General features: G+C 61.3%; 48 protein-coding genes, 1 tRNA gene and 1 riboswitch (1 of these 50 running past the window's edge). Of the genes, 6 read left to right on the top strand and 43 right to left on the bottom strand.

What is annotated here, in order from left to right:
* Positions 1–349 precede the first annotated feature (349 nt).
* The 13 genes from rsmI to RCH91_RS08600 form a co-directional block, all read right to left on the bottom strand.
* Positions 350–1,192: a 16S rRNA (cytidine(1402)-2'-O)-methyltransferase gene (gene rsmI, locus RCH91_RS08660; protein WP_306534230.1), complete on the bottom strand. Its 843-nt coding sequence runs from the start codon at positions 1,190–1,192 to the stop codon at positions 350–352.
* Positions 1,189–2,004: an NAD+ synthase gene (locus tag RCH91_RS08655; protein ID WP_306534229.1), complete on the bottom strand. Its 816-nt coding sequence runs from the start codon at positions 2,002–2,004 to the stop codon at positions 1,189–1,191. The genes rsmI and RCH91_RS08655 overlap by 4 nt, the downstream gene beginning before the upstream one ends.
* Positions 2,004–2,855, bottom strand: coding sequence for a nitrilase-related carbon-nitrogen hydrolase (locus tag RCH91_RS08650; RefSeq protein WP_306534228.1), 852 nt, complete (start codon positions 2,853–2,855; stop codon positions 2,004–2,006). Before RCH91_RS08650 ends, RCH91_RS08655 begins: the two co-directional genes overlap by 1 nt.
* A 68-nt stretch (positions 2,856–2,923) precedes the next feature.
* Positions 2,924–3,292, bottom strand: coding sequence for a YraN family protein (locus RCH91_RS08645; protein ID WP_306534227.1), 369 nt, complete (start codon positions 3,290–3,292; stop codon positions 2,924–2,926).
* Positions 3,276–3,920, bottom strand: a complete 645-nt coding sequence (locus RCH91_RS08640; RefSeq protein ID WP_306534226.1) for a ribonuclease HII — start codon at positions 3,918–3,920, stop codon at positions 3,276–3,278. The genes RCH91_RS08645 and RCH91_RS08640 overlap by 17 nt, the downstream gene beginning before the upstream one ends.
* Positions 3,921–3,969: 49 nt before the next feature.
* The gene (gene rplS, locus RCH91_RS08635) at positions 3,970–4,326 is read right to left on the bottom strand and encodes a 50S ribosomal protein L19 (protein ID WP_306534225.1); all 357 of its coding nucleotides are present in this window, start codon (positions 4,324–4,326) and stop codon (positions 3,970–3,972) included.
* Positions 4,327–4,388: 62 nt separating this feature from the next.
* A complete protein-coding gene (locus RCH91_RS08630; RefSeq protein ID WP_306534224.1) occupies positions 4,389–4,970 on the bottom strand; it encodes an RNA methyltransferase in 582 nt (193 codons plus the stop codon).
* A complete protein-coding gene (trmD, locus tag RCH91_RS08625) occupies positions 4,967–5,704 on the bottom strand; it encodes a tRNA (guanosine(37)-N1)-methyltransferase TrmD (protein ID WP_306534223.1) in 738 nt (245 codons plus the stop codon). Before trmD ends, RCH91_RS08630 begins: the two co-directional genes overlap by 4 nt.
* Positions 5,701–6,222 (bottom strand): ribosome maturation factor RimM, encoded by a 522-nt coding sequence (gene rimM, locus RCH91_RS08620; RefSeq protein ID WP_306534222.1) that lies wholly within the window; start codon positions 6,220–6,222, stop codon positions 5,701–5,703. Before rimM ends, trmD begins: the two co-directional genes overlap by 4 nt.
* Complete coding sequence (locus RCH91_RS08615) at positions 6,222–6,452, bottom strand: KH domain-containing protein (RefSeq protein WP_306534221.1); 231 nt, start codon at positions 6,450–6,452, stop codon at positions 6,222–6,224. The genes rimM and RCH91_RS08615 overlap by 1 nt, the downstream gene beginning before the upstream one ends.
* Before the next feature lie 64 nt (positions 6,453–6,516).
* On the bottom strand, positions 6,517–6,783 hold the full coding sequence (rpsP, locus tag RCH91_RS08610; RefSeq protein ID WP_306534220.1) for a 30S ribosomal protein S16: 267 nt from the start codon (positions 6,781–6,783) through the stop codon (positions 6,517–6,519).
* 104 nt (positions 6,784–6,887) lie between these two features.
* Complete coding sequence (gene ffh / locus RCH91_RS08605) at positions 6,888–8,246, bottom strand: signal recognition particle protein (protein WP_306534219.1); 1,359 nt, start codon at positions 8,244–8,246, stop codon at positions 6,888–6,890.
* A gap of 156 nt (positions 8,247–8,402) precedes the next feature.
* On the bottom strand, positions 8,403–8,657 hold the full coding sequence (locus RCH91_RS08600; RefSeq protein WP_306534234.1) for a DUF3343 domain-containing protein: 255 nt from the start codon (positions 8,655–8,657) through the stop codon (positions 8,403–8,405).
* A gap of 116 nt (positions 8,658–8,773) precedes the next feature.
* Between RCH91_RS08600 and RCH91_RS08595 the strand changes: the two genes are divergently transcribed.
* A complete protein-coding gene (locus RCH91_RS08595; protein ID WP_306534218.1) occupies positions 8,774–9,031 on the top strand; it encodes a hypothetical protein in 258 nt (85 codons plus the stop codon).
* The gene (locus RCH91_RS08590) at positions 9,024–9,512 is read left to right on the top strand and encodes a DUF721 domain-containing protein (protein WP_306534217.1); all 489 of its coding nucleotides are present in this window, start codon (positions 9,024–9,026) and stop codon (positions 9,510–9,512) included. Before RCH91_RS08595 ends, RCH91_RS08590 begins: the two co-directional genes overlap by 8 nt.
* 23 nt (positions 9,513–9,535) lie before the next feature.
* On the opposite strand, the gene RCH91_RS08585 is transcribed toward RCH91_RS08590, so the two are convergent.
* The 30 genes from RCH91_RS08585 to alr form a co-directional block, all read right to left on the bottom strand.
* The gene (locus RCH91_RS08585) at positions 9,536–10,273 is read right to left on the bottom strand and encodes a tRNA1(Val) (adenine(37)-N6)-methyltransferase (protein ID WP_306534216.1); all 738 of its coding nucleotides are present in this window, start codon (positions 10,271–10,273) and stop codon (positions 9,536–9,538) included.
* A gap of 14 nt (positions 10,274–10,287) precedes the next feature.
* Positions 10,288–12,705 carry a YfhO family protein gene (locus tag RCH91_RS08580; RefSeq protein WP_306534215.1) on the bottom strand — a complete coding sequence of 806 codons (2,418 nt, stop codon included), beginning with the start codon at positions 12,703–12,705 and terminating at the stop codon, positions 10,288–10,290.
* Positions 12,706–12,740: 35 nt separating this feature from the next.
* On the bottom strand, positions 12,741–13,853 hold the full coding sequence (locus RCH91_RS08575) for a glycosyltransferase family 1 protein (RefSeq protein WP_306534214.1): 1,113 nt from the start codon (positions 13,851–13,853) through the stop codon (positions 12,741–12,743).
* Positions 13,854–13,856: 3 nt separating this feature from the next.
* Positions 13,857–14,660 carry a glycosyltransferase family 2 protein gene (locus RCH91_RS08570; protein WP_306534213.1) on the bottom strand — a complete coding sequence of 268 codons (804 nt, stop codon included), beginning with the start codon at positions 14,658–14,660 and terminating at the stop codon, positions 13,857–13,859.
* Positions 14,657–15,814, bottom strand: coding sequence for a glycosyltransferase family 1 protein (locus RCH91_RS08565; protein ID WP_306534212.1), 1,158 nt, complete (start codon positions 15,812–15,814; stop codon positions 14,657–14,659). The genes RCH91_RS08570 and RCH91_RS08565 overlap by 4 nt, the downstream gene beginning before the upstream one ends.
* Positions 15,811–16,803: a GDP-mannose 4,6-dehydratase gene (locus tag RCH91_RS08560; protein ID WP_306534211.1), complete on the bottom strand. Its 993-nt coding sequence runs from the start codon at positions 16,801–16,803 to the stop codon at positions 15,811–15,813. Before RCH91_RS08560 ends, RCH91_RS08565 begins: the two co-directional genes overlap by 4 nt.
* Positions 16,800–17,525: a bifunctional 2-polyprenyl-6-hydroxyphenol methylase/3-demethylubiquinol 3-O-methyltransferase UbiG gene (locus tag RCH91_RS08555; protein WP_306534210.1), complete on the bottom strand. Its 726-nt coding sequence runs from the start codon at positions 17,523–17,525 to the stop codon at positions 16,800–16,802. The genes RCH91_RS08560 and RCH91_RS08555 overlap by 4 nt, the downstream gene beginning before the upstream one ends.
* A complete protein-coding gene (locus RCH91_RS08550) occupies positions 17,522–18,322 on the bottom strand; it encodes a class I SAM-dependent methyltransferase (protein WP_306534209.1) in 801 nt (266 codons plus the stop codon). Before RCH91_RS08550 ends, RCH91_RS08555 begins: the two co-directional genes overlap by 4 nt.
* Positions 18,323–18,450: 128 nt before the next feature.
* Positions 18,451–19,515, bottom strand: coding sequence for a hypothetical protein (locus tag RCH91_RS08545; protein WP_306534208.1), 1,065 nt, complete (start codon positions 19,513–19,515; stop codon positions 18,451–18,453).
* The gene (locus tag RCH91_RS08540; protein WP_306534207.1) at positions 19,512–20,885 is read right to left on the bottom strand and encodes a flippase; all 1,374 of its coding nucleotides are present in this window, start codon (positions 20,883–20,885) and stop codon (positions 19,512–19,514) included. Before RCH91_RS08540 ends, RCH91_RS08545 begins: the two co-directional genes overlap by 4 nt.
* 13 nt (positions 20,886–20,898) lie before the next feature.
* Positions 20,899–21,828 carry a GDP-L-fucose synthase gene (locus tag RCH91_RS08535; protein ID WP_306534206.1) on the bottom strand — a complete coding sequence of 310 codons (930 nt, stop codon included), beginning with the start codon at positions 21,826–21,828 and terminating at the stop codon, positions 20,899–20,901.
* Positions 21,821–22,870, bottom strand: coding sequence for a GDP-mannose 4,6-dehydratase (gene gmd, locus RCH91_RS08530; protein WP_306534205.1), 1,050 nt, complete (start codon positions 22,868–22,870; stop codon positions 21,821–21,823). Before gmd ends, RCH91_RS08535 begins: the two co-directional genes overlap by 8 nt.
* A gap of 145 nt (positions 22,871–23,015) precedes the next feature.
* On the bottom strand, positions 23,016–24,173 hold the full coding sequence (locus RCH91_RS08525) for a glycosyltransferase family 4 protein (protein ID WP_306534233.1): 1,158 nt from the start codon (positions 24,171–24,173) through the stop codon (positions 23,016–23,018).
* A 24-nt stretch (positions 24,174–24,197) separates the two neighbouring features.
* Positions 24,198–25,148, bottom strand: coding sequence for a glycosyltransferase family 2 protein (locus RCH91_RS08520; RefSeq protein ID WP_306534232.1), 951 nt, complete (start codon positions 25,146–25,148; stop codon positions 24,198–24,200).
* Between the two features lie 11 nt (positions 25,149–25,159).
* Positions 25,160–26,659 carry a M48 family metallopeptidase gene (locus RCH91_RS08515; RefSeq protein ID WP_306534204.1) on the bottom strand — a complete coding sequence of 500 codons (1,500 nt, stop codon included), beginning with the start codon at positions 26,657–26,659 and terminating at the stop codon, positions 25,160–25,162.
* On the bottom strand, positions 26,659–27,651 hold the full coding sequence (locus RCH91_RS08510; protein ID WP_306534203.1) for a glycosyltransferase family 2 protein: 993 nt from the start codon (positions 27,649–27,651) through the stop codon (positions 26,659–26,661). Before RCH91_RS08510 ends, RCH91_RS08515 begins: the two co-directional genes overlap by 1 nt.
* A 69-nt stretch (positions 27,652–27,720) precedes the next feature.
* Positions 27,721–29,976 (bottom strand): hypothetical protein, encoded by a 2,256-nt coding sequence (locus tag RCH91_RS08505; RefSeq protein ID WP_306534202.1) that lies wholly within the window; start codon positions 29,974–29,976, stop codon positions 27,721–27,723.
* A gap of 78 nt (positions 29,977–30,054) precedes the next feature.
* Positions 30,055–30,771: a cytochrome c3 family protein gene (locus tag RCH91_RS08500; protein ID WP_306534201.1), complete on the bottom strand. Its 717-nt coding sequence runs from the start codon at positions 30,769–30,771 to the stop codon at positions 30,055–30,057.
* A 389-nt stretch (positions 30,772–31,160) separates the two neighbouring features.
* Positions 31,161–32,255: a 6-bladed beta-propeller gene (locus RCH91_RS08495; protein ID WP_306534200.1), complete on the bottom strand. Its 1,095-nt coding sequence runs from the start codon at positions 32,253–32,255 to the stop codon at positions 31,161–31,163.
* A gap of 78 nt (positions 32,256–32,333) precedes the next feature.
* A complete protein-coding gene (locus tag RCH91_RS08490; protein ID WP_306534199.1) occupies positions 32,334–33,326 on the bottom strand; it encodes a cytochrome c3 family protein in 993 nt (330 codons plus the stop codon).
* Between the two features lie 19 nt (positions 33,327–33,345).
* Positions 33,346–34,323, bottom strand: a complete 978-nt coding sequence (locus RCH91_RS08485) for a cytochrome c3 family protein (protein WP_306534198.1) — start codon at positions 34,321–34,323, stop codon at positions 33,346–33,348.
* Positions 34,324–34,524: 201 nt separating this feature from the next.
* Positions 34,525–35,379: a c-type cytochrome biogenesis protein CcsB gene (gene ccsB, locus RCH91_RS08480; protein ID WP_306534197.1), complete on the bottom strand. Its 855-nt coding sequence runs from the start codon at positions 35,377–35,379 to the stop codon at positions 34,525–34,527.
* Between the two features lie 19 nt (positions 35,380–35,398).
* Positions 35,399–36,757, bottom strand: coding sequence for a cytochrome c biogenesis protein ResB (locus RCH91_RS08475; protein ID WP_306534196.1), 1,359 nt, complete (start codon positions 36,755–36,757; stop codon positions 35,399–35,401).
* Positions 36,758–36,948: 191 nt separating this feature from the next.
* A complete protein-coding gene (locus RCH91_RS08470; RefSeq protein WP_306534195.1) occupies positions 36,949–37,227 on the bottom strand; it encodes a cytochrome c7 in 279 nt (92 codons plus the stop codon).
* Between the two features lie 137 nt (positions 37,228–37,364).
* On the bottom strand, positions 37,365–37,874 hold the full coding sequence (purE, locus tag RCH91_RS08465) for a 5-(carboxyamino)imidazole ribonucleotide mutase (RefSeq protein WP_306534194.1): 510 nt from the start codon (positions 37,872–37,874) through the stop codon (positions 37,365–37,367).
* 13 nt (positions 37,875–37,887) lie between these two features.
* Complete coding sequence (purD, locus tag RCH91_RS08460) at positions 37,888–39,159, bottom strand: phosphoribosylamine--glycine ligase (RefSeq protein ID WP_306534193.1); 1,272 nt, start codon at positions 39,157–39,159, stop codon at positions 37,888–37,890.
* Positions 39,160–39,175: 16 nt separating this feature from the next.
* The gene (gene purH, locus RCH91_RS08455; protein ID WP_306534192.1) at positions 39,176–40,741 is read right to left on the bottom strand and encodes a bifunctional phosphoribosylaminoimidazolecarboxamide formyltransferase/IMP cyclohydrolase; all 1,566 of its coding nucleotides are present in this window, start codon (positions 40,739–40,741) and stop codon (positions 39,176–39,178) included.
* 33 nt (positions 40,742–40,774) lie between these two features.
* Positions 40,775–42,043, bottom strand: coding sequence for an ASKHA domain-containing protein (locus RCH91_RS08450; RefSeq protein WP_373694375.1), 1,269 nt, complete (start codon positions 42,041–42,043; stop codon positions 40,775–40,777).
* On the bottom strand, positions 42,030–43,061 hold the full coding sequence (gene selD, locus RCH91_RS08445; RefSeq protein WP_306534190.1) for a selenide, water dikinase SelD: 1,032 nt from the start codon (positions 43,059–43,061) through the stop codon (positions 42,030–42,032). The genes RCH91_RS08450 and selD overlap by 14 nt, the downstream gene beginning before the upstream one ends.
* Before the next feature lie 5 nt (positions 43,062–43,066).
* On the bottom strand, positions 43,067–44,206 hold the full coding sequence (gene alr / locus RCH91_RS08440; protein ID WP_306534189.1) for an alanine racemase: 1,140 nt from the start codon (positions 44,204–44,206) through the stop codon (positions 43,067–43,069).
* 112 nt (positions 44,207–44,318) lie between these two features.
* Positions 44,319–44,421: riboswitch (TPP riboswitch) on the top strand.
* A 68-nt stretch (positions 44,422–44,489) separates the two neighbouring features.
* Between alr and thiD the strand changes: the two genes are divergently transcribed.
* From thiD to RCH91_RS08420, 4 genes are all read left to right on the top strand, one after another.
* Positions 44,490–45,983: a bifunctional hydroxymethylpyrimidine kinase/phosphomethylpyrimidine kinase gene (gene thiD, locus RCH91_RS08435; protein WP_306534188.1), complete on the top strand. Its 1,494-nt coding sequence runs from the start codon at positions 44,490–44,492 to the stop codon at positions 45,981–45,983.
* Between the two features lie 36 nt (positions 45,984–46,019).
* Positions 46,020–47,330, top strand: coding sequence for a phosphomethylpyrimidine synthase ThiC (gene thiC / locus RCH91_RS08430; RefSeq protein WP_306534187.1), 1,311 nt, complete (start codon positions 46,020–46,022; stop codon positions 47,328–47,330).
* Between the two features lie 58 nt (positions 47,331–47,388).
* Positions 47,389–47,464: transfer RNA gene (locus RCH91_RS08425), tRNA-Thr, on the top strand.
* A gap of 78 nt (positions 47,465–47,542) precedes the next feature.
* Positions 47,543–47,677 carry the 5' portion of a class I SAM-dependent DNA methyltransferase gene (locus RCH91_RS08420; RefSeq protein ID WP_306534186.1) on the top strand. 3,366 nt of this gene lie beyond the right edge of the window, so only the first 135 of its 3,501 coding nucleotides appear in the window; the start codon lies at positions 47,543–47,545; its stop codon lies off the right edge, out of view.

The following is a 47,677-nucleotide window of genomic DNA, read 5'->3' as shown; positions in this document are numbered from 1 at the left end:
GTTTGAACTGACTAAACGTTTTTGATCCGAAGATCTTTAAAGCTAGCAAAAACCTGCTTACGTGTTTCTCTGCTATTTAGTTTTCAAAGACCAAGCTGCCGTTTCGTCCGCGGCAGACTTTGCAATCTACACACTCTCGTTCCTGCTGTCAATCACTTTTTTTCTACCCAGAAGCTTTTTTCTTGCCTGCTGCTTCCGTCCCGTCAAAAGGAAGTGAGGTTATATCAAACCTCTTTCGTGCGGTCAAGGAGTTTTTAGGTTAATTTTTCAAATGACTCCGATTATACGAATCGCTTGGCCATTACCCAGATTGTGACAGGCTTTGCACCCCAATTTTGGCGGATTTGGCTCAACTCTTGATCCTCAAAGCTTCAGCATACACTTCACTACGGGGACGGTCCAGCTCAACGCTAACTCGCTTGACCGCGTCTTTGAGTGTAAGCCCCTCAACGAATAGATAGCGAGAAAGAGCATTCTGGAGGCTTTCTGTCCCCACGTTCCCGCGCTCTAGCTCCTCGGCCGGGGCAACAAGAATGACTACTTCACCCTTTACCTGCCGATCCATAAACCGGGCTATTACCTCTGATGCAGCACCTCGAGCGAACTCCTCAAAAATCTTCGTCAATTCCCGAGCGACAACCATGTCACGCTCCCCCCAGATATCACGCATGTCGCCCAACGTCGCCATAAGACGGTTTGGTGCTTCATAGAATATGAGTACCCGCCCCTCGGCCTTAAGAGCTGAGAGTTGTTCGCGTCTCTTTCCCTGCCTACTCGAGAGAAACCCTATGAACGTAAAAGAATCGGTCGGGAGACCCGCTGCCGACAATGCTGTGATGGCGGCCGACACCCCTGGAATCGGAACAACAGAAATCCCATCGGCGACGGCATCTCGGACAAGTTGATACCCGGGATCGGCTATGCAGGGCGTACCGGCATCGGAGACAAGGGCAACTGATGCCCCATGCCGGAGCCGATCAAGGATAGCCTCGCCCTTAAGGTGTTTATTGTGGTCGAAATACGAGGTGAGAGGCTTACCGATGCCAAAGTGGCTGAGGAGTTTGCGAGTATGGCGGGTGTCCTCGGCGGCGATGATATCCACCTCCTTAAGGATACGAACTGCCCGAAAGGTGATGTCCTCAAGATTTCCAATGGGGGTTGCGACAATATAGAGCGTGCCTGATGTTCTCATTTACCCCAGTCGCGGGAGTAGCGAAAGTCCCGGTCGATAGTCCGGTTGGAAACCTTGGCTATGACAGGTAATCTTCGCTTGAAGTGGGAGTTCTGGATCCTGGACGAGACAGTGGCGATGAAATCGGTGGCGAACCCGCTCTTGACCAACTCCTCACGGGACATCCGCAGATCGACCATTGAATAAAGAAGCTTATCCACCTCACGATAGGTAAAGCCAAGCTCCTGCTCATCGGTCTGACCGGCCCATAGATCGGCGGACGGCTGCTTCTCGATGATCTCCAGGGGGACACCCATTTCTTCGGAAAGTTGCCAAACTTGAGTTTTGTAAATGTCCCCGATGGGATTGAGAGCGCTGGCCATGTCTCCGTACAGAGTACCGTAGCCAAGGAGGAGCTCCGTCTTGTTGCTGGTGCCAAGGACAAGAGCCGGGAGAGCCGCCGAATGGTCATAGAGAATCGTCATTCGCTCGCGGGCCATCTTGTTTCCGCGGCGCATGCTGTCGGCCTCGGGAAAACGTGCAAAATAGACGTCGATCATTGGTGTAATGTCGATTACCTGGTGGTGAATGCCGATCTGTTCCGCGGCGAGCTTGGCGTGGGCTTCGCTTTCGGGGTTGCTGGCTTTATAGGGCATGATACAGGCATGGACGTTCTCGGGGCCGAGGGCCTCGGCGGCGAGATACGCGACAAGTGCAGAGTCAATACCTCCTGAAAGGCCGAGAACTGCCTTGCACACCCCAACCTTGGTGACTTCCTCCCGGATGAAGCCGACCAGTATCCGGCGCAAAAGCTTGACATTGATCCCCGCCATCAACAAGCCCTACCTTTCTCGATGCGTCGCAGCTCGTTCATGGTAACGGAGAGGTTCTCGTCGCGCATCATCGGCGAGAAGATCCGCTCACGCCGCAGCTCCCCCTCATCGATCCGCGCGAGGACCATATCCTCGTCGAATAGCTGTGCCCGGCCGACAACGCTTCCTGAGGGAGCTATCACCTCAGAGCCTCCCCAGAAGTTGACCCCGTCTTCGTAGCCTACGCGATTGCAATAGAAAACACGGCTGTTAAGAAACATTGCTGTCGTGGAGGTGAGTTTCTGCCAAGCGGCCGTTGAGCCCAGGTTTTCGTCCTCTGAGATACCTCGACCTGGACTGCTAGAGAGGCAGATGAGGGTCGTGGCACCGTCCATGGCGAGGATGTAGGGGGCCGAGAGATGCCACATATCCTCACAGATAAGTATTCCCATGCGCCCGAATCGAGTATCGAAGGCACGGAATTGCTCGCCACGGGCAAGGTAACGCTGTTCGTCAAAGAGACCGTAGGTGGGAAGGTAGACCTTGCGGTGAATGTGTCGGATTTCACCACCATCCAAATAAAGCGCGGAATTGAAGAAGCGGTAGTCGTCGGAAACCTCCACGAAGCCGACAGCGATGGCCACATGGCGAGAAAGCTCGCGGAGGCGCATAATCTCCGGAGCATCGAGCCGTAAAGCAATATCCGGAACCAGGTCCCTCAGGAAGTACCCGGTGAAAGCGAGCTCAGGGAAAACGACCAGTTCCGCCTTGCCGGCAATGGCGCGCTCAATGGAGGACTCTATAAGGATGCAGTTTTCGGCAAGACAGCCGAGCTTTGGTTTGATCTGAGCCAGCGCGACAGTAAAATCCACGGTTGATGCCCCCGAATTTTCGGTCAAAGGTAGCACGGCAGGACGTAGTTTTCAACGGTATTCCCAGGCTAGTAGGCCAGGTCGAAGGCGTTGGGAATATGTTCAATCTGCGGTTCCTGCCCCGTAACTATAATGGATATTACGTCAAAACGGGCGCTGGCATCAAACTGTCGGGTCTTGGCAAGCCAGGTGAGCGCCGCCTTGGAAATTTGGCGCTGCTTGAAGGGTGTAACGGCAAGCTGGGGCGGTCCGTACATTCCGGTTTTCCTCGTTTTGACTTCGATGAAGACGATTGTTTTGCCGTCTCGGGCCACAATATCAATCTCGCCGCCCTTACAGCGAAAGTTCCGCTCAAGGATTCGGTAACGATGCCGCTCCAGAAATGCCGCAGCCAACTCTTCCCCCGCACTGCCAAGAGACTTATTGTGGAACGACATGCTCTTTGACTCCTCTAAACGTCTTGCGGTGGATGGGGCAGGGCCCCAGTGTCGCAATGGCAGACAGATGCGATGCGCAGCCGTACCCCTTGTGCTCTGCAAAACCGTAACCGGGGTACTGCTGATCGTACGCCATCATCATCCGGTCCCGGGTGACCTTTGCAATGATTGAGGCAGCAGCGATGGAAATACTGGCGCTGTCACCTTTCTTGATGGTTCTCTGGGGGAGATTGAGGGGGATTGTGGAAATGCCGTCTATGAGGAGAAAGTCAGCGGGAACAGTAAGCTGATTGACAGCATCCGCCATGGCACTGAGCGTGGCCTGAAGAATATTGATTCGGTCGACACAGACGTGGTCAGCCACACCGACACCGACGGCAAGAGCTCGATCGTAAATCAGCCTGTGGAGCTGATCACGCTTTGATGCGGAAAGTTTCTTTGAGTCATCGATCTCAGGGAGGTCTACTGCGGCCGGCAGAATAACCGCCGCCGCAACCACGGGGCCGGCCAGTGGGCCTCGCCCAGCCTCGTCGATGCCAGCTACCGTGCGGAACCCCCTTCGGAAGGCGAGTTCCTCATAGGTCCATAGGGACGTTTCACCTATGTCGTCGAATAGAGGCAGACACACAGAGTTGATTCCTTAAATGAAAAAGCCCCGCAGAGCGGGGCTTTTTGCATTAGCGGACGGCTACGTACTTCTTCTCGCGAATCCGTGCAGCCTTGCCACGAAGCTTGCGGAGATAGTAGAGCTTAGCGCGGCGAACATGGCCGCGAGTAATCACCTCAATGGCGTCGAGGGACGGCGAGTGGAGCGGGAAAACCCTCTCTACGCCAATGCCGTTGGAAATTTTGCGGACGGTGAACGACTCACGAATACCGCCATTCTGCCGGGCGATAACCACTCCCTGGAAGGCCTGGATACGGCTCTTATCACCCTCCACGATCTTGACGTGGACCTTGACGGTGTCCCCAGGCTTGAAGGGGGGGATGTTTTTCTTCATCTGTTCAAGTTCAAGCATGTCGATTGTGTTCATGTGCTTCTTCCTCCCTTATGTGCGTAAACGCGTATTGTTTCGTGGATTACGATCGGAGCCGCTCAACGTGCACCGAACAATCTATCCATTATAATTGCTGCCGCAGATCTGACTGAGAGATGATTGTAATTTCCCACCCCCCTGATCGGTTCAAGAACCAGATCTGCTCTTTCAAAAACCTCTTCAACGAGCCCCCAGCCGGTGCCAAAAAGGAGCAAGAAAGGCTGATCCCGGTCAGCCATAAGCTCTCGCAAATGGCCAAACGTGACGCTCCGCGGATGGAGATGTGCTCCGGTCGTCACGAGCTTTGCCGGCCTGCCGAAGCGGCCGTGCAAGTCTGCCAGAACTTCGTCAAGGGTCGAGACTATCTGGATCAATTCAAGGGCAGCCTTGCGCTTGGGATTGTAGGTGGCTCCCCACCCCTCCTGCCAGTGTCGAACAATCCTCTCCGCAAGCTGCTGTTGCCCGTGAACCGGTGTCGACACGTAATAACGGAACAAGCCGAACGTCCGAGCTGAACGCGCTATATCGTGGATGTCCAGATTCGTTACGGCAGTTGAGACCACCTGCCGGTTCTTATCGTAGACCGGATGATGGAGAAGCGCCACACTCACGTTGGAGTTACCCTGCAGTGTGTCACTCACCTGCAGATTTCCGATTCGAGCTCAGCAAGACACTGTCGGTCATTACTGTTCAGCACGGCTCTTTCAAGAAGGTCTGGTCGCGTGCGGAGCGTCTTTTCCAAGGCTTTGCGGCGACGCCAACGTGCAACCTCGGCATGGTTTCCCGACAGAAGCACGGGGGGCACGGTTGATCCACGGAATTCAGCTGGCCGCGTATAGTGCGGATATTCAAGCAAGCCGTTTGAGAAGGTATCCATCTCAGCCGACCCTGGTGAACCAAGGACGCCGGGGATGAATCGAGCAGTGGCATCGACCATGACCATGGCGGCCAGCTCACCGCCAGTGAGAACCACATCGCCGATGGAAAACTCATCGTCAACGAAAAGTTCGCGCACTCGCTCGTCGACGCCCTCATAACGGCCGCAGATGACAATAACCTCGTCTTCCTGCGCCAGTTCACGGGCCGCCGCATCATCGAAAAGGCGCCCCCGGGGTGTGGTCAAGATGACCCGCGCATGCGGCCGTTCAACCTTGACGGCCTCGATACAGGCTGCAATGGGCTCCACCTTCATGACCATGCCGTCACCACCGCCGTAGGGGGCGTCATCTACAACCTTGTGCCGATCGGTGGCAAAATCGCGAATCTGATGAAGGCGAATATCAAGAAGGCCCCTCTCGACGGCCCGCCGAATGATGCTCTCGGTGAGAGGTCCTTCGAACATGGCAGGGAAAAGGGTCAGAATATCGAATTTCATAGATCAAGCAGCCCCTCAGGGGGGCTGACGGTCATGATTCCTTTGTCCAAATCAACATTGACAACTATGTCCTCAAGGGCCGGGATCAGATATTCTTTATCCCCCCCCCTGACCACGTAGACGTCGTTACTTCCCGTGTCAATGATCTCGGCGATGCGACCTAGGGGTTCCCCTTCGTCAGTCGTTACCGAAAGACCGATAAGGTCACACCAGTAGAACTCCCCTTCATCAAGGGGAGGAAACTGGTCCCGTCGGGCGAAGAACTCGCGCCCCACCAAGTGGAGGACCTCATTTATGTTCGTGAAACCCTTTAGTGTCAGGAGAGCCCGATTCCGGTGGACGGCAGCCCGCTCCACCTCAAAGCTCTCCGTACGATTTTCCGGTCCCTTGAGCAAGACTGCAGGAAGCGACAGGATAGTGCTGAATTCGCCGGAAAAGGAGACCACTACCAACTGTCCCCTGATGCCGTGTGTTGCGACGACCTTGCCGAGCAACACGAGTTCGGTGCCCTGCAGCATTACTCGACAATCTTCAGCACGGCTTTCTTGTTATCCTTGGTGGATACCGCGTTGAGCAGGGTCCGGATTGCCTTTGCCGTCCGTCCCTCTTTACCGATGATTCGTCCCATATCCTCTTTGGCCACGGTCAGCTTGATGACTGTTGTATCCTCTTCCATCTCCTCGGTGGTTCTCACCTGAGTGGGGTCGTCCACAAGCGCCTTTGCGATGGTCTCTACAAGCTCTCTCATGTCGGTAACCTCTGCAATGGGAATGACCGGCGGACCGGGAGCGAAGCAGCGTTACAGGGTGTACTTATGCGGGCTTGGTCGTAAACTTCTCCCAGAGGCCGGCCTTCTTGAGCATCTGCTTGACGGTGTCGGTGGGCTGAGCCCCTTTGCCGAGCCACTCAAGGGCCTTACCCTCTTCGAACTTCACGGCTGCAGGATTCTGGTTCGGGTCGTAGGTCCCGACATTTTCGATGAACCGGCCATCGCGGCGGCTGCGAACATCGGCGATAACGATCTGGTAAAAGGGCTTCTTCTTCGCCCCGGCACGGGCCAAACGCATCTTTATAGCCATCTTCTTCCTCCTGGTGTTCTCACGGCCGGTGACCGTCGAGAGTTATATTTGTATGTGTCATGTCACATCAGTGACAGTTCGGATTACAACTACTAGTGCATCTATCAGAAGGGGAACATTCCTTTCCCCATTCCTTTCATCCCACGCATAAGCCCCTTGGGCCCCAGCTTCTGGAGCTGCTTCATCACCTTCTGTGCCTCGGTGAATCGCTTCAGGAGCTGATTAACCTCTTGAACCGTAGTGCCGCTCCCCTTGGCGATCCGCAACCGGCGGCTGCCGTTGATGATCTGGTGGTTCGCCCGCTCGCCGGGGGTCATGGAATCGATGATTGCCTCGATCCGCTTGAGTTCCTTCTCAGAGGGCTGCCCCCCCTGCATCTGCTTCATGGCCTTGCCGACGCCGGGGATCATTCCGAGGATCGAGTCGAGAGAACCCATCTTCTTGATCTGCTGGAGCTGGTTCTTGAAGTCCTCGAGATCGAACTGGCTCTTCTTGAGCTTCTGCTGGAGCCGCTCCGTCTCCGTTGTATCGAAGGTTGCCTGGGCCTTCTCCACAAGGGTCAGAATGTCCCCCATGCCGAGGATGCGCGACACAAGTCTGTCCGGGTAGAAGACCTCCAGGGCGTCGAGCTTCTCGCCAAGGCCCACGAGCTTCACCGGCTTGCCGGTGACCGCCCGGATCGACAGGGCCGCGCCCCCCTTGGCATCGCCGTCGAGCTTGGTAAGAACCACACCGGTTATATCGAGCCGCTCGTTGAAGCCGCTGGCGACATTAACCGCCTCCTGGCCGGTCATGGCGTCGGCTACAAAGAGGATCTCCCTGGGTTCCGCCACCTCCTTGATCCGAACGAGTTCATTCATGAGATACTCGTCGATCTGGAGACGACCGGCGGTATCGAGAATCACCGTGTCGAAGCCATTGAGTGCGGCGTAGCGGAGGGCCTCGCGACAGATGTCGACAGGATCCTGATCAACTCGCGAATCAAAGGTCTCCACCGAAAGTTGGCGACCAAGGGTCTTGAGCTGCTCGATGGCAGCCGGCCGGTAGACGTCTGCGGGCACCAACAACGGACGACGTCGCTGCCCCTTGAGGAGTCGCGCCAACTTGCCGCAAGTGGTGGTCTTGCCGGAACCCTGGAGGCCGACCATCATCAGGGCAACCGGCGGTTTGGCGGCAAGATCGAGGCTGTTATCCTCGCCGCCACCCATGAGGGCGACGAGTTCCTCCTGGACGATCTTGATAACCTGCTGCCCCGGAGAGAGGCTCTGGAGAACCTGGGTACCGACGGCCCGCTCACGAACCTTCTCGACAAAATCCTTGACGACCTTGAAGTTGACGTCGGCCTCAAGCAGGACAAGCCGCACCTCGCGGAGCGCCTCCTTGACATTCTCCTCAGTCATGACCCCTTGGCCGCGGAGCTTTTTGAAGAGAAGATCGAGTTTATCGGAAAGGTTTTCGAACATCTATTTCCATCAGGGCCGCACGGGCGGCGGAAAGCACCCACAGGGCGCACGTATCCACGGAGAAAGAGGTTAACTATAGATGAGCCCACAAGCCAGTGTCAAGCAAAAACATTTTTACCACAAGGGGATAGCTACCTGCCGCGGTGCCCTCCGAAACTAGCCGACCTTGAGATAGTGCTCCCCCTGCTTGACATGGATCTCTTCCGGCACAAGCCCCTCCGCTGTCAGGAGCCCTTCGACAGCCTCCCGGTCGGCGGCGGCATACCGGATGGCAAGGCCGCAGTCGGCATGGAGTGCCCGGGGGGCCGGAATGAGAAGGATGGGAAGCCGTTGTCCCTTGAGCACCTTCTCAGCTTTCATCACCCGGTGAATCGAATGAAAAATCGCAATACAGTCGCCATCTCGAACCATCATTTCCCCTTTCTCGTCACACACAGCAATGGTACACACCATCGGTGCCCCTGCAAGGAATCAAGCTCGTTGACAAAGGGAGAACTCATCACGTACCATGCCGCCAGAGGTGGACAATGCATCCCTTTGTGATGATCTTCGGACTCATCCTGCTCGTCATCATCATAAATATCCCCTGTGGCTACCTTCGGCAAGGGTACGAGAAGTTCACCTTCGGCTGGTACTTCTATGTCCACATTTCCATCCCTTTCATCATTTATCTCCGCGTCAAGGCCGGATTCAGCTGGAAAATCGTCCCTCTCACCCTCGGAGGTGCCGTGGCCGGACAGATTATTGGCGGCATGATCCAACGGCGGCGTCAGCGCAATGGGTGACGCTCGCTCCCGCATGTCGCGCCCCCGCCCCGTGGCGGACCTGCTGGCAGAGGCCCTGCACGGCCAACCCGCGGAACGGCGCCTGAAGGAAGGGCGGATCTGGCTCATCTGGGATCAGGCAGTGGGAGAGCGGATCGCCTCCCTCGCACGCCCAGTTGGTTTTCGCGACGGAACCCTGACCGTAGCGGTCGCCAATGCCCCCTGGATGCAACAGCTGAACTTCCTCAAGCGGGGGATAGTCGAAAAACTGAATTCCCTCCTCGGCGAACCGGTGGTCCGGGATATCTACCTCAAGGCGGGAAGGGTCGAGTCACCCGCCGACGCCCCCCCCGAACACCGCCCGCCCCCCCGGGAGCTGACCCAGGCAGAGCAGGAATTCGTAGCGACGGAGACGGAAACCGTCGACGACCCCGAACTCCGCGAGATCATCTCCCGCCTCATGGCGAAACACCTTTCCTCAACGCCCCCCGACAAAGAGTAACACTCAATCGCGTCAACCCATTTTCAGCGGGGATCACCTCCCAGTATTTCTGCCAACTCAGGGGTGTAGTCAAGCCCCGCGGTCCTGGCGACCAAGGGTGAGAGCACCTTCAGATCGGCCCTGCGCCCCTTGGCGAACTCAACAAGAACCATTCTGGCCGCGGCATCTGCCGTTCCATGCACGAGCCGAAGCCTCATCGGCGCCAGTTTCTGAAGATGGGCCTCGGCAAGGAGCTCGGGGAGTCGTGCAGGATGGTAGATGAAACATATCCGACCGGTGGGTTTCACTAGGTACTTGGCAGCGGCCAGGAAGTCGGCCAGGGTCGCCGTCGATTCGTGGCGAGCGTCGTCACGCCCCGCCTTGGGACTCACCTTGCCAGTGCCACGCTTGCGATAGGGGGGATTGGAAAGGACCAAGTCGAAGGAGGAAACGGGAAAGCGCTTCCGGAGGCCGAGGACATCCTCGCGGAGGATGGCGATCCGATCGGCGAGACCATTGAGTTCCACGTTACGTTCCGCCAGTTCAGCCATCCCATCCTGGAGCTCCACGCCGACAAAGGTGGCCTGCTCGGTCCGCCGGGCAAGCACGAGAGGGATAATGGCGCTGCCGGTTCCCAGATCGATCACTCGCGCCCCCACCCCCGGGGCGGCAAAAGCGCAGAGGAGCAGCGGATCGAGGGAAAAGCGGTACCCGTGACGCTCCTGGACGATCCGCAGATCGTAGCCCCGCAGCTCATCCACGGTCTGAGTCTCGCTTATCATCGAGAAATCCCTCTTCACACCGCGCTGCTCCGCCGCCGGAGCAGCCACTCCCGGATGAGTATGCCGGCGAACAAGGCAAAGGACGCAAGGGTCAGGTACTTGCCGATCTTGAAGGGGAGCGGATCGAATCGGAACTCCACCCGATGTTCGCCCGGGGGGAGGTAGATGCCGCGCAGGATGTGATTCACGGGGTAGACCGGCGTCTCCTTCCCGTCCACGTATGCCTTCCATCCCCGGTAGTACTTTTCGCCAAGCACAAGCAAAGCGTTTCGCTCGGCAGCAACGGCCAGGTCGATCCGGACCCCCTCGTACCGATCGAGACGCACCGTGCCGACAGTCCCGGTGCCCACGTCATTTGGCGTGGCCAAAGGGATTGGCGGCGGAGTTTCCACGAGGGCAAGCCGTCGAGGATCAAAGGAGCGGTTCTGGAGGATCGCCAGTGCCTGCCCGGAGTCGGGGATCACGGCAGCCGATGGGACGAGCCACCCCTTGGGGAGAACGGAGCGGTTCTCGAGGACTACCTGGGAGCCGTCGGGGGAGATGAAGACCGGCATGTACTTCTCCGCCAGCAGCGGCTTCTGCTGCTCGTACTGCTCCCTTCCGTAGACGAGATAGCGGACGTTCAGCATGTCGGGGATGGCTGAATCGAAGGCGAAGTTGTCGAGGATATCCTGCCACCGCACCTGCTGGACCGGCATCGGCATGTAGAAGGTCGGGATCTTTGCGAGCACATAGGGGTTTGGATCGGCGCCAAGGGGGAGAACCCGGTACTCCTTAGGCTGGCGGGCCAAGTAATCGATAACCGTCGTCCGTTCTTCGGCCGTCTTGCGGGGGGCATCCACCAGAAACATGAATTTGGCGTTCACCCGTCCCACATCAGCCACGTACAGGACGACCAGCACTGCCGGGAGGAGGGCCGACGAAAGCCTTCCCTTCCGCCACAGCCAGACGGAGAGGGCACAAAGTAGCGCCAGTCCCGCCGCGATTCCCGTCTCCACCATCAGGTTGTTCCACCGCTCTCCCACCAGGTGAGCCCCCTGCTGGTAATTGGTGGGGCGGGCCAGCAGCTCCACGAAGGCACCGACCAGGTGCTCCCGGGCCCCGTACTGGATGCCGAGGACCACCAGGAGCGCCACCGGCAGCGTTAGGAGTCCCACCGCGTAGCGGCGGAAAGCGGGGCTCTGCCGCAGCGCCCCGTCCCGCAGGAGGTCGACGCCCCGGGCGGCCAGGACCCCGATGCCGAGAACCGGGATGAACATCATCATCTTCGGGACCCGGAACCGGTCGATCCCCGGGAAGTAATCGAAGAGCAGGTTGTAGAACGGGGTATACTTCCCCATGGAGAAGAGAATCCCCCCGACGAGCCCCCCCACGGCGAGCCAGGTGTAGCGGTCCCGCCGGAAAATGAGCGGGAGCGGCACCAGGAGCCACGGCAACAGCCCCAGATAGCTGGTGGTCTGGGTGAAGACCATCCGTCCCCAGTAGTAGGCGGCGATATTCGAGGGGTTCTCTCCTCCCTCCTGCCGGGAAAAGCCGACCATGCCGGGGACCACGAAGGCTCCCAGTTCCTCCGGCGGCAGGGACCAGAGCATCGCCTCCTCTCGGGCAAGCCCCCCCTTCCCCTGGTTGGCGCCGCTCTGGGCACCCCGGTTGGTATCAACAGACCAGCTGGCAAGCGGCACCAGCGACACGGCCACGGTGGAGAGGAAGAAGAAGAGCACCACCAGATTGAGTCCCGCCAGCCGGAGCGTTTCCCGCCCAGCGGGCCGCTCCGTCACAAGGATGCCGATGGAGCGGGCAATGCCGTAGACGCCGATGCAGAGGCAGGTGTAGAAGGCGATCTGCCAGTGGGTGTAGAAGAACTGGATTGCGAGGGCGAAGCCGGTGGCCAGGAACCAGATCACGCGACGTCGCTGGAACCCCCTCTCCAAAAGAAAGAAAGCCCAGGGTGCCACGCTGATGGTGGCGATCTTCAGCACGTGGCCAGCGTTGATGAGGGAGGCGTTCTCCGGCGCCAGGGCAAAGATGAGACCGCCGAAAAACGCCGCCGGACGGCTGAGGCCAATGGCCCGACAGCAGCAATAGGTGCCACAGGCGCCGAAAAAGAGGTGGAGAACGATGAACCAGGCAACGCTGGCCGGCGGTGAAATAAAGTAGTAGATCAGGTTGGGAAGGAAGAGGAAATGCCCCCCCACCTCGCCCCCCTCCAGGGTGTTGCCGCTGTTGGCGTAGATGTCCCAGTCCGCGTGGAGCGGGATGCGGAAAAAGTCGAGAAACTCCTGGCTGGAGAGCCGCAGCACCGACCAGTAGTACTCGTTGATGATGTCCGGGGCGCGGATGATCTTGCCGGTGAAGAGGATCTGGGCAAAGAACGCGATGAGAAGCGCCAGGAGGAGCGCCAGGGCCAGGAGGTCCTTCCGCCGTTCGGTCATGGTGTTCTCCGGTTGTCTAGGATTTGTCATGGTCTTCACCGGTGTGCCGCCTGCCGGTAGATATCCAGGGTCTCCCGGGCCGCCGCCTCCCAGGAAAAGAGCCGAGCCCGGGCGAGCCCCTTCTCCCTCATCGCCCCGGCCAGGAGGGGATCGGACAGGACTCTCCTGAGGGCGTCGGCCACCGCCATCACGTCGGTGGGAGGAATGGCGAAGCCGGCATCTCCCACCACCTCGGGAAGTGACGTGGTGTTGGAGGTAATGACCGGAACGCCGCAGGCCATGGCCTCCAAGGGGGGGAGCCCGAACCCCTCGAAGAGGGAGAGATAGGCGAAGACCGCGGCGCCGTCGTAGATGAAGGGGAGTTCCTCGTCGGGGACGAAACCGGTAAAGATCACCTCCTCCTCCAGCTGAAGCTCCCGGAGGCGGGTAAAGAGGGCGTCGTAAAGCCACCCCTTGCGGCCGACGATGACGAGTTTTGCCGTCACGCTCCCCTCCCGCCGCAGGAGACTGAACGCCTCGATGAGGGTCGCCAGGTTCTTCCGGGGCTGAATGGTCCCCACATAGAGGATGTAGCTGTCGGGGAGCCCGTAGCGGGCCCGGACAGCCTTGCCGGCCGCCGGGTCCCGGGGCTCCAGCATGGCCGGATTGAAGCCGAGCATCACCGCCCGGATCCGCTCCAGCGGCACGCGGAAATCGGCCATGATCTCGGCGCGGGCATGCGCCGAGTCGGTTATGATGAAGGCGCTCCGTCGGGCGGCAATAGGGATCTGGAGCCGCCAGTAGAGCCGAGCCGCGAACTTCTCCGTCTCCGGGTGTTTGATGGGGATCAGGTCGTGGAGCGTGACCACGGTCGGGCAGGGGGAGAAGAACGGAATGGCGCTTTTGGGGCAGTGGAGGAGATCGATCCGCTCCCGGGAGCAGGCCAGGGGCAGGCGCAGGTGCTCCCGCACGAGGCGCGCCGCCGGGTTCTTCCCCGGGAGGACGATCTCCTTAGCGCCGGGGAAACGCCCCAAATGGCACGGATCGTTGTAGAAGATTACGTACTCGTTCTCCCGGTCCATGGCGAGGAGGGCCTCCACGAGTCCGAGGACGTAGGTCCGGGGCCCCCCCTGGGTGGATATGGTGGATGCGTCGATGGCAATGCGCATGGGTTATCCTTCTGTCTTTCCCTTGGCGTGGAATCGGGGATGGAGCCGCATCACGTCGTGGAGCCCCAGCCGCCGCAGGAGCCGCTTGACGACCCCCTTCGCGATCCGCACCCCGAACCAGAAGCCCGCCTGCCACCGGGGATAGCCGAGGCGGACGGTTACGGCATACACCTCCCGGGCCACGGCCAGGAGCCGCTCGTCGCTGGCGCCGCCGTACCGCATTCCCGCCAGGACCCGCGGCAGATAGTGGAACCGGCAGCCGTGGCGGTAGAGGCGAAGCACCAGGTCATAGTCCATGGCGACCCGCAGCCCGACATCGAAGGACCCCACGGCGTCGTAGGCCCGCCGGGTCACGAAGGTGGCGGGGTGGTTCAGGGACATTTCGTGCCAGGTGGCGGGGCCGGGCTCGCTGGGCTTCAAGACGAAGAGCTCCCGATCCCCTTCGAAGCGGACCATGTCGCCGTGGAAGACATCGCACGCCGGGTGCGCCGCGAACGCCTCGGCCACGGCCCTGACCGCCCCCGGCGCGTAGGTGTCGTCGGAGTTCAGGATGCCGATCAGCTCCCCCCGAGCACGGGTGATCCCCTTGTTAAAGGCGTCGGATATCCCGTTATCCGGCTCGGAGATCCAGCGGATGCGCGGGTCGGTGGACGCCAGACGCCGGATGATGCCAAGGGTACCGTCGGTGGAGCCGCCGTCGACGATGACGTAGTCCAACTCCAGCCAATCCTGACTGAGGACGCTCCCCATGGCCTCTTCCAGATGCCGCTCGCTGTTGAGAGTGACGGTGATGACAGAGACGATCATCGGGAGCCGGCCGCCTCCCCATAGACCCGGAGGGTCTGTCGCGCCGTGGTCTCCCAGTCGAAGAGCCTCGCCCGCTGGAGCCCCCGGCGGCGCAGTTCCTCCAGGCGCTCCGGATCGGCAATGGTCCGACCGATGGTCTCGGCCATATCCTCCACGGAGCGGGGATCGAAGAGGGCCCCCGCATCGCCGGCCACCTCGGGGAGCGACGCTGCATCGGCGCAGATGATGGGACAGCCGCAGGCCATGGCCTCCACCAGCGGGATGCCGAACCCTTCAAAAAGGGAGGGAAAGACCAGGGCCGTTGCCAGGTTGTAGAGGAGCGGCAGCTCCTCCGTGGGGAGGTAGCCAAGGACCCGGACCCTCTCCTCCAGCCCCAGACGACCGATTTCAGCCAGGATCTCGCCGTGGGACTGCATGGCGATGCCGCTCAGGACCAGATCGCCGTCGAAGAGACCCCGGTCCGTCAGGAGCCGGAAGGCAGCCAGGAGCCTCCGGTGGTTCTTGTGGGGCCAGGTGGCGGCCGGGTAGTAGAGGAAGGGTCGCCGGAGCCCGTGTTTCTCACGGACGGACGTCAGGAGGCTCCCGTCGTCCATGGCCCTGAATCCCTCACCGATTCCGGTAAAAATGACGGTGATCTTTGCCGGATCGATCCCGTAGCGCTCCACCAGGCACTCCTTGGTAAAAGTGGCACTGACGATGATCTGGGTCGCCTCCTCGGCTGAGCTCCGATAGAGCATCCGGCGGCGGCGCAGATCCAGGGGGGAGAAGAACTCCGGGAAGAATTCGTGCTGCATGTCCCAGAAGGTGAGTACCGACGGAATCCGCGTTCCCGGCGGGGTGAGGACGGTGAAGGGGTGGTGGATGACATCCACGGCCATGCCGTCCACCGCCGTCCGCAGGATGTCGCGGCCCGTGAGGTTGCGCACCACCCCCCGGGCGAACCAACCCGGCGACGGCTTGGCGTAGGAGAAGGTTCGGACCGAGAAGTTTTCTGCCGTAAGGGGAATCGCCCCGGCGTGGCGGGGATCGGCCATGAGCACGTAGCGGTTAGCGGTGTCCAGCCGCTGGAGGGTTGCCACCAGGTTGCGGAGGTAGGTCTCCATCCCGCCGATCTTACCGGGCACGAGACTTATGGCATTGAGGCCGATCCTCACGGCTCGCCGACCCCTCCAGCATCGTCATAGCGCCGCAGCTCTTCCTCAACCATGAGCCGGATGATTTCCTCGAATGATTTCGTCCGGGACCAGCCGAGCCGGGAGATGATCCGCGCGGGGTTGCCGCAGAGGGGGACCGCCTCCGAGGGACGGAAGAGCTTCGGGTCGGTGGTCACGTACTGGCGGTAGTCGAGCCCCAGACAGGAAAAGACCGTGTCCACGAACTGGCGGACACTGTGGGTCTCGCCGCTGGCCACCACGTAGTCGTCGGGAGCGTCGGCCTGGAGCATGAGCCACATGGCCCGGACGTAGTCGGGGGCGAACCCCCAGTCGCGGACGGCATCCAGGTTCCCGAGGACGAGGTTTTGCTGGAGTCCCCGCTTGATCCGAACCGCCGAGGAGACGATCTTGCGGGTAACAAACTCGTACCCCCGGCGGGGAGACTCGTGGTTGTAGAGGATGCCGGAGCAGGCGAACATGCCGTACTGCTGGCGGTAGTTCTTCACCAGATAGTAGCTGGCCACCTTGGAGATGCCGTAGATGGAGCGGGGGTTGAACGGCGTTGCCTCGTCCTGGGGGGCGGTGGCGGCGTTGCCGAACATCTCGCTGGTTCCGGCGAAATAGACCCGGCAGGCGGGGGCGAACTCCCGCAGGGCCGCCAGAAGGTAGTGGGTGCTGTTCACGTTGTTGTTGATGATGGAAAGTTCGTCCTCGAAGGAATAGCTGACGAAGCTGGATGCGGCCAGATGGTAGCACTCGTCGGGCAGCAGGTCCTTCACCGTTTTGATGATGGAGAGGACGTTGTCCAGGGAGGCGACCTTCAGATGGATCCGGTCCTGAAGGTGGGTCAGGTTCCGGAGCCGGTGCTGTGCGTCCTCGATGGCGGTCCGGCGGACGATGCCGTAGACCTCGTACCCCTTCTCAAGGAGAAGCTCGGCCAGGTAGGAGCCGTCCTGGCCGGCGATGCCGGTGATGAGCGCTTTTTTCATGGTTCCTCCGCAGTCGCCGTGTCGCCCGAAGCGGCCACGGCATAGAAAACCGGGTGCAGGATGGCGGGCGAGAGATTGCCGTTGAGCTTCCGCGTGAGCCGCACCAGCCGCCAGTAAAGGGGTCGCAGCATGAGCCGCACCTTCTCCCGGAGCGTCTGCGCCACGGAATCCTCAAACCCGTGGAGGGAAACTGCAGAGAATCCGGCCGTAAGGAGCACCTGGCGCAGGCTGTTCTCGGTAAAGCCCGCCTCGTGGGTGAAGTCGTTGTAGCGGTGGAGCTGGCTGTCGGGGGCCTGCATGTTGGGGACCTGCACGATGAGCGTCCCGCCGGGAGCGAGGGCGCCGCGCAGCGCCGTCAGGAACGGGATCGTCCCCGCCTTCGGCACGTGTTCGAGCACGTCGAGAAGCGTGATCATGTCGAAGGAGCCCGGATGTTCCCGGAGCCAGGCAACGGTATCCTCCACCCGCTCGCAGGGGAGTCCCAGGGATGAGCAGAAGGCGACGGTGCTGGGGGAGATGTCCACTCCCCGGTAATTGGTGAACCCCCAGTTCTTCATGGAGGAGAGCATCTCTCCCCGGCCGATGCCGATATCCAGGAGCGGTGCGTCCGTCCGGGCGGGAAAGAAGCGCCGGTAGTTCCGTTCGAACTGCCGGAACTTGAACGCCGCCTGGGCGTTCTCACCGAACACCGTCTGCACGTAATCGTCGAAAAATTCCTTCATGGCCGTCGTGGTCCCTCTCCTGAATTTTTCCTGACAATCCGCTCATAATCGGTGTCGATGAGCGACCGACGCCGGCAGATGCCGTTCAGCACCACGGCCGCCGGACGCCAGGAGAGCGCTCTGAATGCCCACGAGGGGATGGGGCGCTCCGTCAGCAGGTGAAGCGACCTGCCGTTGGTGCAGAGATTGAGCGAAAACCTCTCCGCAATGGCGGCCAGGGACTTGCGAGTGTAGAACGAGACATGCTGGCCGTGTTCCAGGCCGTAGTACCACCACTTGTCGGGGGACGGCGGCGGATCGGGAACAAGTTCCGTGGTAAAGAGGATGTTCCGGGAGAAGCGTAGCATCTCGCCGATATCATCCAGGGGCGCAGGCAGGTGCTCGAACACCTCGAAGGCGGTCACCAGGGCGAAGGAGCCCTGGTCGGTATCACCGGCCTCGAAATCCTGGACGAAGAGGTTCTCGCAGTGTTTGTCCCAGCGGTAGAAGTCGTACCCCTTGTCGCGCATCATCCGGGCAAGGAGCCCGTACCCCCCCCCATAGTCGAGAAAACGAGCACCCCGGTCGAAAAAGGCGGTTATGACCGCCCCAGTCACCGTAGCGAGACGGCTGTTTCGCCGCACGAGCCCCACGTCGCTCCGCTTGATCGCCTCGCCGTAGGCCTCGTGGAGCCAGTAGGGCTCCCTGGCCTGGATGAAGCCACATGCCACGCACCGGAAGTAGCGGACCGGATAGCGTCCCAACATAGTGGCCCGGCCAAACTCGGCACTCCCCTGACCACAGACGACACAAGTCATGCGAGATCTCCAGAGGTCGACAGTGAGCAGAGCGTCAACCAACAGGAGAGCGGTACCTGCCCGCCAGAAAGACGTCCCTTCACGCCACGAAACTCGTTGCCCTGAAAATCATTCATCACCTCGTACCATTATCCCCAGCAGGAATTGACGATGTCCGTGATGAGCCGACGGCCTCCCCGCGACACAGGTGCAAAAACCGCTTCACAGACTTGACGACGGCTACGGTTCCACCCCAAAACCCCAAGGGCAGCCCGTACAAGGGGGGAATACCGGGGAGAAAGAAGGGACCGCCGGAGCAGCGCCGCGCTGGATTGCTCCATACCCACGCTGTTTAGGGCCAACCAACCGGAGCAGTAGCTGGTGAAGTCGGTCTGCAAGTGGTAAAGGGCCACCTGTCGGTATCCCACATATGACAAGCCATCCTGCTCGTGGATGCGACAGTCGCCCCCCCCGTCGGCCTGTTCGGCGAACCAGTCACCGGGGAACAATGGGTTCTGGATCCAGTAGAACCGGCTCCCGACCGCTTCAGCCGTCCGGGCCTGGGGGAGCCGTCCCGCGGCTACCAGGTACTCGATCAGATCCTGGTCCTCGAACCGTCCCGGCCCATAGGCACAGAGGTTATACCACTCACGATCAGGGCGTAGCGGTTCGGCTTTGAGCCGAAGGGCCTCCTGGAGGTAAGCCCCTCGATCGGCAAGCAGGCGGTCCAGCTCTGTCTCCCAGACGTCATACCAACTCGGATCATGAATAACCGTGAACGCCGGGCACCCCTGAAGGACAAAGGTCTTGCCGGTCACATCCCGGGCCAGTTCTGCCGGATCTGCCATCAACACCACGTCGCCGTCCAGATGGATGGCTCCGCTTCCCCCATGCTCCGCCACCAACTCCCCCAACACATTCCAGCGGAGGAACCAGAAGCGGGACGTGGTCTTTACAGCCCGAAGCTGCGGATGACGGGCAAGCGCCCGCGTCACCGCCACAGCCCCATCGACCAAGTGATAGCCGAGCCGTTCCAGCCCGGCCCGGTACGTCGGCGACAATCGGTCAAGCCCCTCCAGAAAACAGAGGACAATGCCGTTGGACCACCCCTGCTGTCGGAGGTGATGGCCGTGCCACGCCAGGGGAACCACCTGTTCGAAAGCCGCATCGTCGGCCGTAGTCCAGCAGAACTGCACAATAAGGGGCGCACTCATCCCCTCGCCTCCCCCCCGCGCAGCAGCCTGAAGAGGTCACGAAGCAGCAGCGCCCGGGACTGAATGACGAAGATCATCCTTGTCCGGCTGTGACATGCATTAATGAGATAGCCCGAAACAACTATCGCTGCCAACGTGGCCCAGGCTGCCCCGACCGCACCAAAGGCGGGAATGAGAACCAGGTTCAGCGCAACATTCAGGACGGCCCCCACGGCAGTGGCAACCAGGGAGAACATGGCAATGTTCTCTGCCGCAACCCAGTACTCTCGAACGTGCCCCATCATCACAAAGACGCTCGACAGGACATAGATGCCCAGGATCGGACCGGCTCCGGCATAGGCCTCGCCATAGAGGAGCGTTGCAATCGGCCCCGCAGCAACAGCCAGCGGCACCATGAAGCAGTAGGCAATGACGGCGATGGCATCAGTCATCTGCTGGAGCCGCCGCTGGTACTCTTCAGAACTTCCGGCGCGCGCCTCGACAATGGTCGGCAACAACGAATTCAACGTGAACAGGGGGACAAAATACCAGAACTCCGCCACCTTGACGGCGGCAGCGTAGACCCCCACCGCACGCCCGCCAAGCATCTGCCCGAGCATCACTTGGTCAATCCGGGAGAAGACCATGAGCATGAGGCCCCCAAAGACCAGTGGCCAACTGTCCCGAAGCAGACTCTTGACCCACCCTCCACGCACCCGGAGCGAGCCGAGCCCGCCGGCAGTCACATGGTAGGCGGCGGCGAGCCCGATTGCTCCCAAGAGTGTCTCGACGACGGCAGCCCAGGCAAAAGCCTCCAGGGGGGCACCCCACAGGATCAAGCCGACCTTCACCGCCGTAATGATCACGAACCCGGGCAGGTTTCCCAGCACCGTGATCCGTGAGCGGAGCTGGGACTGGAACCAGAAGTCGAAGGCCTCGCCCGCCTGAAATATCAGTCCAGCGGCAGCAATGGTCACCAGCAGGAGCATCTGCTGATCCCCCGGCCTCAGCAGTGCGATGGCGCCAACCGCCAGGGCGAATGCCACAAGCCCCGCTACCGTCTTGAGAAAAAGGGCCGTACCGAGTATGGCATCACGCTCGCCCGGGGAGCGAACAAAATCGCGGACCACGATGCCATACAGGCCGAGGTTGGCCACCGCCGCGAAGAGAGAAACAAACGCCACCGCATAACTGAACAAACCGAACTGCTCGGGCCCCAGGTACCGGGTAATCCAGACGGTGACCAGGAAACCGATACCCATCCGCATGGCCTTATCGAAGAGCATCCAGCCAGCGTTGCCGGCAACACGGCGTAGCGACCCGCTCCCTTCAAGGCGCCTGCGGAGAAAACCGGGAAGCCACCCCGGCAGTGATCGTCCCGTATCGTTCATACGGGGAACTCTCTCAGCAGCACTGATCTAGATACCAGGCATAGACAGAGGCGACACCCTCCTCCAGCCCGATCCGGTGCCGCCAGCCGAGGGAATGGAGCCGCGAGACGTCCGAGAGCTTGCGGGGAGTGCCATCGGGCTTGGTGGTATCGAAAACCAGCTCTCCCTCGTAGCCGACCACCCTTTTCACCAAGAGCGCTAGGTCGCGGATGGAAATTTCCTCGCCACTGCCGATATTGACGATGTCGTTCCCCTCGTGGCGCGCCATGAGGAAGAGGCTGGCGTCAGCCACGTCATCCACATGGATGAACTCCCTGCAGGGGGAGCCGGTCCCCCAGACGGTGACCGTCGAAGCGCTAGCCATCTTCGCCTCGTGGACCTTCCGGATCAGGGCCGGCAGGACATGGGACGTCTCCAGGTCGAAGTTGTCGTTGGGACCATAGAGGTTCGTCGGCATGGCCGAGATGAACCGGGTGCCGTGCTGACGGTTGTAGGAGCGGCAGAGGATGATGCCGGCTATCTTGGCCACGGCGTAGGGTTCGTTGGTGGGCTCCAGGGGGCCGGTCAGGAGGTATTCCTCCTTGATCGGCTGGGGGGCCATCTTCGGGTAGATGCAGGTGCTCCCGAGAAAGAGGAGCTTCGTCACGCCGAAGCGATATGCGCTGTGGATGACGTTCGCCTGAATCATCAGGTTGTCGTAGATGAAGTCGGCCGGGTAGCTGTTGTTGGCAACGATCCCCCCCACCCTGGCGGCGGCGAGGAAGACATACTCGGGACGCTCCCGCTCGAAAAAGGCGGCCACGGCAGCCTGGTCCCGCAGGTCAAGTTCGGCACTGGTGCGGAACAGGAGGTTCCTGTACCCGTCCGCTTCCAGCTTCCGGACGATGGCCGAGCCCACCAGCCCCCGGTGGCCGGCAACGTAGATACGGGCGGCTTTATCCATCGGCCCGCTTCTCCCGCTCGGCCAAGGCCAGGTCGGAATCGGTCATCATGGCCACGAGCCCCTCAAAGTCGGTCTTCGGGGTCCAGCCCAGGGCCTTGCGGGCCTTGGAGGAGTCACCCAGGAGGAGATCCACCTCGGCGGGACGGAAGTAGCGCTGGTCGATCTCGATCAGGATCTTTCCGGTTTTGGCGTCGATTCCCTTTTCGTGGACGCCACTCCCCTGCCACTCCAGGGGCATGCCGAGACGGGCGAAGACCTTCTCCGCAAAGAGGCGCACTGAATAGGTCTCTCCGGTGGCGATGACGTAGTCATCGGCCTCCTGCTGCTGGAGCATGAGCCACATGGCCTCCACGTAGTCGCCGGCAAAGCCCCAGTCCCGCTTGGCGTCCAGGTTCCCCAGGTAGAGCCGCTCCTGGAGGCCTGCCGCGATCCGGCCGGCAGCCCGGGTGATCTTGCGGGTAACGAAGGTTTCGCCCCGGCGGGGGGACTCGTGGTTGAAGAGGATGCCGTTGCAGGCGTACATCCCGTAGCTCTCCCGGTAGTTGACGGTGAGGTAGAAGGAATAGGCCTTGGCGCAGGCGTAGGGGGAGCGGGGGTAGAAGGGGGTGGTCTCCTTCTGGGGGGTCTCCACCACCTTGCCGTAGAGCTCCGAGGAGGATGCCTGGTAGAACCGGGTATTCAGCTCCGTCTCCCGGATCGCCTCCAGGATGCGGACCGTCCCGAGGCCGTCGATCTCGCCCGTGTACTCGGGAACGTCGAAGGAGACCCGCACGTGGCTCTGGGCACCGAGATTATAGATCTCGTCGGGCCGAATGTCGCGCAGCAGCTTGTTGATGGAGCTGGCATCGTTCAGGTCGCCGTAGTGAAGGAAGAGCCGGACGCCGGTCTCGTGGGGGTCCCGGTAGAGATGGTCGATCCGCCCCGTGTTGAAGGAGGAGGAGCGGCGGATCATGCCGTGGACCTCGTACCCCTTTGCCAGGAGCAGTTCCGCCAGATAGGAGCCGTCTTGTCCCGTGATGCCGGTGATGAGTGCTTTTTTCATCTATGATTCCTCCGTTATGGTCGTTTCATGGTTCCTGTTGCCGGCAAACGTCATGCCGACGGACTGCCACCCCTTAACCTTTCCGTCAATACATGAGGCAGAGAAACTTTGCAATGGGAAATCCGCGGGTTGGTCCCGCTCATCCTCACCGCCCCCGGCGGAGCATCCCCCGATAGAGTTCTTCCAACTGCTTCCCCCGAGCCTGCCATGAATGCTCCCCCTCGGCCCGCTGGCGTACAAGCCGCGCAAGCTCCCTGCGGCGCCTAGGATCGGCGGCCAAGTCCCCAATCCGCGCGGCCAGGTCCTCCGCATCACCGTAGCGGGCATAAACGCCGGTCTCCCCCAGAATCTCCCGGTTCACCGGCGTATCGAAGGCCAGCGTGGGAAGCCCGCAGGCCATGTAGTTGAAGAGCTTCCCGTTGGCCTCGGTGAGGGAGACCTTAGGGGAAACAGCCATATCCCCTGCCGAGAGGTAGGCCGGGGCCTTGCCGTAGTCGATGCGGCCGGTAAAGGTGACCATGTCGGCCACCCCCAACTCCCGGGCCTTCTCCCGGTACCCCTCCTCCGGAAACCCCATGACCAGGAACCGGACCGGGCGCCCCTGGGACTTGAGGATCACCATGGCCGACAGAAGCAGGTCGATGCCCTGGTAGCGGTTCAGGACCCCCAGGTAGACCACCAGCGGCACGTCGGGGGCGATGCCGAGCCTGCGGCGCACCTCGTCCCGGGGATACGGACGAAAGAACGCCGTATCCACCCCGTCCATGAGGGGAGTCACCTTCCGGGGAGGGACGCCCCACTTCCCGACGAGATCGTCCCGCCCGGAACCGGAACTGGTGACGATGGCATCGGCGTTGCGGTTGATCCACCCCTCAAGCCCCGCGAAGAACCGGTAGAGGAGCGACCCTTCCCGCGCAAAGCCATGGTCGGCCAGCTCGCCGGTGAGGCTCCCCTGGCAGTCGAAGAGCAGGGGAACGCCAAGGAGCATTTTCAGGAAGACGCCGAAGAATGCCCCTTCGTGCAGATGGGCGTGGATCAGGTCTGGCTTCATGCGCCGGGCGGCGCGCAGGGCGGTGAAGAAGAGGAGGATGTCCAGATAGGGCTTGTGCCACGAGGGGCCGGCCGCGAGCTTGCTGTACCAAGGGACGCGAACGGTGCGGTCCGTGGTGATGCCGGGCATGTCGCGCCCCAGGTGGTAGGTGGCAATCCGCACCTGGTGGCCGCGGGCCATGAGCGCCCGGGCCTCCTCGTAAATCCTGACGTGGCACCCCCGGTCGGCAAAAAACGGGGTTGGAGCCACCATGAGAATCTTCACGGCACCTTCCCCCTACCCTTCATCCAGGTTGATCTTCTCGCGGACCACGTAAATGGGTTTCCCCTGGGACTCGTGGTAGGTCCGGGCGTTCACCTCCCCCAGTAGCCCCAGGGCAATGAGCTGGACCCCGCCGAAGAGGAGGAAGGCGGTGACGATCAGGAGCGGATTGCGGTTCATGCTCATCCCCTCGAAGAACTTCATCCAGAGGGTGAGGCTCCCCGTGGCGATTCCGGCAATGATCGTGTAGATCCCCCACTTGCCGAAGAGCTGAATCGGCTTGGTGGAGTAGGAAAGAAGGAATTTCACCGTCATGAGGTCGAGGACCACCCGGGTCGTACGGGAGATGCCGTACTTGCTCGTGCCGTGGAGCCGCGGGTGGTGCCGCACCGGCAGCTCCGTCACCCGCGCCCCCACCTGGGAGGCCAGGGCCGGCACGAAGCGGTGCATCTCGCCATAAAGATTCACCCCGTCGAGCACCTCCCGGCGGTAGGCCTTGAGGGTGCAGCCGTAGTCGTGGAGATGGACCCCGGTCATGCGCGAGATGAGACCGTTGGCGAGGATGGAGGGGAGCCGGCGGTTGATGAAGGTATCCTGGCGGTCCTTGCGCCAGCCGGACACCACGTCGTACCCCTCGTCGATCTTCGCCAGAAGCATCGGGATGTCGGCCGGATCGTTCTGGAGGTCGCCGTCCATGGGGACCACAACCCTTCCGGTGGCCGCGTCGAAGCCGGCGGCCATGGCCGCGGTCTGGCCGAAGTTGCGGCGGAAGCGGATCACCTTCACCCGCGGGTCCCCCTCGGCGATCTCACGGAGACAGGCGAAGGAGCCATCGCTGGAGCCGTCGTCCACCAGGATCAGCTCGTAGTCGATGCCCGCGCCGGCCATGGCGGCGGTCACCCGCTCGTGGAGGTGGGGAATGTTTTCTTCTTCGTTGTAGATTGGTACGACGATGCTCAGGTCCACCAATAATAACCTCACTGAAGTCCCTTCTGCAGGGCAAGGCGCTTGTGAAGGGAGGGAAGATACAGCCGGATCCGGGCGGCTTCCTCGGGATATTCCATGGCGCCGAAGGAGGCGAAGAATTCATAGTTCTTCACCGCCTCCGCCAGATTGCCCCGACGCTCCTCGGCCTTGGCCAGCGTCAGGTATGCCCGGGTGTTGAAACGGTCGAGCCGAATTGCCTCCCTCGCATGCTCCACCGCTTTCCCGTAATCCCCGGTCAGCAGATAGCTCAACGCCACCGTTTCCCGCACCCACGTGGAGCCCGGGTTTACCGTGACCGCGTGCCGCCAGAGCGTATACTCGTTGCGCCAGTATCCGTTTTGTACCACGGTGAGCCCCGCAAACACAACCAGGACCATTCCTGTGCCGGCCATGAACAGACGGTTCGGCCATCGCTGCAGCAGCCCGGCCAGGACAAGGCCGATTCCGGGAAGGCAGAGGTACATGTAGCGGTCCGCCGCAAGATAGGAGGCGGGGATAAGGTTGGAAACCGGAAGCCACATTACGAGGAACCACCCGATGCCCAGGGAGACCAGGGGGAGACGGCGGCGGATCACCACTGCACACACTGCGGCGGCACCGAGCAGGGCCAGGGACAGCAGCGCCCACGGCTGCCAGAGACTTTCGGAGAGCTGGAAGGTATACTCCGGGGCCAGCCCCACCGGCAGGATGATCTTGGAGAGATAGAACCCGAAGGCCTTCATGGCTCCCGTGAAGAGGGGAATATAGCTCTGGGAGGCGCCGAAGCTGTTCTTGGAATAGACCGTCAGCAACTGCTCGGCCGCGAAATGCCCCCGGAAGCGGTAGACAAAGAGGGCACCAGCCGCGACGGCAACGGCTAGGGCGACAAGTGGCCTGCGCAGCAGCACCCTTTTGCTCCGCTCTACCATGAGCCATTCGTAGAGGACCGCCGCAAGCGGCAGTGTCACTGTGGTCTCGTTGGAAAGGAGTGCGCCTCCATAGGCCGCAAGGGCGCCACCCCACAGCAGAACACGGCGTGCACCACGCAAGGAAAAGCTCTTCACATAACAGAGCAGTGCGCCGAGGGAGAAAAAGAGCGCCAGCAGCTCCTTGCGGTGGGAAATGTTGGCAACGGACTCGGACTGGAGGGGGTGAACCAGGAAGAAAAGCGTGCCGAGCAGGGCAAAGGGAAGCTCTATACCGAGGGAGGAGAAGAGGAGGACCAACAGAAACCCGTTGACCCCATGCCAGCCCAGTTGCTGGATCCGGTAGCCTGCCGGCTTGTCGCCGAACAGAAGGTGCTCGGGAATATAGGTCAGCTCCCGCATGGGGCGGCCGGGCCGCGTGTTTTCCAGGAAGCCGTTCAGTGAATGGGCATCAGTGTTCTTCAAAACCACCGGCAGATCGTCATAGGTCCACTGATTGACAACAGTGTTCCCGAACACCGCGAGCGTGACCAGCAGCAGGAGCAGCAGCACAATGCCTTTGCGAGGCATGCTGGAGTGGTGCATCACCGAGCCTCCTGGGAATGGTCGGTCCACGGGGCGCCAAGGGACTTCACGAGACGAATCGAGATGCCGGCGCCCCCCCCGCTGTTTCGGACGAAGCGCGGCGCCGCCAGCCCCCTCGCGAACCCGAAACCATAGCAGAGGTGGAGGGCCGGATAGAGGATCATGAGCCAGGGGATCGCCGGCAAGAGCCTCTTCCCCGAAACCCCGGCCAGGGCAGAGACGATCACCGCCAGGCCGTAGACGCCGAGCGGCAGAAGAGCCGGCCACCACGGCAGCAGCGGCAGCATGAGCAGATAGGCGAAAAAGAGCGACGGAAGAAAGTCGACCACCGACCGTACCCCGGCGATTCTGGTTTGCTCCCCCCTGCCCCGGCCGTAACCGAAGAACTGGCGAAAGAACGCCCGCAAAGTCGGGCGCTGGCTTCGCTCAACGGCCAAATCGGGATCATGGCGGAGACCCAGCCCCCCCTTCGCTATGCGGTCCAGGAGCTCATTCTCCTCGTTGGGATAGAGCCGCTCGTCGAGCCCCCCCAGGGCAAGGAATATTTCCTTACGGAAGGCCAAGTTGCAGAGGATCAGCTCCCGCTCGCTCGTGGCCCGGGCCGGGCTGACCCGGCGGTAACGGTTGCGGGCTCCGCCCCCACCCAGGGGAGACGCCAGGGCAATGCCGACAGCCCGCTGGAAGAGCGTGTCTGTCTCGGGGGTGAGGGACGGCCCCCCCACGACCGCCACTGCGGGGTCGGCAAAGTGCCGTGCGGCACTCCGCAGGAAACCGGGGCCGGTCAACGAATCGTCGTCCAGGAAGTAGAGCACCTCGCCCTTGGCCTCGGCGGCAGCCAGGTTGCGCTGGCGGCTCGGTTGCCGCCCTTCGGCCACCAAGACCTCAAAGCGTTCTGCGGGGTAGTCGACACTCTTCCTGAGCCGCTCAAGGGCGCGCACGGCTCCAGCCGGCTTGACCGGGATGATTATGGTATAGGTAAGTGAATCGTCCATGATGACAAAAGAAAAAAACCGGGGTTAACCCGGTCTCCATGCATTGTTGAGGAAGAAAGGGAGACGAGGTCAGAACACCTTCTTCACGTTGGCTGACAACCGTTTCTCGATTATCCCCCCCCGCTCGTTTCTCCGTCCGTAACTGTAATTGAGGGAAGCCTGAAACTTTCTGAAAGTCAATGCCATTACCCCCTCATATGCCTGTTCTAACACGCCTTCCGGTTCGATAAAGGAAAAGCGGGAGGTGACCCCCAGGAGGAGGAACCTGACAGGATAGTACCGGGCACTGAGCGTAAAACGCTTGGCTGTTCCTTCGCTCATCACCCCACCGTTGATGGTGGTCGTTTTGTTATAATTGAATTCTTCGGAGATTTCCAGCGGTTTGGAATATACTCCCGCACGGCTGTAGAAGCTGTACGTCAAGCGCTGGACAAGATCGACATACTGGTAGTCGGTGCCGTCATGATCCTGTCGTTTGCTGAAGGTGTACTGCAACAGGTTGGCCAGAGACTTATCGGGCCTGTAGTCGATGGTCCCCCGGCTTTCAATGAGGTGATCCACTCCTCCCCCCACTGATCGCACCCAGAAGGAATTCTCCAGCGTTGTCGAGAAGGTCGGCGTTGAATAGTTGATGGTGTTACGGAGCGTGGTAAGAGAATCGGACGGTGCATTGTCGGGGGAAAGAAAATCCTGGGAAACGCCAAAGGAGACCTGGAGGCGCGGAAGAGGAATCCAGGCCACGTCAGCCGACGAGACCGAGCGGACGTATCCGTCAATTGTATTCCTGTTCCGGTCATAGAGGTCGGCGGCTGCCGATGATGAGACCGTCCCGCCGAAACCATTGTTTATCGTTATCTGGGAATTGGAATAGTTCTGAGGATTTTGCCCTGACGCTGCGGTCAGATTTTCACGAAAGGTGACGCGAACCGTCGGCCCCGGCACATAGCCGACCCTGAGCGTGGCATCATGGTTGGTGTACTGGCTGCTCCCCCTTACCCCATCGCCCCGGAAAACCTTCACGTCATAGCCGGCTGCCACGGTAAAGACATCGGAAAAACGCCTCGTACTGGCCGTTTCAATCCCCCCCTCAAGGGACAGGAGTTTCCCCTCCCGCGAGTCATTATGCTCGGCCTTCAGTGAAGGTGAAAGGGTAAACTGAGAACGTTTAAACATGGTGGCCCGGATGGCTCCGGAGATATTGGAGGTAGTATAAGGACGGCCAACCGGCGGCGTCACATCGGTTTCCTGGGAGTATACATTGGCGCTCCATTCGGCATCCTGCCCGGCCACTCCCGCTGCATAGAGGGGAATGCGCCGTTCAAGGGTTATCCCCAGATTATCCTTTGTCCTTGTGAACGACGAAAATGTCCGGGCCTGCCATGCCTTGCGTTCGGCAATACCGAAAAGGTTCAACTGGTACTCTTCAAAAGACGTGGTGACATCCTTTGACATTCGCTTGGTGTGCATCCCATCCGCCGAGATTTTGAGCCAGTTGGTCATGTCGATCCACCGGCGCGTCAGACTCTGGTCGACGGTACCAAGCTGAATCTGATTCTCTTCAAAGGAATTGAATGAATTGAGGTAATCTTCGAATTGAGTGGTGCGGTAGTGGAACCAGTTGTCCCGTTTATTGAGGCTTACGAAGGCAAGGCGCCGCAGCCGGGTGTCAATGGGGGTAAAGCTTTTCAGGTCGCGGTCGATCTCATCGCGGTAATCCAGCATGACAAGAGGTATATGGCGAAAGATCGCGTTGTAGCCGTTGGTCAGGCCGCTTTTGACCCCAAGCAGAAGAGTTGCACCGGTTATGATATGAGTACCGTTCTCAAGAGAGGTGACAAGCCCCGGTTGGGTCATGCCCGAACCAAGAGTTGTCAGCGTATCCCGATCCATTGTTATACGGCTCATGTCATAGCTGTAGACCTTGAGCTTGAGGGGCAGTTCCTGCGGATCGAGGTAAAACTCCCCCCGATAGAGAAGGTGCCCCCGGCTAAGAGAGAGACTCGTGTTGCCGAGGGGATCATCGGGGCGGCTCGGGTCCTTGATGGAAGTGTCGAAGGATCCCCACTCGTACCCCAGCGAAAGATCGTATCCTCCCATCCGCCCCTGGTACAGCGCCCCTTGGGTTGAATAGAGGAGAGAATAACGCTGATAGAACGAGGAGGCGTCAAGAACCTTCGCCCCCCCGGCTTCCGTGTCGGCCTTGACGTAGCCCAGTTCAGCCTCGCCGCTCAACCGGGCATGAGTCGTCCCGGGGAACAGGGCAATCATCAGGGCACCCAGCGCCGCAATGAGGATATTCCGTATGTGACTCTTCTCAACCGACATGGACAGTAACCCCTCTACGGGAGGGTAAAAAAAGAGGGATGGTGCGCCCATCCCTCACCAGACATGCATTACCGCACTCTACTTGTTATGGCAGGCGAGGCAGAGCTTGCTTCCTGCGTTGGTGGTCCGGAGAAATTTTCCGGTAGAGCCCGGGTCATGGACCGCGTGGCAGCTGCCGCACTCCAGATAGTCGTTCTCGCTGTTGGCCTTGAACAGCGGCAAAGGAGTTGTGAGCTGACCAACGCCACCGGAGGCATTCAGCTTGTGATCGCCAGTTACCGGCCAGATGCCGGAAGTGCCGCCGGAAACGGCTACCTTGAAGTTCACCGGGTGATCATCCATGAGGCTGTCGGTAACATCGTCGAGCAGTGCATTGCCGCTGGCAATCTTATCGGCTACGATGGTGCCGCTTAGACCGTTGCCGACCGTAATCCCCGTCGGGTTGTTGACCCTGCCGCCAAGGGCCTGGCCGTCATGGCAGCTCATGCAGAAGAGGGAAATACTGTCTGAGGTGAAGGTGTTGCGCGAGCCCTGGTGGTTCCGCATGGTCGGTGAGGAGTAAAACTTGAACGTCGTTGCGTCCGGGTTCGTCCTGTTCCAGAGGGGGATCGGTTTTGATGCATTATGCGGGGTGTGGCAGAAGACGCAGACCTGGTCAGTGGTGCTGTTCGGATACTTCGCGTTGGTACTACTGAGGTCGTGCTTGCTGTCCTTGATGCCGGCTGCCAGCGCCGTGCCCGCCACCACCGCCATGGCCACCGCCACCATGGCCGTTACTACTCGTTGCCTTTTCATCGTTGGTACTCCTTTCATGTGTAATATACGCATCCGCGTACTTTCTTTTCCTTCCTGCCCTGCAACTTGAAAAGCAAACAACATACCAAAAGCCTACACGCCTGTACTTTGGCCAATTTACGTGCCCTTTTGCCAGCTATTTCCAAGAGTCAACGGCAATTTATCCTTTGAATTCAAGACATCACGCCATCAGCAACGTACCGATTTGGGTTCCTGCGACAGTCGCAACTCAGCTATTTGACGGAATAATTTCGCGGCAGGAACTGCAAGAGGGGATATGGAGTGAAGTAACGTCGGACGGGTAGACCACGATGCGGCAGGAGAGGGGAAACAGGGTTACGGCCTACCATGGAAGTGAAGCCGTAACCCCGTGACAAAGGAGATGTTGTTTATTTATTCATTGCGGGACTTTGCCCCGGAAGGGGATACGAACTGAGCCTACTGTCGGAGATGTACTGAAAAACCTGGAATCTCATGTTCAACTGATCAACCACATAAATGACATCATTCTTGTCTATGTCGATCCCCTGGGGAATCAGAAATCCGCCGGGAGCGATCCGACCGCTAGATATTGCGGCATATTGGCCGCCGACCGTGAGGAGGTAATCGCCCTTTGAGTTGAAAATTACCATCTTGTGTCCCCGGCCGTCGGTTACGTAGATGTTGTCTTCGGAGTCGACCGCCACCCCCTTGAGGATTTGAAAATCGGCAAGTCCGTCGCCGCGGGTGCCAAATTTGCGCAGGAACTTGCCGTCGCTGTCAAAAACCTGAACACGGGCGTTCATCACGTCACCCACGACAATCTCCCCCTTGCTGGTGAGCGCAACAGGGAACGGGAAATTGAATTCACCGTCCCGCGCCCCCCTTTCGCCGAAATTGGCGATGAACATGCCGTCAAGGGAGAAAAGAACCACCTTGTGCCCCTTGCCATCTACCACGATGAGCCGTTTGCGGCCACTGTCCACGGCCAATCCGCCAGGCTGCACGACGTGCTTCTCAATATTGATTGAGCGCAAGGGATTTTCATTTTTGTCAAATACCATGACTAACTTCTTCTGCATGTCGGCAACATAGAGGTTTCCCTCATTATCCACCGTCAGAGCACCAACCTGCTTGAACATGCGAAGAGCATCGTTATCGGCGAGGAGGTGGACATCCGACTTGACAAAATCATACACCACGACCCCCCCCAGACCGGGATCGGTTACATAAACCTTCCCGTTGCCATCCGAGGCGATATCAAGCGGCTTCTTGAAGGCGAGCCCCTCATCCTGCCCGACAATGGCACCCATCACCTTGCTAAATCCCTGCTGGGGAAGATCGAGCCGATTGTGGTACGCATTGAGCCACTCCAAACGCGGCCGATCAGGCAAAGGCGGCCAGAAGAAACGTTCGTTTTTCACCTGCTGCCCGGCACAGCCGGCAAAGAGGGTGGCTGCGGCTGTCACTACGATAAATCTGCTGATGAATCTACTTGGTTTCATATTTTCTCCTCGCTCCATGAGACTTTTCACCTTATGAAGGTTTTGCTGGTCCGTCATCCTCGGTCCCCAGTCTCTATTCTATTTGTTATGACACATCTGACAGAGCATCATCCGGTCTTCGGCGTTATTAACGAAGAAATACCGCACATCCGCGGCATGGGGGTTATGGCATGAGATGCACGACATCTCCCGGCCGGTCTTTGGTGCCGACGGGTCCTTGACGCCACTCACCGGGTGCCCTGCGCCGCTGGTGGTGCGCACCACGTGGGGGGTTTTCTTGATGGACTCGTGGCACGACAGGCAGAGCTCGTTGATGGGGGCCTTCAGCTGGGCGTAATTGGCGCTGCCATGGGAATCATGGCAGACCTCGCACATCCCCCCGGCAATGGGGCCGTGGATGTACTTCCGCTTGGCGAACTCCGCCGCCTTGTCCCCGTGACACTCGTTGCAGAGGGCCGCCTCCCGCTTGGTTACCGCGTATCGCGGGGTGGCCTTCTCCTTGTGGCAATAGACGCAGGAGTAGGTGCCCGCCGGGCCGTGGACAAATTTCACGTCGAGCATCTTCCGGTGGCACCCGATGCAGGGGTTTTCCTTGGCCAGGGTGCTCAGAAGCTGGGCCGGCGTGGGCTCCATGATGTGGCACCCGACACATCGCGCCTCCAGCTCGGGGAGGTGAAACAGGTACGGCTTGAACTCGGGGGGAACGGTCGTCTGGTCGCCATGGGGCGCGAAGTAGATCTGGGCCTGGACCGACTCTGCCCGGTTGTTGCCGATGAAGGTTTCGACAGTTACTTCGTTGCGCCCCCGGTCCCATACCGGCTGGACGATGAGGATATCCTGAAACGCCCGGCGATACTCGGGCGAGCCGACCACCAGAAGATCGCCGGCAACCCCGTTCACCCCGATTCTGACCCCGGTAATCTCGGCGCTGTTCAGCTTGAGGATCAGGTGGTTGGAGCGCTCGACCCAGGTATTCGGCGCAGGGTAGATGAAGGTGACCGCACCGAAAGCCGTTGTGGCCGCACCGATCAGCACTGCGGCCATTATTGCGATTATCCCCCTGCGGGACATGGTTCCTCCATCACATCAACTACGGATTTCTGACCGCACGGAGCCGGTCGTAGGATTTGGGCTTATGGCACCCTGCCACGCAGGTACCGCCGGTATCAGTCTTGGTGTAACGGATGGGAATCTCCCAACTCCCGAAGCCGGGAATCCTCTCCTTGATGAGCCGTGCCTGCCGGGCAGCATGAGGGTCATGACACGTCTTGCACGAACGCCCCTTGTCAGCCTTGTTGATGTGGAGATGGTGCAGGTTGTGGTCGCCATTGCGGAACCCGGTAATGGTGTCGGTGCGCCGGTCCTGAGCCAATTCCTTTGTGTGGCAGTCGAAGCAGAGGGCAAAGTTCTCCTGGGCGTAGGGAAGATAGAATGGCGCCGGAAACGCGTTTTTCAGAATCCCGGGAAAGGACGAGCCGTGGGGGGCGTGGCAGTCGGTGCACCCACCCTCAGCCACCGGCCTGTGAATTGACACACCCTGTGTCATTTTTTTGTCGTGGCAGATAAAGCAGAGCCCGGCACCACTCCCCCGGAGGAGCGCACGGTTGTCGGACTGATGGGGATCGTGGCACCCGAGGCAGGAGCCTTCTGCCACCGGCGCATGCCGATGCATTGCCTTTAACTTCTCCGCCTCGTGACAGCGGAAACAGAGCTCCGCGCCTTCGGCCTTGAGCATCATCCGGAAGGGAGACTGGTGAACATCATGACAATCGAGGCATCCACCGGAGGCAACGGGGGGATGGACCACCTTCCTGGTCGCCTTGCTCTCGTGGCAGACTTCACACAGTTTAGCCCCTTCGGCGGCCAGCCGAAAGGCTCCGCGCTGCTTTGGGTGTTCCAGTCCGGTGGGGTTATGGCAGGCGATACAGTCGTCGGAACCCACGGGCCCATGCACGAACTCCTCCCGCACCTTGCTTTTGTGGCAGCGGGTACCACAGCCGTCGGGCACACCCGGCAAGGGAGAGGCGGCTGCAAAGCCCGGCACCAGCAGAAGCCAGAAAGCGACCATGCTCAGGGATAGGAATAGTGGGGAAGATGTCATAGAATCGTCAGCTCGGCTCCGGGAAACGCTCTCAATGAAGTTTCCAAGGGATGAAAACCCACGCCTCGCTAGATATGCAAAATGACTGCCGCCCCACCGCGCGACACAAAAAACCCGGCCTGCGGAATGCCGCGGGCCGGGTTACAGGAATCGGTTCCCGATGGGATGCTACCCCCCGCCACCGTAACTGTGGAGACCGGAGAGGAGGAGGTTGACCCCAAGGTAGCAGAAGATTGTTGCCGCGAAGCCTACAATGGAGAGAACGGCAGCCTTCTTGCCGACCCACCCGCGGGTGAAGCGGGCGTGGAGAAAGGCCGCGTAGATAAACCAGACGATGAGGGACCATGTTTCCTTCGGGTCCCAGCTCCAGTAGGTGCCCCAGGCGTAGTTGGCCCAGGCGGCCCCGGTAATGATGCCGAGGGTGAGGAGCGGAAATCCGATGATAATAGCCTTGTAGTTCAGGTCGTCGAGGATCTTGATCGAGGGGAACATGGAAATGATGCCCCCGGCCTGTGTAGTGCCAGCCGAATCCTCCTTCCCCGCCTTGATCAGGTACATGATGGAGATGCCGCAGGCCACCGCGAAGGCAGCATAGCCCAGGAAGCAGGTAATGACATGATAGAGGAGCCAGTTGCTCTGGAGGGCAGGCACCAGCGGCTGGATGCCGCTTTCCATCCCCAGCTGCGCCCAGGCCATTCCAAGCAGGGCAAAGGGGACCACGAAGGCGCCCACGACCCGGTACTTGTACTTCAGGTCGATGATCCCGAAAATGAGGATGATGGTCCAGGCAAAGAAGACCACCGACTCGTAGAGGTTCGACAGGGGGGCATGCCCCATCCCCATGTCGTAGGACTCCTTCCACCGGAGCAGGATCGCTGCCGTATGGACGATGAACCCAAAGTAGGAAGCGAGGCTCCCGGCAAGTCCCACATGTTTGCTCTTCACCGCCAGGAACGTAAAGAAGGCGAGCATGGAGATCAGATAGGAAAAGGTTGCGATATTGAACAGCATGGAACTGGTCATTGAGTGGTCCTCCGCCCTGTTACTGTTGTTTCAGTTTGTCGACCAGCGCGTCGAAGGCAAGCTGGAAGCCCGGCTGGTTCTTGTTCGCGCTGCCGCCAAGGGTGACGTGTCCCTTGCGCACCCGGATCCAGACCCTCTTGTGGGACATGAAAAACGCCATGCAGCAGCCGATGACCATGAGGGAACAGCCGGTCCAGACGACCCAGACCCCCGGGTCCTTGGCCACCTGGAGCCCGGTGAACATCTTCTCGTCGGACCCGTCGTAGGTGAAGATCAGATCGGCACCCCGTTGCGCGTCGAACTCGGGGTAATTCTGGAACACGATGAAGGCCTGGGGCTCTCCGCCCCCCTTGGGGGTCACCTCGATGCGCGCAGCCGCTCCCCGGAACTGGGGAACGAACTGGCTCACCTCCTGGGCAGCCTCCAGGACCTGCATGGAGGAGCCGTCGGGGAGGAGCTTCCGCTCCCCCTGGTGGAGCGAGAGCTTCACCGGCGCGCCACCCTTGCGCTCGCGGACGGTGAAGTGATAGAGCCCCCCTTCGCCCGCCGGGCCATAGCTCGACTGGTAGAAGGTGATTCCCTTGTAGGTGAGCGGATCGTTGACGATGATCGGCCGCTTGTCGACCACCACCTGGCCGCCGTCGATGACGGTCAGGAGGCTCTTGAACTCCTTGGGGGCACCGGTGTCGTAGAACGTCACCGCGAAGTCCTCGCACCGGACGGTGAAGCCCAGCTCAATGGGCTTCTGGCCGGAGCGGCTGTAGACGACCGACGTGCCGGTCCCCTCGACGATGTTGACGTAGGCCTTGTACCCGAAGAACGAGCCCAGGAGGGCGCCGATGAAGATGACTATGATGCTCAGGTGGACCACATAAACCCCGAGCCTGCTGTAGGGAGTCTTCTGGGCGAAGAGGTGGAACTCGCCTTCCCGCTCGGTTACCACCGGCTCGGCGAACTCCCCCTTGAGAAACGCCGTCATCTTGTCCCGAAGCGATGCCGCATCGCCGTTCATCTTGAAGTCGTGGGTAAGGCCTAGGGTCTTCTCGAAGTTGTCATCCATGACCAGGGTCGGCTCGGAGATCACCTTCCAGACCCGCGGCAGACGCTTGATGGAGCAAGCCACGATGTTGACCGTAAAGAGATAGAGGAGCAGGATGAACCACCAGGAGTGGTACATGTCGAAAAAGCCGAGGGCCTGATAAATCTTGTGCTTGCCATCGCTGATGGTCTGCAGATATTCGGGGGGGGGAGTCCCCTGCGGAATGACCGTACCGATGATCGACGTGGTCGCCAGCATGATGAGAAGAAAGATGGCGAGCTTGAGAGAACAAAAGAAATCCCACAGGGCCTGTAAAAAGCCGCGATTGCTGGTTGTCAACGTAACACTCCCGGATTTCCATGGATTTTTGTCAAAAAAAATGTCCTCGCGGACGTTTTTCATTATAAGCAAAGATCGCGTAAAAAAACAAATATTTAATTTTTTCTCATGCAAAATCACCACAAGAAAAAGGGATAACAAAATCTTGTTACCCCTTTCCGTTACTGCATCAATGCCGTTTGGTTACGACATTACTTCTTGTGGCAGTCGCCGCACTTGGTCGGCCCCTTCTTCATCGTCTCATGGCAGCCTTTGCAACCCTTGGCACCATGGGCCCAGTCCTTGCCAAAGCCCTCGATCTTGCCCGGGCCCTTCTCGTGGCACTTCTTACAGTCGCCCACCACTTGCTGGTGCTTCTTGTGCGGGAACTTCACATCCCCGTTCTTGGCCTTGAAGGCGATGTCGTCGGCGGCAATGGCAAGGCCGGCGCAGAAGACGGACAGGGCGAGAGCAGCGATGATTCTTTTCATTGGTGTACCCCCTATTGCTTTGATGAATTGGTAAAAAACGCCAAAAACATATACAGGAGCGCTCCGGTTTGTCAAGGGGAAATCCGTATACCGCGAGACCGCAACCCCTGCAATTACCGACACTTAATGTACTACAACTAACCCCTCCCCAGCCGTTCCTGAAGGGCCTTGTCTTTTGCCTCCACCTCATCTGCCATGGCCTGCTTATGGGCATGGAGCTTCACGGTGAGCGAAGGGTCGCCGAGGGCGATGATCTGCGTGGCCAGAAGTCCCGCATTCTTGGCCCCGGCCTTGCCGATGGCCATGGTGGCAACGGGTATTCCCCCCGGCATCTGGACCATGGCATAGAGGGCATCGACGCCGTTGAGGGCCCCGCCGGGGATCGGCACGGCGATTACCGGCAGAACCGTATCCGCGGCAATTACCCCTGCCAGATGGGCAGCCATGCCGGCGCCCGCAATGATTGCCTTGACCCCTCTGTCCGCGGCGCCAGAGGCCAGTGCCCCTGCCTTCTTGGGCGAGCGGTGGGCCGAGGCGACACGCATCTCCCACGTCACGCCGAACTCGTCAAGAACCTTCGCCGCCTCTTCCATGATGGAGATGTCCGAATCGCTCCCCATGACGATAAGTACCTGTGGACCGTTCACGAAATATCCTCCTTTACCGTTTCAGGGCCTTGGCCCCGATATCCTTGCGGAACTGGACCCCGTCCCAGCAGATCCTGCCGACCCCCTGGTAGGTCCGGTCGATGGCTTCCTTCACGGTAGTTCCGAGGCCGGTAACCCCCAGCACCCGCCCCCCCGCGGTAACGACCGTCCCGTCCTTCGCTGCGGTGCCGGCATGAAATACGTAGAGGTCCTCAATGGCGGCGGCTGAGTCGAGCCCCCGGATCTCGTCCCCCTTCCGGTAGTCGCCCGGATACCCCCCAGCAGCCATGACGACACAGACGGCCGCCTTGTCATGCCACTCGATGGCGACTCCCGACAGGTCACCCTTCGCCACGCCGAGGAGCACCGGCACAATGTCCGACTTCATCCGCATGAGGAGCGGCTGGCATTCGGGATCGCCGAAGCGGGCATTGAACTCCAGCACCTTCACGTCGCCGGCGTTGATCATGAGCCCCGCGTAGAGGACCCCCCGGTAGGGGCGCCCCTCGGCCGCCATGCCGTCCACGGTCCGGCGCATCACCTCGGTCATGGCGAATTCGTGGATAGCGGGGGTAACCACCGGTGCGGGCGAATAAGCCCCCATGCCGCCGGTGTTGGGCCCCTGGTCGCCGTCGAAGACCGCCTTGTGGTCTTGGGCGCTGGCCAGGGGAATGATCTGCTTGCCGTCGGTGAAGGCAAGGAACGACGCCTCCTCCCCCACGAGGAACTCCTCGATCACCACCCGGGAACCGGCTGAGCCGAAGGCGTTGCCGGAGAGCATGTCGTTCACCGTTGCCACCGCCTCGTCGCGGGTCTGGGCAATGATGACCCCCTTGCCGGCGGCGAGCCCGTCGGCCTTGATGACGATGGGGATTCCGACCTTGTCGATGAAGGCGACGGCCGGCTCCACCTCGGTGAAGACGTCGTAGGCGGCCGTGGGGACGCCGTACTTCTTCATGAGATCCTTGGAGAATGCCTTGCTCGCCTCGATGATGGCCGCGTTCCTCCGGGCACCGAAGATCAGAAGGCCGTGCTCCTCGAAGAGATCCACGATCCCGAGGGAAAGGGGAAGCTCCGGCCCCACCACCGTCAGGCCGATTTCCCTCTCCCTGGCAAAGGCGAGAAGCCCGGGGAGGTCATCCACCGCCAGGGGGACGTTCTCGGCAATGGTGCCGATGCCGGGGTTCCCCGGGGCGCAGTAGACCTTTTCAACCAGGGGGGACTGGGCGATTTTCCAAACGAGGGCATGCTCCCGCCCTCCACCGCCAACAACAAGAACTTTCATGGATACTCTCCTCGAATCAGTGTCTGAAATGCCGCATCCCCGTAAAGACCATGGCCATGCCGTGCTCGTCGGCAGCGGCGATCACCTCGGCGTCGCGCATGCTCCCGCCCGGCTGGATGACCGCCGTGATCCCCACGGCGGCGGCATTGTCGATGCCGTCGCGGAAGGGGAAGAACGCATCGGAGGCCATGACCGCCCCCTGCACCTGAAGCCCCGCGTGCTCCGCCTTGATAGCGGCGATGCGGGCCGAGTTGACCCGGCTCATCTGGCCGGCTCCCACGCCGATGGTCATGCCGTCCTTGCCGTAGACGATGGCGTTGGACTTCACGAACTTGGCCACCCGCCAGGCGAACTGGAGGTCGATCATCTCCTGCTCCGTGGGCTGGCACTTCGACACCACCTTCAACTCGGCCGAGAGGGCCAGGTCGGTGTCCTGAACCAGGAGCCCGCCGTTCACCCGCTTGAAGTCGAGGCGCTGGGCCGGCTGGGCGAGCCACATGCCGCACTCCAGGAGCCGGACGTTCTTCTTGGCCGCCACCACCTCCACGGCCCCCGGAGAAACTTTAGGGGCGATGATCACTTCCACGAACTGGCGGTCACAGATGGCCCTGGCCGTCTCGGGGTCGAGCTCGCCGTTGAAGGCGATGATGCCGCCGAAGGCGGACTCGGGGTCGGTGGCGTAGGCCCGGTCGTAGGCCTCCAGGAGGCTCTTGCCGATGGCCACGCCGCAGGGGTTCGCGTGCTTCACGATGACGCAGGCGGGCCCCTCGCTGAACTGCTTCACGCACTCCAGGGCCGCATCGGTGTCACCGATATTGTTGTAGGAAAGCTCCTTTCCCTGGAGCTGGCGCGCCGTGGCCACCGACGCCTCCTGCACCTGCCGCTCCACGTAGAAGGCGGCCGACTGGTGGGGGTTCTCGCCGTAGCGCATCTCCTGGGCCTTCCTGAATTGAAGGGTTATGGTGTCGGAATAGGCGGCGACTCCCTCGCCGGTCCGGGCGCCGAGCCAGTTGGAGATGGCGCCGTCGTAGGCGGCAGTGTGCTGGTAGACCTTCACCGCCAGGCGGAAGTTGGTCTCTTTCGCGACTGATCCGCCGGATGCCTTCATCTCGTCAAGGACCGTCCGGTAGTCGGCCGGGTCCACGATGACCGTCACGTCGGCGTTGTTCTTGGCCGCGGAACGGAGCATGGTGGGGCCGCCGATGTCGATGTTCTCGATGGCGTCCTCAAGGGTGCAGGCGGGGTTGGCCACGGTGGCCTCGAAGGGGTAGAGGTTCACCACCACCATGTCGATGGGGAGGATGCCGTGCTCCTTCATGGTGGCCACGTGCTCCGGATTGGAGCGCATCCCCAGGAGCCCCCCGTGGACCTTCGGATGGAGGGTCTTCACCCGGCCGTCGAGCATTTCGGGGAAGCCGGTGTGCTCGGAGACGTCCTTCACCGTCAGGCCGGCGTCCCGCAGCAGTTTGGCGGTGCCGCCGGTGGAGAGGATCTCGACGCCGTAGCCGGCCAGCTCCTTGGCGAACTCCACGATGCCGGTCTTGTCGGAAAGGCTGATAAGCGCACGGGTAATCTTTGCCATGGGTCACTCCTTAAATATTGAATGGTGGATCAGTCAGATTGTATGCGGGAAATTGATGTGCTGCAGAAAGTGCTTCTCGAAGGCGGGGGTGCCGGAAAGCGGTATGACGCGGATCGTTCCGGCAAGAAGGTCAACCGCCGCAAGCCCCCCGGGAGCAAGGAGCGCGCGCTCGACGCCGCACAGTGCCCCCTCCCGGACGAAACTCGTCGTTTGTACCATGTTTTCCGTGAAGACTCCAAGGCTTTTTAGGCTGGCCGGATCGAGAACAGCGCCGAATGAGCCGGTCAGGACCACGCTCCCCACATCCCCGCTTCCGATGCCGGCCCGGTCGAAGAGAACCTCCATCCCGGCCCGGATCGCCCCCTTGGCCAGCTGCACTTGGCGGATGTCCTCCTGGGAGAGCCATACTGTCCTCTTCGCGTCACGATGGAGCACGAAGGCCGGCTCACCTCCCCTGACCGTCACCCGGTTACCGAGGCTCGACGGGATCTCCTCCGGCGGCAGGAGCCGGCCGGTGGGGTCGATGATCCCCTTATCGAGGAGGAGCGCGATCGTCGCAAGGACACCGGAGCCGCAGATACCGGTCGCAGGCTTCCCCCCTATGGTGGTGAGGACCAGCCGCTCCCCTTCCAGGGCCACGCCGCTGATGGCGCCGGGGAGGGCTGCCATGCCGCACGCCAGGTTTCCCCCCTCGAAGGCGGGACCGGCGGCGGCGGATGTGGCGAGGAGCCTGTCGCCCACCGCCAGGGCAATCTCGCCGTTGGTTCCCATATCGAGGTAAAGACAGGGATCGGTGACTGAAGACCGGAGATTGGCAACACCATGAAGGAAAGCGACCGTATCACCGCCCACGAAGCCGCCAGGGAGGGGAAAGAGAAACACCTCGGCCGGCAGATCCCAGCCGACTTCGGCGGCGGCAACGGTTCTCCCGGCGGTGAAAAGGGGGCGGTACGGAGGGAAGGCGAGGGAGGTGAGCAGCAGGTCAAGAAAGAGGTGCTCCATGGCGGGATTGCCGGCCACCGCGATAGTGACAAGATGCTCCGGGAGCTTCCCGGCGCTCACCAAAAGCTCGTCGGCGAGACGGCGGATCTCCCTGCGGACCAGTTCGGCCATCCGGTGCCGGGCATCTCCAGAGCGGCAGGCGGCGTCGAGACGCGAGACCACGTCGGCGCCGAACTCCCGCTGGGGATTGAGGCTGCCGGCCACAGCAAGGCGCTCGCCGGTGACCGTGTCGACGAGGGAAGCGGCAAGGGTCGTAGTGCCGAGATCAACGGCGATGGCGAGCCGATTAGACGATGGCAACGGCATGCTCCCCTTGGGGGAGAATCTCCCCCACGGCGACGGCGAAGAGCCCCCGGTCACCGGCCGCGGAGAGGAAGCAGTCGGCGGACTTTGGCGCAAGGGCAATGAGGAGCCCGCCAGAGGTCTGGGGATCGAAGAGGGGGATGAGCCGGTCTCCCGCTGCTGAAGGAAGGGAAACGAAGGGGGCGTAGTGGTCACGGTTGCGGTAGCAGCCGGCCGGCACGAGGCCGTCGGCCACCAGCTCCATGACTCCCCCCATGAGCGGGACGGCGTCGAGGGCAATTTCGAGGGTCACGCCGGCTCCCCGGGCCATCTCGCAGGCATGACCCACCAGGCCGAAGCCGGTCACGTCGGTGCAGGCGGACGCCTCGCACTCGAGCATGAGCCCTGCCGCGGCCGCATTCAACTCCGTCATCCAGCGGATTGCCTCGTCCACAACGGCAGCGGAGACCATGTCGGCCTTGATGGCCGTGGAGACGATACCCGTCCCCAGGGGCTTGGTGAGGAGGAGCCGGTCGCCGGGGCGGGCCGTGCTGTTGCGAACCACCCGCGAAGGGCTGATGAGTCCGGTGACCGAGAGACCATACTTCAGTTCATGGTCCTCCACCGTGTGCCCCCCCACGAGACAGGCACCCGCCTCCCGCACCGCGTCGAGGCCGCCGGCCATGATGTCGGCCAGGACCTGGCCCGGCAGGGTGCAGGCCGGGAAGAAGGCCAGGTTCATGGCGGTCACCGGCCGCCCTCCCATGGCGTAGACGTCGGAAAGGGCGTTGGCCGCCGCGATCCGCCCGAAGGTGAACGGATCGTCCACCAGCGGCGTGATGATATCCACCGTCTCCACCAGGGCAAGCCCCTCCCCTATCCGGTAGACCCCCGCGTCGTCGGCAGTCTCCGGCCCCACGAGGAGGTTCGGGTCGTCCCCCTTACCCAGGATGCCGCTCAGTGCGTCCTCCAGGCCCGCCGGGCCCAGTTTGGCCGCTCAGCCGGCTGCTTTAACGAGAGATGTCAGCTTGATCATCATAGTCACCGGGTCGCGTTGAGGTATATCCGCGGCACCCGCTTGCTGATACCGCAGAAGATTTCGTAGGGGATGGTGCCGGCCCGGGCGGCCAGCTCCTCGGCCCGCACGCAGTTCCCCTGCCGGTCGCAGCCCAGGAGCGTCACCTCGTCCCCCACGGCCACGTCGGAAATTGAGGTCACGTCCACCATGATCCAGTCCATGCAGACGGTCCCCACCACCGGGGCCCGCTTCCCCCGGATGAGGACCTCCCCCTTGTTGGTCAAGGCCCGGCTGTAGCCGTCGGCGTATCCCACGGGAACGCTGGCGATGAGGCGCCGGTCAGGGGCCGTGTAGCGGCGGGCGTAGCTGATGCTCGTGCCGGGCTCCACCCATTTCAGCATCGCCACGGTGCTCCGCAGCCGCATGATGGGGCGAAGGTCCATCTTCCCCTCGAAGTCCCCGGACGGAAGGGCCCCGTAGAGGACGATGCCGGGCCGGACCAGGTTGCAGAAGGGGAGCTCCATGCCGAAGGCGGCGGCGCTGTTGGCGATATGGACGTAGCGGGGGTCAAGCCCCAGGGAGCGGGCCTCGGCAACGGCCTGGGCAAAGGTGGCGGCCTGGCGCTCCGAGTAGCGGCGCCCGTCCTCGTCCAGTTCGTCGGCGGAGGCGAAGTGGGAGATGATCCCCTCCAGTTCCACGGAGCGCATCTCCCGCAGTTCCCGGAAAAAGACGGGGGCTTCGGCGGCGGCGATTCCGAGCCGCCCCATGCCGGAGTCGATCTTCACGTGGATCTTCGCCTTGCGGTAGAGGCGGGAAGCGGTGTCGTTCAGGGCCCGCGCCTGTTCGATGGAAAAGACGGCGGTGGAGAGGTTGAAGCCGACGCACTTGCGCTCCTGCCCTGGGTAGACCCCGCCAAGGATCACCACCGGCCGGTCGATGCCGCTCTTGCGGAGCTGGATCCCCTCGGCCAGGAACGCCACGCCGAAGGCGGTCACCCCCAGGGATTCCAACTCCCGGGAGATGTCCATGAAGCCGTGGCCGTAGGCGTCGGCCTTCACCACCGCAAGGATCCCGCATCCGGCGGGGATGGAGCGCTGCACCAGGGCGAAGTTGTGGCGCAGGGCGGCAAGGTCGATCTCGGCTATGGTGGGGCGGCTGTCCATGCCCCTTTTCCTACCACTTCCCGCCGGTGGTGTAAAGATGAAAACCTCATGGGGTCAATGGGTTAAATCCATTGACTTAACGGGAAAATTCAGTTAGCTTTGTCTGCAAAAAACAGCCTGCTGGGGGAGTTCTTCGAGAACTGAGACGGGCCCCGCCCGAACCCTTACCACCTGATCCGGGTAATGCCGGCGTAGGGAAGCGGCCAGAGACCTCGTTACCTTCGTTGAGTTCTGGGACCGTGACCACTGTCACGGTTTTTTTGTTTGGGAGATTTATTCATCCATGAGCAGCAACGGCCACACGCTCCGGCTCGTCGTAAGCCGTGACAAGCAGCACTCGGCCATCCGGGGGCTGTACCTGGTCACCGACCAGGGCGACCGCCTCCTGGAGCGGGTCGATGCGGCCATCGACGGCGGCGCCCGCATCGTCCAGTACCGGAACAAGGACCGGGACCGGGGGAAACGCTTCGCCCTCGGCGAGGAGCTCCAGGAACTCTGCCGCCGCCGGGGGGTGATCTTCATCGTCAACGACGACCTGGAGCTGGCGAAACAGCTCAAGGCCGACGGCCTCCATCTGGGGCAGGAGGACGGCGATCCCCGCGCCGCCCGGCGGGAACTGGGCCAGGGCAAGCTCATCGGCGTCTCCACCCACAGCCTGGAGGAAGCCCTGGCTGCCCAGGCCGCGGGGGCGGACTACATCGGCTTCGGCGCCATGTTCCCCACCCGGAGCAAAGATATCGAGCACCTGGTCGGGCCTGAGTCCCTTGCCGCCATCCGCAACCAGATCACGATCCCCATCGTCGCCATCGGCGGCATCACCCGCGACAATGGCCCGCGAGTGGTTGATGCCGGAGCCGACGCCCTGGCGGTCATCTCGACGGTCCTTTCCCATCCTGATCCCACCCTGGCGGCCATGGAGATGGGGCTTCTCTTCAACCGGCGCGTGGCCCATCCCCGGGGGGCAGTCCTCACCGTGGCGGGAAGCGACTCGGGGGGCGGGGCCGGCATTCAGGCCGACCTCAAGACCGTGACCCTGCTGGGGAGCTATGGCTCGTCGGTCATCACCGCCCTCACCGCCCAGAATACCCGCGGGGTCTCCGGCATCCACGGCGTCCCCCCTTCCTTCGTGGCCGAACAGCTCGACGCGGTCCTGTCCGACATCCCCGTGGACACGGTGAAGACCGGCATGCTCTTTTCCGCCGAGATCATCGCCACCGTGGCCGACAAGCTGGCCGAGTACCGGAAACGGATCGTGGTGGTGGACCCGGTCATGATCGCCAAGGGGGGCGCCCCCCTCATCGACCGGGGGGCCATCACGACCCTCAAGGACCGGCTCATGCCCCGCACCTACCTTCTCACCCCCAACATCCCCGAGGCGGAACGGCTTACGGGCCTCACCATCGCCGACGAAGAGGGAATGCAGGAGGCTGCCCGGCGACTCTATCGGCTCGGTGCCCGCAACGTCCTCGTCAAGGGAGGGCATCTGGTGGCCGGCGATGCGGTCGACATCCTTTTCGACGGCTCCGCCTTCCACCGCTTCACCGCCCCCCGCATCCTCAGCAAGAACACCCACGGGACCGGCTGCACCTACGCCTCGGCCATCGCCACCTTCCTGGCGCAGGGCGAGCCGCTTCGGGAGGCCATCGGCCGGGCCAAGGAGTTCGTCACCGCGGCAATCCGCCTGGGCCAGCCCCTGGGGCGGGGACACGGGCCGGTGAACCACCTCCTTGCCGCGGAGGAAGTAAGGGACCGGGGACCGGAGACCGGGGACCGGTAAAACGTTTCGTTCATTCAAACCAAGGAGTATCAGCACATGGCTACGACACAACTGGAATATGCCCGCCAGGGGATCATCACCGACAAGATGAAGGAAGCCGCCCTGGCTGAAGGGGTCTCCCCCGAATTCATCCGCGACGGCATCGCCGTCGGCACCATCATCATCTGCCACAACATCAAGCACGGCAACGGCCGCCCCCTGGCCGTGGGGAAAGGGCTCCGCACCAAGGTGAACGCCAACATCGGCACCTCGGCCGACGACACCGACATTTCCAAGGAGCTGGAAAAGGCCCGCGTTGCAGTGCACCACGGCGCCGACGCCATCATGGACCTCTCCACCGGCGGCCCCGTCGACGATATCCGCCGCGCCATCATCGCCGAGACCAGCGCCTGCATCGGAAGCGTCCCCCTCTACCAGGCGGCCCTGGACGCGGTCCGCACCAAGAAGAAGGCCATCGTCGACATGACCGTGGACGACATCTTCGAGGGGATCATCAAGCACGCCGAGGATGGCGTCGACTTCATCACCGTCCACTGCGGCGTGACCCGCTCCACCGTGGAGCGAATGAAGAACGAAGGACGGCTCATGGACGTGGTTTCCCGGGGGGGCGCCTTCACCGTGGAGTGGATGGCCTACAACAACTGCGAGAACCCCCTCTTCGAGCACTTCGACCGGCTCCTGGAAATCACGAAAGAGTACGACATGACCCTTTCCCTGGGTGATGGCTTCCGACCCGGCTGCCTGGCCGACGCCACCGACCGGGCCCAGATCCATGAGCTGATCATCCTGGGCGAACTGACCCAGCGGGCCCAGGCCGCCGGGGTCCAGGTGATGATCGAGGGGCCGGGCCATGTCCCCCTCAACCAGATCGAGGCCAACATCCTCCTCCAGAAGCGGCTCTGCCACGGGGCGCCCTTCTATGTCCTGGGCCCCCTGGTCACCGACATCGCCCCGGGCTATGACCACATCACCTGCGCCATCGGCGGGGCCATCGCCGCCTCGGCCGGCGCCGACTTCCTCTGCTACGTGACCCCCAGCGAGCACCTGCGCCTGCCGAGCGTCGAAGACGTCCGCGAGGGGGTCATCGCCTCCCGCATCGCGGCCCACGCCGCCGACATCGCCAAGGGGGTCAAGGGGGCCATGGAGAAGGACATCGCCATGGCCAAGTGCCGCAAGAAGCTCGACTGGGAGGGGCAGTTCAACCTCTCCCTCGACCCGGAGAAGGCCCGGCGGCTGCGGGCCGAATCGGGTGTTGCCGAGCACGGCGCCTGCACCATGTGCGGCGAGTTCTGCGCCTACAAAGTCATGGACGACGCCATGGAAAAGCAACGTGCCGCCGGCCACTGAGCGGCCGATTAGCCGTTGACTTGACGGACAAAGTACGCTATTTATTTTCACCTCATTCGCCACCTTAGCTCAGATGGTAGAGCAACTGATTCGTAATCAGTAGGTCGCCGGTTCGATTCCGGCAGGTGGCTCCAGGCACAAGCAAAGGGGTTGGGTCTTATGACCTCGCCCCTTTTTGTTTATCCGCTCACTTCGTCTACAGGGACACCACAATGGCCTCATTCTCCTTCGACGCAACCATCCAGAAGCTGCGTGAAACCCATCGGGGCAAGGAAGCCTCCATGTACGGCCCCATCCGGGACCTCTTCATCCATGTGTTGGGGTACCCCGCGGCTGATGTGGATATC

The sequence above is a fragment of the Geobacter sp. genome, from assembly GCF_030834625.1.
In the GTDB taxonomy this organism is placed as follows: Bacteria; Desulfobacterota; Desulfuromonadia; order Geobacterales; family Geobacteraceae; genus Geobacter.
The sequence above is the reverse complement of the archived record's forward strand: the minus strand, read 5'-3'. Positions and strand labels throughout refer to the sequence as shown.

Bases quoted from the DNA above. Each gene is read 5' to 3' on its own strand.
- rsmI (WP_306534230.1), bottom strand. From the start codon at position 1,192: ATGAGAACATCAGGCACGCTCTATATTGTCGCAACCCCCATTGGAAAT.
- RCH91_RS08655 (WP_306534229.1), bottom strand. From the start codon at position 2,004: ATGGCGGGGATCAATGTCAAGCTTTTGCGCCGGATACTGGTCGGCTTC.
- RCH91_RS08645 (WP_306534227.1), bottom strand. From the start codon at position 3,292: ATGTCGTTCCACAATAAGTCTCTTGGCAGTGCGGGGGAAGAGTTGGCT.
- rplS (WP_306534225.1), bottom strand. From the start codon at position 4,326: ATGAACACAATCGACATGCTTGAACTTGAACAGATGAAGAAAAACATC.
- trmD (WP_306534223.1), bottom strand. From the start codon at position 5,704: ATGAAATTCGATATTCTGACCCTTTTCCCTGCCATGTTCGAAGGACCT.
- rimM (WP_306534222.1), bottom strand. From the start codon at position 6,222: ATGCTGCAGGGCACCGAACTCGTGTTGCTCGGCAAGGTCGTCGCAACA.
- RCH91_RS08615 (WP_306534221.1), bottom strand. From the start codon at position 6,452: ATGAGAGAGCTTGTAGAGACCATCGCAAAGGCGCTTGTGGACGACCCC.
- rpsP (WP_306534220.1), bottom strand. From the start codon at position 6,783: ATGGCTATAAAGATGCGTTTGGCCCGTGCCGGGGCGAAGAAGAAGCCC.
- ffh (WP_306534219.1), bottom strand. From the start codon at position 8,246: ATGTTCGAAAACCTTTCCGATAAACTCGATCTTCTCTTCAAAAAGCTC.
- RCH91_RS08600 (WP_306534234.1), bottom strand. From the start codon at position 8,657: ATGGTTCGAGATGGCGACTGTATTGCGATTTTTCATTCGATTCACCGG.
- RCH91_RS08595 (WP_306534218.1), top strand. From the start codon at position 8,774: ATGCATCCCTTTGTGATGATCTTCGGACTCATCCTGCTCGTCATCATC.
- RCH91_RS08590 (WP_306534217.1), top strand. From the start codon at position 9,024: ATGGGTGACGCTCGCTCCCGCATGTCGCGCCCCCGCCCCGTGGCGGAC.
- RCH91_RS08585 (WP_306534216.1), bottom strand. From the start codon at position 10,273: ATGATAAGCGAGACTCAGACCGTGGATGAGCTGCGGGGCTACGATCTG.
- RCH91_RS08580 (WP_306534215.1), bottom strand. From the start codon at position 12,705: ATGACCGAACGGCGGAAGGACCTCCTGGCCCTGGCGCTCCTCCTGGCG.
- RCH91_RS08575 (WP_306534214.1), bottom strand. From the start codon at position 13,853: ATGCGCATTGCCATCGACGCATCCACCATATCCACCCAGGGGGGGCCC.
- RCH91_RS08570 (WP_306534213.1), bottom strand. From the start codon at position 14,660: ATGATCGTCTCTGTCATCACCGTCACTCTCAACAGCGAGCGGCATCTG.
- RCH91_RS08560 (WP_306534211.1), bottom strand. From the start codon at position 16,803: ATGAAAAAAGCGCTCATCACCGGCATCGCCGGCCAGGACGGCTCCTAC.
- RCH91_RS08555 (WP_306534210.1), bottom strand. From the start codon at position 17,525: ATGAAGGAATTTTTCGACGATTACGTGCAGACGGTGTTCGGTGAGAAC.
- RCH91_RS08550 (WP_306534209.1), bottom strand. From the start codon at position 18,322: ATGACTTGTGTCGTCTGTGGTCAGGGGAGTGCCGAGTTTGGCCGGGCC.
- RCH91_RS08545 (WP_306534208.1), bottom strand. From the start codon at position 19,515: ATGAGTGCGCCCCTTATTGTGCAGTTCTGCTGGACTACGGCCGACGAT.
- RCH91_RS08540 (WP_306534207.1), bottom strand. From the start codon at position 20,885: ATGAACGATACGGGACGATCACTGCCGGGGTGGCTTCCCGGTTTTCTC.
- RCH91_RS08535 (WP_306534206.1), bottom strand. From the start codon at position 21,828: ATGGATAAAGCCGCCCGTATCTACGTTGCCGGCCACCGGGGGCTGGTG.
- gmd (WP_306534205.1), bottom strand. From the start codon at position 22,870: ATGAAAAAAGCACTCATCACCGGCATCACGGGACAAGACGGCTCCTAT.
- RCH91_RS08525 (WP_306534233.1), bottom strand. From the start codon at position 24,173: ATGGTGGCTCCAACCCCGTTTTTTGCCGACCGGGGGTGCCACGTCAGG.
- RCH91_RS08515 (WP_306534204.1), bottom strand. From the start codon at position 26,659: ATGCACCACTCCAGCATGCCTCGCAAAGGCATTGTGCTGCTGCTCCTG.
- RCH91_RS08510 (WP_306534203.1), bottom strand. From the start codon at position 27,651: ATGGACGATTCACTTACCTATACCATAATCATCCCGGTCAAGCCGGCT.
- RCH91_RS08505 (WP_306534202.1), bottom strand. From the start codon at position 29,976: ATGTCGGTTGAGAAGAGTCACATACGGAATATCCTCATTGCGGCGCTG.
- RCH91_RS08500 (WP_306534201.1), bottom strand. From the start codon at position 30,771: ATGAAAAGGCAACGAGTAGTAACGGCCATGGTGGCGGTGGCCATGGCG.
- RCH91_RS08495 (WP_306534200.1), bottom strand. From the start codon at position 32,255: ATGAAACCAAGTAGATTCATCAGCAGATTTATCGTAGTGACAGCCGCA.
- RCH91_RS08490 (WP_306534199.1), bottom strand. From the start codon at position 33,326: ATGTCCCGCAGGGGGATAATCGCAATAATGGCCGCAGTGCTGATCGGT.
- RCH91_RS08485 (WP_306534198.1), bottom strand. From the start codon at position 34,323: ATGGTCGCTTTCTGGCTTCTGCTGGTGCCGGGCTTTGCAGCCGCCTCT.
- ccsB (WP_306534197.1), bottom strand. From the start codon at position 35,379: ATGACCAGTTCCATGCTGTTCAATATCGCAACCTTTTCCTATCTGATC.
- RCH91_RS08470 (WP_306534195.1), bottom strand. From the start codon at position 37,227: ATGAAAAGAATCATCGCTGCTCTCGCCCTGTCCGTCTTCTGCGCCGGC.
- purD (WP_306534193.1), bottom strand. From the start codon at position 39,159: ATGAAAGTTCTTGTTGTTGGCGGTGGAGGGCGGGAGCATGCCCTCGTT.
- purH (WP_306534192.1), bottom strand. From the start codon at position 40,741: ATGGCAAAGATTACCCGTGCGCTTATCAGCCTTTCCGACAAGACCGGC.
- alr (WP_306534189.1), bottom strand. From the start codon at position 44,206: ATGGACAGCCGCCCCACCATAGCCGAGATCGACCTTGCCGCCCTGCGC.
- thiD (WP_306534188.1), top strand. From the start codon at position 44,490: ATGAGCAGCAACGGCCACACGCTCCGGCTCGTCGTAAGCCGTGACAAG.
- thiC (WP_306534187.1), top strand. From the start codon at position 46,020: ATGGCTACGACACAACTGGAATATGCCCGCCAGGGGATCATCACCGAC.